This is a genomic window from Sphingobium sp. VMM, assembly GCF_056790315.1.
This window is the reverse complement of record NZ_JBXGSI010000012.1, coordinates 112,058-160,924: the sequence shown is the minus strand read 5'-3', so window position 1 is coordinate 160,924 and position 48,867 is coordinate 112,058. Positions and strand designations below refer to the sequence as shown.

Below are 48,867 nucleotides of genomic sequence, written 5' to 3'. Positions count from 1 at the left end.
TCCTCCACCGCCATGCCGCGTTCGCCGACATTGCTGTTGGAGCCGATACCGACATAGAGTTTCGATCCGTCCGGGCCAGCTGCCAGCGACTTGGTCCAGTGATGATTGATGCGCGAGGGCAATCTGGTCACCTCAACGCCCGGTATGGTGATGCGCGTTTCGCCCTCGCGATAGGGAAAGCGCAGCAGCGCGTCCTGTGTCGCGACATAGAGCTGGCCCTCGACCAGGGCGAGGCCATAGGGTGCATTCAATCCGGTGATGAGCGTACTGCGCAATTCGGCGCGGCCATCGCCATCGGCATCGCGCAGCAGGGTGATGCGATTGCCACCCTTTACCGATGTCTTCCCCATGGCCTTGATCTGGGTCGCGATGACATCCTTGGGCCGCAGGGCGGGGGCCGATCCCCCTGACCCTTCCGCCACCAGAATGTCGCCATTGGGCAGCACCAGCATCTGGCGCGGAATGGCGAGCCCCGTGGCAAAGGCCGTCACGCTAAAGCCGGCCGGTGCCGTCGGCTTTTCATTCCCCCAGCCAGCGGGCGTCGCGATTTTCATCGGCGGCAGCAATGTCTGGCGCTGATCGGGCAGATCCGGCCGGTCGCCGGTCTGGTCAAGGCCAGGCTGGCTGCGCCCGCAGGCGGCAAGCGCCAAGAGACTGGCGCCCAGGATGAAGGCACGCACGGTCATGGCCGAACCTCCCGATAGCTCGCAAAGGCCGTCCAGCCCGCGGCAAGGGCAGCCAGGCTGCTGAGGATGGAGAGGATAAGGCCAATGGTCCCGACCGAACTCCAGCCGTCGCGGCTATGCTGAAAGGCGTTGATGAGCCCGCAGACCCACATCAGCGCCAACAGCAGCAGATAAAGGCCATGCTGCCGACGTGCAGGCCCTTTGGCGCGCGCCAGCGCGATCAAGGCCCATAGCAATACCAGGCCTCCGCCGATCAGTGCGCCGGTGATCAGCCAGGCCGAAAAATTGCTCCACTGCATTTCCGCGCTGTTGAGATAGGTGATGTCCGACAGCAGGGCAGCGGGAAACAGGGCGACCGGCCAGGCGAGCAGCAGGCCGTGAAGCGGATGGAGCAGGGGCCGGGTGCGCGGCGGGGCGCTGGGCAAGACAGGTCTCCTTGTCGGGGGAAGAACGATCCCTCGCCAATGCGCCGGCTGGCTTTTGGTTTCGCCGACACCGGCAATTCATCCACTTGTTACGAAACAGAAATGTTTGAACCGGATGCCGCTTCGCGTGTTGGCACGAAAGACGCTGCACACCGGATGCGGCGCGAAAGGGGTGACGCGGGCGCAATGCGCAATCCATGGCTCTGGACCATTTTACTGCTCGGCCTTGGCGCCTGCAATGCGCAGCAGTCGGCCCTCCATGTCTTCGGCGCCGAAGCACGGCAGGTGCGCGAGATGGCGATCCTGTTGACCATCGGCGCGGCGATCATCGTGACGGTCATGGTCCTCATCTATGTTCGTGCGCTTCGCGCTCCGGAAGGGGCGCTCAGCCATCGTAGCGGCATGCGGATCATCCTGTGGCTGGGCGCCATCAGCCCGGCCCTGATCCTTGGCGCGCTGCTTCTCTATGCTTTGCCTGCCATGCGCCCGCGCGAGACAGCGCCTGGCGACCTCACCATTCGGGTCGAGGGCGAGCAATTCTGGTGGCGGGTCGCCTATGGGGCATCACGCGCGGGGCCTGGACTTGTTTCTGCCAATGAGATCCGCCTTCCCGTGGGGCGGACGGTGATCCTTGAACTCGGCGCGCAGGACGTGATCCACAGTTTCTGGATTCCCGGTCTTGCCGGGAAGATGGACATGATACCCGGACGGACCAACAGGCTGGTTGTGCGCGCCGAAAATGCTGGCCGCTTCCGGGGCGTTTGCGCGGAGTTTTGCGGCCTGTCGCACGCGCTAATGGCCTTCGACGTGATCGCGATGGACCCGGCTGATTTCGACGCATGGCTGGCGGGCGCGCGCGGGGCCGGCAAGGGCCTGGTCCCATCGAGGGGCCAGTCTCTCTTCGATGCGCATGGCTGCGGCGCCTGCCATGCCATCCGGGGAACCGCGCATGATGCGGCGATCGGGCCTGACCTTAGCCGTTTTGGACAGAGGCGGACGCTGGGGGCCGGGATATTGCCACCGACCACCGCCAATATCGCCGCCTTCATCCGTGCGCCCCAGATCGCAAAGCCAGGCGCGCGCATGCCAGCCTATCCCCAGCTGTCCGAGCAGGAGGCCATTGCCATTGCCCATTATCTCGAGGGGCTGAAATGAGCCTCCACGATCAGGATGACCCGGCGCTCCGCGCGGCGCAGGAAGAAAGGCTGCGCGCGGTGTGGGCGCCGCCCAAGGGGATCTTCCTGCGCTGGACCGACTGCAACAATAATCGCGTCGGCGTCTGGTATGTGCTGACCGCCTTTGGCTTCATGCTCTTTGCCGGAGTGCTCGCGCTCATCATGCGCACCCAGCTTGCCGTGCCCGACAATGATCTGGTTGGGCCTGGTACCTTCAACCAGCTCTTCACCCTGCACGGCTCGATGATGATGTTTCTCTTCGCCGTGCCGATGTTCGAGGCGGTGTCGATCATCCTGCTGCCGCAATTGCTGGGCGCGCGCGACCTGCCATTTCCCCGCCTGTCGGCCTTTGGCTACTGGTCCTTCCTGATCGGCGGGCTGTTCGTCGGGGGATCGATCTTCTTCAATGCCGCCCCTGACGGCGGCTGGTTCATGTATCCTCCGCTGACCACCCGCACAGACCTGTCGGGGCTCGGAGCCGATATCTGGATGCTCGGTCTTTCCTTCATCGAGGTGTCGTCGGTCGCCGCCGCAGTCGAACTGATCGTCGGCGTGCTCAAATGTCGACCGCCGGGCATGCGGCTCAATCTCATGCCGCTATATGCCTGGTACATACTGGTTGTGGCGGTGATGATCCTCTTTGCCTTTCCGCCGCTCATCGCCGGCGACATATTGTTCGAAATGGAGAGGCTGCTCGACTGGCCCTTCTTCGATGCGCGCCGGGGCGGGGATCCGCTCCTGTGGCAGCATCTGTTCTGGATCTTCGGTCATCCCGAAGTTTACATCATATTCCTGCCTTCGATCGCGCTGTTCGCGATGCTGGTGCCGACCTTCGCCAACCGCCATCTGCTGGGCTATCCGTGGATCGTGCTGGCCGCTGTGGGTACCGCATTCCTGTCCTTCGGCCTGTGGGTCCACCACATGTTCACCACCGGGCTGCCTAAGATCAGCCTCGCCTTCTTCTCGGCTGCCTCCGAAGCCGTGGCCATTCCGACCGGCGTCCAGATCTTCGTGTTCATAGCAACGCTGTGGGCAGGGCGGGTCACCTGGTCCACACCCCTTCTCTATGCGACCGGCAGCCTCGCCATTTTCGTGATCGGCGGTCTTACCGGCGTGATGGTGGCGGTGGCACCGTTCGACTGGCAGGCGCATGACAGCTATTTCGTCGTCGCCCATCTCCATTATGTGCTGATCGGTGGTACGCTGATGCCGCTTTTTGCCGGCCTATATTATTATTGGCCTTTGGTGACGGGCAAGAAACTGTCCGACCGGCTTGGCCGGATCGCTTTCTGGATGCTGTTTGTCGGTGCCAACCTGACCTTCTTTCCGATGCATCTTTCCGGGCTGATGGGCATGCCGCGCCGCGTCTTCACCTATCCGGCCGAACTGGGGCTGGGCGGGCTCAACATGGCGTCCACCCTGGGGGCCTGGCTGTTTGCCGCGGGGGTGGCGGTGATATGCATCGATCTTAGCCTCTCGCCACGCCGGGTTCGGGCTGTCCGCAATCCCTGGAATGCGGGCACGTTGGAGTGGCTCGCCCATCCCGAGGACGAGGATTGGGGCATAAGGTCGGTGCCATTGATCGAGAGCCGCTATCCGATCTGGGACCAGGCAGATTTCGTGCGCAAGGTTGATGAGGGCCGCTTCTTCCTGCCCGATGCACAGGAAGGGCGACGCGAGACGATCGTCACGAGCGTCCTTGATGCCCGGCCACTGGCAGTGATCCGCCTGGGAACCCCGAGCATCAAGCCCATGCTGACGGCGGTCGCGCTCGGCGGGGTCTTCATCCTCACCACCTATCATCTCTACTGGGCTGCGCTCGTCAGTGGCGTTGCCACACTCGCTATGGCGTTGTGGTGGCTCTGGACCGGGACGGCCGAAATTCCCGAAAAGCCCTGCAAGCCGATCGGCCACGGCCTTGAGCTGCCGCTCTATCTCTCCGGGCCCTCTGCGCCAGGCTGGTGGGCGATGTTCATCACGATGATGGCCGATGCGACGGCTTTTTCCGGGCTCATCTTTGGCTATTTCTTCTTCTGGACCCGCCATGCCGATTTCCCGCCGGTCGCTCTGGCGGACGGTCCCGGCATGGCCTGGCCCATGCTCGCATTGTTCTTGGGCATCGCAAGCTGGCTGCTGACGCTAGGCGCGCGCGAGGTGCATGCCCGCAAGCATGTCGGCATGGCACGGCTCTGCCTCATGGTCGCGCTACTACTCAGCCTTGCCGGAGTCGGGGCAGGGCTCGCCGGACCATGGACCCGTGGCATGGACCCGCAGGCGCACAGCTATCCTGCAATCGTGTGGACGCTCGCGATCTGGGCCGCGGCCCATGCGGGCGTTGCCGTCATCATGCAGGGCTATGCACTCGCGCGCAGTCTCGCCGGGCGCATGTCCCCGGTGCATGACGCGGACCTGCGCAACGTCACCGTCTACATGCATTTCTATGCGCTGACCGCGATCGTCACCTATGCGACGATCGGCCTGTTCCCGCAGTTCACATGAGCGAGCGAGGCAAATGGCATGAGCGGCTCAAGGTCACGCTCTGGACGCTGATCGTGCCGCCAGCCATCTGGGCCGGGCATTTCCTCGCGTCCTATCTCTGGGCGGCCATCTCCTGTGCCAAGGCCGGGCGCTTTGCCAGTTTTCCGCTGCTGTTCGTCATCGGCACGATGCTTGCGCTGCTGATGATCGGGCTTTCGGGATGGATCGCCTGGGCGCAGGCACGCCTGCCGGGCAATCCGCCGCCCCATGAGGACTCGACCCGGATCGACCGGCTCCGTTTCCTGGCCAAGTCGACCTTGCTCCTGGCAGGGCTGAGCTTCGTCGGGGTGCTGTTCACGGCGCTTCCGGTCATCTTCCTGCGGGACTGCCGATGAAACGTGCCGCACTTGCCGCCGGCCTCGCGCTGGTACCGATCGGCTGGATCCTGGCTGTGCTGCCGCTTGGCATGACTGGCCACATGGCAGGCCATATGATTGCCGTGGCGATTGCAGCGCCTTTTCTTGCCCTTGGCCTTTCGCAAGGGCGGCTTGATCCTGCGCGTCTCTGCCCCGGCCTCGCAAGCCCGATGGCGATGATGTTGGTGGAACTTGTCACGGTCTGGCTCTGGCACCTGCCGGCCCTTCGCGCGGCGACAATGACGTCCCTGCCTCTGCTCGGGCTCGAGCAGTTCTGTTTCCTTGGCGCAGGTCTGCTGCTCTGGTCATCGGTGCTCCGCGCCGATCATCGGGCCGCTGGCATCGGTGCCCTGTTGTTGACATCGATGCATATGACCCTGCTTGGTGTCCTGATCGGCCTGGCGCCAAGGCCTCTCTACGCGGCGGCGGATCATCATCATCTGGCCGGCATGGACCCGCTGATCGACCAGCAACTGAGCGGTGTCCTCATGCTGCTGGTTGGCGGGGCCAGCTATTTCATCGGTGGTCTTGTCCTGTTGGCGAGCCTCCTGCGCCAGAGGGGGGCGGCATGATCCTTCGCATCAGCTTGAAGCGCGCAATTGTCGCGTTGCTCGGACTTGGGGTTCTCGGCATGCTGTTCGCCTGGTCCGGGGCCATGCAGATTTCCGCGTCGTCGGGCCATTGGCGTATTACCGACTGGTTCCTTCACTGGACGATGCGCAATTCCGTGCGGACTTATGCCTGGCTGGACGCACCGCCCGATCCGCTCGACGATGAGGGCCTGGTCAGTGCAGCGGGGCATTTTCGTCAGGCCTGCCAGGTCTGTCATGGCGCGCCGGGTGTGCGTCCATCACCCGTGATGCAGCAGGCAACTCCGCCAGCGCCTGATCTTGCCCGAACGGCAGGGGAATGGCGGGATCGCGAATTATTCTGGATCATCCGGCATGGCGTCAAATTCACCGGCATGCCGGCCTGGGCGGCGGCTGATCGACCGGACGAAGTAAGGCGCATGACCGCTTTCGTCCGGCGCTTGCCGCATATGACGGCGGCGCAATATCAAGCGCTGACCCAGGCTGGCGAGGAGGGACGTCTGCCCGGCGTTGCTCCGGCAACCTTGTCGGCATGCACAAGCTGCCATGGCGTCGATGGTCGGGGGAGGGAGCAATCCGATATTCCGGTCCTGGCTGGGCAGAGCGCGGCCTATCTGGTCGCCAGCATGCGCCAATATGTGTCGGGGAAGCGCAGCAGTGCGGTCATGCAGACGGCGCTGGCAACGACCGGGCGCGAGGACATGGCGAGGCTGGCGACCTATTTCTCTGCGATGCCCGGGCTGGCGAATATTGCCACCACACGCAGTTCACCGGGGCTGGACCGTTTCGGTCAGCCCCTGCCCGCCTGCAGCAATTGTCATGCAGTCGGGAAGGCGGCGCCCATTCTTGCCGGGCAGAAGCCAGGCTATCTTGCTGCGCGCCTGCGGCTTTGGCAGCAAGACGATAATGTCATCGACGCGCGCCTGCCGCCGGACACCATGGCGATGATAGCAAGACGTATCCCGGTCGATCAGATCGATGAACTGGCACGGACCGTGGCGCAGTCCGGTTCGGACTAAGGGGCTATCGCCCGATTAGGCGTGCATGTTGACCCAGATGAAAGCCAGGATGGCTGCAACGATGAATGCGAAGACGAGGTAGAGCGCAAGGCGACTGGTGGCTTTGCGGGCAGGACGCTCCTTGTGATGGGGCATTATGATCCTTTCATGCTGATCTTCTCCCAACAACGCATGGCGGGGTTCATGGTGCCCGAAACGGATCATAGATCGGGCAGGGTCTGCGCAGCGAAGCCCCAGCCTTTGAGCTTCCCTGCGCGCTCCCTCAATATTTCGGCATCTCCAATGTCGTAAGGATGGGCGTCCTGCAAATCGTTCAATTCGTCCCAGTCGACCGGTATGGCTACGGGCGCGCCGGCGCGTGCGCGCGCCGAGTAGGGGAGGATGGCGGTGCTGCCGCGCTGATTGCGCAGCCAGTCGATGAATATGCGATCCTTGCGCTTGGCCTTGCTCATCGTGGCGACAAAGCGATCGGGTTCTGCCGCGCTCAAGGCCTGGGCGAAACGGGCGGCGAAATCCTTATGTGCGTCCCAGTCGTGGGTGGGGCTGAGGGGGACGACGACATGGACCCCCTTCCCTCCCGACAGCATGGCGAAGGAGATCAGACCGATGTCGCGCAGATGATCGCGAATATCCTTTGCCGCTTCACGCACCCGTGCAAAATCCATGCCCTCGTCGGGATCAAGATCGAAGATCATGCGATCGGGCTTCTCGACGGCATCGGCACGGCTCGCCCAGCCATGAAATTCAATCGTACCCATCTGGACGCAAGCGATCAGGCCTTCGGCATCGTCGACATAGAGATAATCTTCCGAGCCGCCGTCTTTCTCGCGGATCGCAACATGGCGGACATGGTCGCCAAAGGCGCCGCTGTCATGTTTCTGGAAAAAGCATTTCTTCGCGCGGCCCTGGGGGCATCGCACAAGACTGATCGGCCGATTGGCGGCGAAAGGTAGCATCAGCGGGGCGATCCGCGCGTAATAATCGGCCAACTCCCCTTTGGTCTGCCCGCTCTCCGGGAAAATCACGCGCGCGCGATTGCTGATCCTGATGGCTGTGGCTGAAGGAGGCGTTGGGGCCGCTTTTTCGGGCTTGACCGTCTTTGCCAACTTGTCGCTTCGTAGCCCCAGAAAACTGCCATGTCGCACGAGACCCTCCCTTGTGAACTCGGCAAAACCGACTTCCGCAACGAGCTTGGGTTTGACCCATTGGACGCCGCGCGCTTGGGCGGCGGAAATGATGATCTGCGACGTGCCGGTCGCAATCGGACTCATGGCCTCGGCCAGGTCGGTCATTGTGGCGGCATCGAAACCAGTGCCGACCTTGCCCTTATAGACCAGTGCACCGCCTTCATGCTGCGCCAGTAGCAGGGAGGAAAAGGCACGCCCTTTTACCTTGCTACGGGTCCAGCCGACGATCACGAATTCCTGCCGACGAGTGCATTTGACCTTCACCCAGGCGCGTGTCCGTCCGCTGCGATAGGGCGCATCGACGCGCTTTGCGATAATGCCTTCCTGCCCGGCCTGACAAAGCGATCGGTAGAGCTTCTCGCCCGAGCCGATCAGGTGATCGGCAACGTGGATCGGTTGTTCTGCATCCGCCAATAAGGCTTCGAGCCGCTCCTTTCGCTCGATTGCGGGGAGAGACTTCAAATCCATGCCGTCAAGTGAAAGAAGATCAAAAGCGAAGAAATGGAACGGCGTGTCGGCTCGCTCCTCGCCATGGCCCCGTTTCAACACCGCCTGCAGCGCCGAAAAACTGGGATTGCCGTCAGCGTCAAAGGCGATGATCTCGCCGTCGATCAATGCAGGCGGGAGGTCGAGCGCTTTTATGGCTCCGGCCAAAGGACCAAATTTGTCCGTCCAGTCCAGGCCGCTGCGGGTATATATTTTTATCGCTTCGCCACTGACTGCAACGAGCGCGCGATATCCGTCATATTTGATCTCGTGCAGCCATTCGTTGCCGACCGGTACATGGTCGACCAAAGTTGCAAGCTGCGGCTTGATGAAGCGCGGCATAGCCTCCGTTCTGGCGATCGCCTTCACCTTCGTCCTGCCGATCTTTGCGTTATGCGCGTTTGCCGCCTGCATCCTATCCGTGAATGTCTTGCCCCTGGCGCCTTTCAATGACTGCGTGCCGGCGATGTCCCCGGCGATTTGCGCCATCGAGCGGTCAGTCAGAACACTTGTCAGCGCGCGCTCGACCAGATCGCCATTCCGGCGGGCTTCGCCATCCTCAATCTTGCGGAGCAGCCAATTCTCGCGCTTTTCGCCCGCGCGCCCCTTCATCCGCACCAGCAGCCATTCCCCCTTCATCCGTTCGCCATGCAGGATGAAATGGAGATGGCCATCCTCTATATCCTTCGCGCTCTTTCCCGGGATCGGTTCCCACCAACCGCGGTCCCAGAGCATCACACTGCCGCCGCCATATTCGCCCTTGGGAATATTACCCTCGAAACTGCCATAGCTCAGAGGATGATCTTCGGTGCGGACAGCAAGCCGCTTGTCATCGGGATCCAGGCTCGGCCCCTTGGTGACGGCCCAGCTCTTGAGCACGCCATCGACTTCCAACCGGAAGTCCCAGTGCAGCCTTGTGGCGGCATGTTTCTGGACAACGAAACTGTTACCGCCTTTCTTTGCCATCTTGCCTTCAGGCTCGCTGGTGCGATTGAAGTCCCGTTTGGCATTATAGGAGGCAAGGGGATGGATCCGGCTCATTCGCCCGGTCGCTCCTCGGACGCGAGCCAGCGCCGTTCCACAAATCCCAGCAGGCTGAGCATGAGGATCGCGACGAGAGTGGCACTGGCGACCAAGGGCCAGAGGGCAGCGCCGGAAGCGATTCCGATCATCGACGCCAGCCAGATATGGGCTGCCGTGGTCAGATTCTTGATCTCACCCTTGCTGAATATGATGAGGCCAGTCGCTATGATGCCCGAAAATGCGGCAGAAGCTTCGAAGACTCGCAGGGGATCTATATTCCCCTCGCCTTGCAACTGATTGTGCAGCGCGATTGCACAGACAGTCATGAGGGCGCTGGTGAAGCAGATGAGGCCATGGGTGCGTAGCCCCGCTGCATGGCCGCGTAACTGTCGATCGAGCCCCAAAAGCAGGCCGAGCAGAGCAGCAATGCTCAGGCGCAGCATGACCGGCCCGTCGATAAGGTGGAGCGGGGTATCGGGATTCAGCGTCATCACGCGCTTTTGCGCTTGGCTGCAGTCGCACGTCTATTGCCAGTGTCTGTCGGCGAACCGCTTTTCGACCTCTTCTTCGTCGCGGTGGTACGAGCCGTTTCTCCTGCTGACTTCTTGAGCGCCGCCATCAGGTCGATGACATTGCCGCCCTTGCGCGCCGGCTCATCGTCCACCTCTTCTATTATCCGCTTCCCCTTGGCCTTTTTCTTCTTCTCGATCAGGCGATGGAGCGCATCGACATAGCGATCGCGAAACTCTTCCGGCTTGAAGGGCGCCGTTCGCTTGTCGATGATGCTGGTAGCAAGATCGAGCATGTCCTCATCCGCCGTATCGGCAGGCAAACCTCGGAAATATGTCTGCGCCTTGGTTACCTCGTCGGCATAGCGCAGAACTTCCATGACCAGCCCCCGTCCACAGGGTTTGATCGATACCAGCTGTTCCCGTCCACGGACCGACAATTGGCCAAGTCCGACCTTCTTTGCCTTTCGCAGCGCATCCCGCAGCACCGCATACGCCTCTTCTGCGAGGTCATCGGCGGGTACGACGAAATAGGGCTTCTCATAATAAAGAACGTCGATCGCATCGGCCTCGACGAACTGGACGAGGTCGAGGGTCTTGCGGCTCTCAATCTTGACCGCTTCGATTTCCTCCTGTTCGAGCAGCACATAATTGCCTTTTGAAAGCTCGAACCCCTTGAGGATCTCATCTCGGTCGATGGGCCCCACGCCGCTCACGACCTTTTCATAATGAATGGGTTTGCCGGTTGGCTCGTGAATCTGACGAAAGCTGACCGCCGCACCCGATTTGGTTGCGGGATAGACTTCGACCGGGATGGACACCAGTGCCAGCTTGATCTGGCCCTGCCAAAATGCGCGTGCAGCCATGTGCGACCTCCCCGATGAGAGCGTGCAATCGGCAAGTTGGTTCCGTGATAGCCTCCAACAGAAAGCCGACAGCACAGCTTCGCCATTCCCATGGGGTGGCAAGGCAAATCACTCATCTTCATGTTGCTACCATCTGGCACCGGCACCTGATCGGGGCGTGTCGCTGAACTTTCGTGCACGCGGAAGTTGCACAGCAGCGGCATCGCTCAGCAATTCTCCCTCGATCCGCAGAACCCATTACGCGCCCAGGTGTTCTTTCCGCGAAGAAGGGATGGGCGCGTTCTGCTGATCCTGGCCCCTCAAGGAGATGACACATGCCGCTCAAGGCGCTGGCGCTTAACTGCACGCTCAAGGCGGACTCCCGCCAGGAGAGTTCGACCGACGCGATGATCGCCGTGTTGACGAGGGCCTTCAGCAAGAATGATGTGACGGTCAGCGAAACGGTCCGGGTTGCAGCCCTTGACATCAGGCCAGGCGTTAGCTCCGACGAAGGGGATGGCGATGCGTGGCCTGGACTGCGCGAGAAGATACTCGCTCATGACATTGTGATCTTCGGAGGACCGATCTGGATGGGGCAGATCAGCAGCATCGCCAAACGCGTCCTGGAACGGATGGATGCCTTCCTCTCCGAGACCGACGATGAGGGTCGGATGCCGAGCTATGGGAAGGTCGCTGTCGCAGCAATCGTGGGTAATGAAGATGGCGCCCACTTCTGCTCCGCTCAGCTGTTCCAGGCTTTGAACGATGTGGGCTGGACGATCCCCGCTGTTGCGGCCTGCTATTGGGTCGGCGAAGCGATGGGGGCGGTCGATTTCAAGGATCTCGGCGAGACGCCGGAGGCGGTAATGAAGACGGCGAAAATGGTCGCCGGCAATGCCGCGCATCTCGCAAGCCTGCTTCAGTCCAGCCCTTATCCAGGCTGAACGCGATGGCCGGTCTGTCACGCCAAATCCGCGAGAATATCGTCCTCTATGGCGCGCTTTTCGCCAATGTCGGGATAGCGGTCGCCAAGTTCGTGGCGGCGGCGATCAGTGGCTCTTCTTCCATGCTGACCGAGGGTGTCCACTCGCTGGTCGACAGCGGAAATCAAGTTCTGCTGCTCTATGGTCAGGCAAAGGCCAGACGTCCCGCCGACGCCACCCATCCCTTCGGCTATGGCCGCGAACTCTATTTCTGGGCCTTCGTCGTCGCGATCCTGATCTTTGCCGTCGGCGCGGGCGTTTCGGTCTACGAGGGCTGGTTGCACATCGCCGAACCTGAGCCCTTGCGTGATCCGACGATCAATTATGTGGTGCTGGGTGTTGCTGTGCTGCTTGAAGGAACAAGCTGGTTCATCGCGGTGCGCGAATTCAACGGCAAGCGCGGTGCCAGCAGTTGGTGGCAATCGATCCGCCGATCCAAGGATCCCGCCGGGTTCATTGTCCTGTTCGAGGACAGCGCTGCGCTGATCGGCCTCGCCATTGCAGGCATCGGCGTCTGGGCCAGCCACTATTTCGCAAATCCACGGATTGACGGTTTTGCATCGATTGCCATTGGTCTCATTCTGGCTGGGGTCGCTATTCTGCTTGCGCGCGAAGCCAAGGGCCTGTTGATCGGCGAAAGCGCCGACCCGGCAATCATTTCGGTTCTATGGACCATTCTCGCCAAGCGGTCGCAGATCAGCGCGGTCAATCATGTCCGTACGATCCATACCGCGCCTGATGCCGTTTTCGTAGCGATCAGTGCTGATTTCGTCGACGATCTGCCGATGGGAGATGCAGAGCGTCTGATCGAGGATATTGAACGCGAAATGAAGGCTTGCGTCCCCGATCTGACGTCCATTTACATCCGGCCGGAAAAGCAGTCGGATGCTGTGCGACAAACACCGCCGGCCTAATTTCCTTCCTCGCGTCCAACAGGCGGGATGAAGCTCACCTGTGCCAACCGCCACGACCTGTCCTCACCCTCCGGCCAGTAATGGCGCGGGTGACGACATTCGCCCGGTGGATGCGTGTCATGCACTTCGGCCCGAATAAGGCGGCCGGTTTCCCGCAGCCGTATTGTGGCACCGGGAAATTCAGCGCTGAGGCGATCACACAGACTTTGCGCATCATCCGAAAGATCAGTGCTGGAGAGCGCCCTTGGCGCACCATCGACCAGTTCTGCCGTGGAAGAGCGCAACGCCTTGATACCGTCATTGAGGACATCGAGCGAAATGATAGCTGCTGCCAACGAGTCAGCCCACCACCAGCCAAGCCCCAGCCCAATGATACCGGCGAGCCCCGCCGCCCCGGTCAGCCAATTGGCCTTGTTCATGAGTGCGTCGGTATGCAGCAGCTTGTCGTTGAGAGCCTGCGCCAGCGGAAGTTCCTTCCGGCCGATGAAGAGCGGCGGGATGAGGGAGTAGATCTGGGCGGCGATCATCAGCCATCCCAACCAGATATCATGCCCCAGGATGACGATCGATCCGACGGTCGCGTGCTCCTGCGAGCCCAGCGCCATCATCGCATTGTAGAGGAGCAGCGCGCCGACGGCAGTCAGTGCAACAGCCGCCACAAAGAAACCAAGGCCGTTGACCCGCTCAAAACCGAAAGGAAAGCGGCGCGATCGATGGGCGCGACGCTCCATGTGCGCGGCGATCAGGAACATGACAGGCGGAACCAGCCCCAGCGTGTCCTCTATCCACGCGGTCTTCATCGTCTGGCTCTGACCAAGCACTAGGCCCATCGTCACGATGATGGTTAGAGTCCAGAAGATGTTCCAATATTCCAGGCGCACCGCCCGCGCCATCGTCTCGCGCAGTTCATCGGGAAGACTTGTATCGCTCATTCGTCGCGCGCCTCCTGCGAAACCGCGCGGCTCGCACGCTCGACTGTCATGATCCACCGGTTCTCGCCGTTGCGCATGGCCGCCTTTAGTTGCAGCGGCGCGTCTTTCGTTCCTGTCGTCGAGAGAGGCGGACCAAATGCCACATCCATTGCCCAGGGGCTCTCGGCCGAAAAACGTCCGATCACCAGGTCAAGCGTACCGTCGTCAAGCTGCTGGAAAAGTGCCTCGCCTGCGCCTGGCCGCCATTGTGCCTTCGCGCCGGTTCGCCGCTCAATTTCATGTACCAGCGTCCGGACTTGTGCGGCTTCGTGCACAGTTGGATCGGCGAGTGCGACCGTGAAGGTTCGTTGCTCAGCAATCCGCTTCGATGTGCCGGCCGGATCGCGAGGCAATATATCGCATGCGGCGAGGAGAGAAACGGCAAGGATTATCGCGCGCTTCATTGTTCGCGCGTCCTGTGATCGACGCGAATGTGGAGGCGGCAAGAATGAAATTCATTTCGAGCCCGGTCGACTTTGCCAGCCTGCCAGGCCTGGATCATCTGTGCTGTTAGAGTGGCATCGGGGATATTGTCGCCGCCACAGTCCTGCGCTTTCCTGGGCCGTGCCCTGAGCGAGCTCGCGTCGAGGGCCGCTGCTCCGCGCGTCGAAGCACAAACGAAGGCAATCGAAGAGCGATTGATGATTGGGGATGCTAACTGGGCGGTTTCCCTCCTCCCGCTGAATAGGGCTGCACTTTGCGGGACCAGAGCATCGCGCATCTGGGCATCTGCCTCTTCCATATGTCTCACCGCCTGGGATGATCCGGCTCGCCTCCTCGGCACGAAGAGGCCACCATCACATTCTTCGGATTAGTTGCAGGCTGATAACGTCTGGTAGCGAAAAAGAGCCATCGCTCTGACGGAGAGGCTTCGCTGAAAAACGGCCGACCTCGTATAAGGGGCTCATCTCCATGTCATGATGGTGGAGGGCGATCATCTGCACCCTCGCAAAAGTTCATCGATATACTCGGCTACCGCCGTTGCGGCAGCGCGCAGCGGCTCATCGATATGGATGTAGCGCTGCGTGACGCCGCGGGACGCGTGTCCCAGCAGTGCTGCGATCGTGAGTTCGGAGTAGCCAAGCCCGCCTGCGACACTTGCGAAAGTGTGGCGCAAGACATGCGGTGTCACGCCTTCGAGTCCTGCTCGATGGCAAATTCTATCCAAGACCCGCACTATGCCGATGAAGTGGCCATCTCCCCAATCGGCTGGGAAGAAATATCGCGAACCCGAATCGGCCTGCGCCGAAAGAAGCTGGAGAGCAGGCTGACCTATCACGCGTCGTTGCGCCCCCGTTTTTGTCGTCCTGAAGTGAATCGCGCTCTCCTCATCAAGGAGCCAGTCGCGCTCAAGACTGAGTGCTTCGAGCCGACGAAAGCCAGTCAACAACAGCAATCGGATCACGGCTATCCCGGTAGGATGCTCGTCATCTGCCTCAGCTTCTCTGAGCGCTATGCCGAGCTTCCTGATCTCAGCCTGAGAGAGCCACCTCATTTTGGGCGTGCTCGCAATTCTGCGAATGCCTCTCGCGGGATTTCTCTCGATTTCGCCAAGTCGTACGGCATGTTCGAAAATCGAGTGAAGCGTAGACATGCAGCGCGAGGCTACGCCTTCGCCGCCTTTGGTGGCTCCCCCACGACTGCCCACCCTGGGCTTGGAGGTCGCACCAGCAGCGATGTCGGCTTGGGCGCCTTCGATATCACCGAGCTTCAATGTGGCAATTATTCTGTGGCCTAGCAACGGACGGATATGGGCATCGACACGACTTCGATCCATCGTCAGAGTGGATGCCTTGATCGGCTTGCGGCTTCTGCCGATGATTTTGCCGGCTGAGGCTCGCTCAAGGTACCAGTCACAAATCTGGTCTACAGTATAGCCCTGCCCGCTTGACCGGGCATCCTCGACAGGGTCTCGCCCATTGGCGACATCGCCAAGAATGATGCGAGCCTGCCGCCTAGCTTCCTCCACAGTCATCAACCCGAACCGACCGATCACCTTTCTACGGCTCTGTCCGTTCGGCAAACGGTACTGAACGACGAAACTTCGCCGGCTCTGGCCGATAGAAACAGCGAAGCCACGCAGCTCGCTGTCCCACAGAAGATGATTCGAACCTTTGACCCCATCTTTCGAAGGTTTCTGAGCTTCGATGAGCGTTTTTGTGATTTTCGCCATGATTTCAGTCGCCTGCCAAATGACCCAAAAATCTGCTTACTTTTTCCGGATTTCGACCTGATTTTGCTTATTTTATAAGTCCTGGAGGTCAAATCCGGGCGTAGGGCAGGATAACACTAACGAATCTCGATCGCAAACAAACGGCAGAAATGCGTGCTTTTTGCTGTTTTAGGGTAGAATCGAAAAACACAGAAAATATGCTTCGGGCGAATTGCCAAGGTTGGGGTCGAGGGTTCGAATCCCTTCGCCCGCTCCAGTATTCCCAGAAATCGATACGATAATCACCCTTCGGGGGCAGCAAGGCCGCGTTGTCACATGCGCTTTCCTGCTGCGGCCACGCGGCCCTGATCCGCCTGTGGCCCGCCCTGTCGCGTGGTCCAGGGCTGCCAATGGCGATAAGCCACCAGTCCCATTCCCAACGCCTTTGTCGCACAAATGAAAGAATGCGCTTCTAGGCGCGACGCATTCCGCAATTCCCCGTGCGGTCACGACCATCAGGGGCGATCGAGGTGATCTGGACACGGGACGATGGCCGCATGCTGGCCTATGCATCCGGCAATTTCGGCAAGGCACTGGTTTTCAGCGGCGCGGATCTGACGATATTGTTCCTGCTGAGCGACGTGCTGAACCTTGGCGCGACGACGGCGGGATGGCTGATGCTCGCCGCGCTGTGCGGCGACCTGATCTTCGATCTGCTGGCGGCGCGGCTGACGATCCGCCTGCGACATGTCGGCAAGGGCTATCGCTGGATGGTGGCGGTGGCAGCAACGCCCTGCGCGATCGCCTTCGCCCTGCTCTATGCCATGCCCTTGCTTGGCGCCCGGCAGCTATGGATGCTGGCCATGGCCTTGCTGATATTTCGGGGCGCCTATGCCATCATCGACGTGCCGCACAATGCGCTGATGGCGCAGGTGACCAGCGACAGCAGCGCGCGGGGCCGTGTTTCGGGCTATCGACTGCTGTTCAGTACGGCGAGCGCGCTGATTGTCGCGACCTTGTTGACGCCGCTGGTGCAAGATGCGGGCAATACCCGGTCCTTCGATCGGCTGGCGCTCACCGGCGCGGCGACGGGCGCCGTCTTTGCCCTGACGATGATCCTGTGCGCATGGACCTGCGGCGGCGATACCGGCGGTGGTGCCGCCCACACCGCCCGGCAAAGCGCAAGGCAGGACGGCATCGACATCCCGTTTCGCGACCCGATGGTCGTGGCACTGGCTCTTCTGGCCCTGCTCACCGGATTTGCCGCACCGGCATTCGGACGCTCCCTGCTCTATATCGGCAGCTATGTCGTCTGCCGCCCCGATCTTGTCGCAACCTTGCTGCTGGCCGTGACGATCGGCCAATTCGCCGGCGTGATCCTGTGGACCGCGATGACCAGACGATTCAGCAAGAGCGCCCTGCTCGCCATGGGACATGGGGTCAGCATCATCGGGCTGGCGGGTTTCGCCGCCTGCCTGTCCTGGCCACCTGCCCTGGCCATATGTGGGGCGGTGATCGGCGTCGGCCTCGCCAGCATGTTCATGCTGCCATGGGGGCTGCTGGCCGATGCCGTCGATGTGGTGGAATGGCGCCATGGCAGGCGCTTCGAGACGGGCCTGTTCGCCTTCTACCTCGTCGTGGTCAAGGCAAGCGGTGCCGCCTTCTCAAGTCTGAGCGGCTGGACACTTGGCCTGCTGGGCTATGTGCCGGGGCAAGCACAGACTGCGGCAGTCCAGGCCGGCATGCTCGGCCTGGGGCTGGGCGTTCCTGTCCTTGGCAGCCTTTGCGCGATCCTGCTGATGCGGCGCTTCGACCTTGGCCATGCCCGCCATGCCCGGCTGCTCGCAGCCCTGGCACGGCGGGAGGCACGCGCTCAGTCGGGCGCCGATCCGGTTTCCGGATTGAAGCGCGGGTTGGAGAAATCGAGCGGCGCGGGCACGACCCTGGCCGGCGGGCTGGCGCTTTCCGCCCAGGCGCGGCAGAGCATGTCGCGCAGCATGGCAGCGCCGGCAGCGGTCCGTTCATAGACGAGGGCGCGCACATCCTTGTCGGCGAAGTCGGCAAAGCCGTCCCGCTTTTCGAGCTGATAGACATATTCCATCCGATCGCCCGCCTGATCCAGGAAGGCGAGGATCGCGTCGAACATATCGCCGTCGCGATGACCGGGCGCACCGATGCGCGGCGCGATGTCGGCCACGGTCAGCTTCATGCCATCGACGAACTGGCTTTCGAAGCGGCCATGGATACTGCGATCGCGGGTGTAACCGCCGGGATTGTCGCCGCGCCAGCCGTCCGAATGGATCGAGTCATGCAGCGGCTGGGCGCCGTCACCGATATAATGGCCAAGGCGGATCGTCTGGAAGGCGCAATGCTGGGCCGGGACGGATATGTCGCCCCCTTCGGCCTGCGCCTTGCGGACATGGCGCATGCAGACGACGAGCCGGTCGTAAGCCTCGATCGCCGCATAGGGCAAAGTGCCGGTCCAGCGGACATTGGTGCGTGCGGCGGTTGCCGGATCGCTGTCCTTGATCGTCTCATAGCGCTTGTAGAGCGCCAGGATGAATTCGTAGCGCGAGCGCGGGATCGGCTTCACGAAGCGGAACTGCTCGCGGAACCAGCCATGATTGGGGTCTTCCTCCATCTTGGAGAAATTCTCCGAATCCCCGCGCCAGCTGTCGGGCAGCGAGGCGGAGGCGGCGATATAGTCGGTATAGGCCTTGAGAAAGACAGGGCCGTCCTGCGGGATGGCGTCGAGCGCGGCGCGATCGATCACCGCATGGGCGGTGCCGCCCCAGGCCATGGCGGCGCCGGGGCTGAACGCCAGCGCGCCGAGCGCCAAGGCCAAGGTCAGTTTACGTGTCATCATGCCTCCCCTCAGGGGTCGAGCGGATCGCGCGGATCGACCCGCGCGGACAGGCGCGACGGGCGAAACAGCAATTCGGTGGGGGTCAGGCGCGCGCCGATGGCACCGGGCTGATAGCCCAGTTCCTTGTCATTGCGCTGCACGAACAGGGGATTTTCGATCATCGCGCTCTGCCCCGGATTGCAGACGATCAGCGTATCCTTGTCCAGCGGCGCCGCCATCGCCATCAGCAGGCGGGTGGCGTTGCGCAAATTGGTGGTGGTGTGCCGGGCATAGGGCTCGATGATGATGGCATCGGCCGGCACGCCATAGCGCTCGATCAGCGCCTGGCGCATCTCCTGCGCCTCGGCAAAGCGGGTCGCGCGCGGATGAGCGCGGCCGCCGGTCAGGATGAGGAAGGGTGCGTCGCCATCGGCAAAGCGGTTGGCGGCAAGACGCAGATGATATTTCCCAAACGGGCTCAGCGGCATGCCGTCGACTTCCGGGCCGACGCCGGTGACGATCAGCGCGCTGTAGCGATAGCGTTTCCAGTCGATATTTTTGGCCCGCGCCATGGCCGGGGCGTTGAGGCCGCCGGTCAGCGGTTCGAAGCCGATCGCGTCGGTGCGGTCGCTGACGTCGAGCAGCGCAAGGGCATAGTCGATGCTGGAATCCAGCGCCTGGGCCGATCCCTTGCGCGGCGTCTGCGCGATCCAGGCGGCGGCGCGCAGCCTGGCCTGGCGCTCGCGCGGGTCGATCGTGCCGGCGCCGTCGATATCGGGATAGGCGGGCACCTGCCCCAGCGCATAGCTGCGCAGGATGGCGTTGATCCCCTCCACCTCGCGGCGGATCTGCGCACCGGCGCCATCGTCCGCGACCGGCACGTCACGCAGCGATAGCGCAGCCTGCACCATCAGGGCGATTTCGGTCGGGGTCCAGATATGGGCCTGTGCCACGCAATCGACATCGCCGGCACACGCCGTGCGGCGATCTTCGCGGGCATGGAGCAGCGCATCCATGTCCGGCCGGGCGCGGAAGGCGGCAAGGGCGGCCGGATCGTGTCCAAGGGCATCCAGCACGGGAAAGAGGCGCCGCGACAGCGCCTCCGTCACGGCGTCGCGCGCCGCCCCGGCCAGAGCCGGGACGGGCGTGATCGCCACCGCCGCCATCGTCATCAACGACGCCGCAACGCGGCCGAGGCGACGGGCCATCACCAGGACTTGCTGATGACGAGGCGGAAGTTGCGGCCGAAGATCGGGCGACCATAGATCGCCTCGGCACTGCCCTGACCGCTCAGCGAGTCGGTGCGGGTATTGCCTTCGGTCAGGCCGTGGGCGTTGAACAGATTGTCGCCAACAATCTGTGCCTGCCAGCTGCCATGGCGCGCCGTGATGCCGGCGCCGATCGTGCCATAGGCCGGCAGCGCAGTGTTGTTGTAAAGGTCGACATAGCGCTTGCCCATATAGGTGTAGCGCCCATAGACCGACACGTCGGTGTCGCCCGTCTGGAAGTCGAAGCTGGGGCGGATATTGCCGTAGACCTTGGGCTGACGGACGATCTGGTTGCCTTCGGCCTGTTCCGGATCGGCGCCGGTCGAGCTTTCGAAATTCTTGTATTTGGGATCGCTGATGGTGAGCGCGCCATTGAGCGAGAACCAGTTGGTCAGCGCCAGCTTGCCGTCGAATTCGACGCCCTTCACCTGGGCTTCGCCGATGAAGGGCACGTTGACATCGTTGCGGCCCGTGGTCGGATCATAGGCCAGGAAGCTGGCGTTCAAGGGATCGAAATTGGTGTAGAAGCCGGTGACGTAGAGATAGGAGCGGCCGAAGGCGAGCTTCAGCCCGGCCTCGAACTGGTCGGCCTTGGTGGTGATGATGGTCGGGTTGATGCTCATCACCGTCTGGACGTTGGGCGGCGTTTCGAGGTGCGATGCGCGGCCATAGATGCCGACATGGCTGGAGAAGTCGTAATTGGCGCCGACCGTCCAGTTGGTGACGTTGGGCTTGAGTTTCTGGTTCAGGATCACGCCGGTGAAGGCACGGGTGCTGTCGTCCGCCAGGGTGCTGGAGTCGCCCAGTTTGGCCGCCTCGGTCAGCGCGGCCCAGCCCTTGTAGCTGTAGCGTTCGTGACGGATGCCGGCGTCGATGCGCAGGCCCGGCACGATTTCCCAGGTGTCGTTGGCGAAGACGGCGAACATCTTGGCGTCGCTGTCGCCCTGATTGAGGGTGGCGGCATAGTTGAGCACGCCATTGTCGGTGACACGGCCGATTTCCGCGCCGGCGGCATTATAGGCGACCAGGTCCAGCGTGCGCGGCTTGCCCGCCACCTCGATCAGGTAATTCTGATAGAGGGTGCGGCTGTCCTCGCCATAGAAGCTGCCATAGAGGCCGAGCTTGAGGTCATGGGTGCCAAAGCCGGTCTCGAACTTCTTGGCGACCGACAGATTGGCCTGGGCCGAATAGAATTTCGAGTGGATGTCGCGATACTGGCCCTGCATCACCAGGCCCGACGCCGCATAGGGATCATAGACGGTGTTGGTGCCGGCCAGCGTATAGCCGAAATGGTCGACCGCGCCGAAAGCCGTCGTGGCGCGGGCGAGATAGCCGGCGGCAAAGGCGTTGCCGTCAGCCGGGTTGGTGGTCGAGTAGAAGGCGCTGAAATCGAGCTTGCCCTGGGTATAGCCGGCCTTGGCCGAGACCAGCCAGCCGTCGAAATCGCCATCATATTGGGCGCCGAAATTGACCATCTGCATATGGCGGCCATCCGACAGGTCGCCGGTGCGGCTCTGGATCTGGCCGGTGCCGTCGCGATATTTGAGGTTCACATGGCGCAGCGCCGGCGAATTCATCGTGCCATCGAAATAGTCGATATATTTGTCGAGCGAGACGCTGGGATCGCGCGGATCGGAAATCGGGATCGGCAGATAGAAGACGTTGTGATCGTTCACATAGTTTAGGTTCAGCTTGATCGAGCCATTGTCGAAGTCATGCTTGATATTGGCGCGCAGCTGGCCGCCCTTGTCATTGGCGAAGCCATTGTCGCGATAGCCGTCATGATAGCGGATAAAGCCGCCGATCGCATAATAGGTGTCGTTGCCGAGCGGGCCGGCCTGATAGGCATCGAGGCGATAGAGGCCGGTGTCGCCCAGCGTGACCTGCGCCTTGCCGCGCGCTTCGTCGCTGCCGGTGACGGTGATGGCGTTGATGATCGCGCCCGAATAGCTGGCATAGACCGGGGCCGGGCCACCGCGCACGACCTCCACATGGTCGGTCATCAGATCCTGCTTCAGGATCGCATCGCCGCGGAAGAAGACGCCGTCATTCTCATGGAAGAGCGGCAGGCCGTCCTGCTGAAAGCTGACGAAGCCGCCATCATTGGGCAGGCCGCGGATGCGGTAGATATTCTGCACCTCGCCGCCGGTGATTTCGGTCTGGAAACCGGGCAGCTGGCCGATCAGGTCGGCGAAATTGACAGGCGCGATCTTCTCGACATCCTCGGCCGAGATGGTGTTGATCGCATAGGATACGTCGAAGCGGCGCTGGGCGCGAGTGGAGCCGGTGACGATGATGTCGTTGGGGCCGTTGCCGGCATCGGCAGCCGCTTCGGCGGCGGGCGCGGCGTCGGCGGCGGCCTGCGCCAGGGCAGGCGTGGTGATGGTGCAAAGCGCGGCAAGCGCCGTGCCGGAGGCAAGGAAAGTCTTGAGCATGATGCGTCCCCTCTGAATTGGTCGGGGCGCCTCTGGCCGTACGATATGACATTTTTAATTATTGTTGTGAAAATAAATAAATCCCCATAACCGGTCGTCGCTTTTCACCGATAGCGGGATCGATCATGCTATTTCCCACCCTGGACAAGGACCAGCGTCGTATCCTACAGATGCTGCGCAAGTCGGGGCCACTGTCCCGTTCCGCGCTGGCATCCGCGCTGGAAATCAGCGGAACCGCCCTCACCCGCCTGTCGCGCGACCTGATCGGGCTCAATCTGGTGGAGGAAGTGCCTAGCGCGGAAGCACAGGGCCGCGGGCGCCCGGCCATTCCCCTGCGGCTGGCCGGCCATGGCGGCTATGCGGTCGGCGCGACGGCGCACAAGGGCTTCATCGACATCGCCCTGGTCGATTTCACCGGCGCCACCATCGCCACCCATCATGAGGCCGTCGCACCGATCGATCCCCAGGGTTTTGCCCGCAAGGTGCGGCGCATGACGCATGAACTGGTGGACCGGCACGGCCTGCTGGGACGCCGCATGCTGGGCCTGGGCGTGGCGGTGCCAGGACCATCCCTGTCGCCGGCCGGCGATCGGTGGAGCGTCGTCGACGTCCTGCCCAATTGGCGCGATGCGCCGCTGCGCGACATATTGTCCGCCGAAATGGGCTGGCCGCTGTGGATCGAGAATGACGCCAATGCCGCAGCGATCGCCGAATATTATCTGGGTGGCCTGCTGCGCGATTTCGGCACGATCGTCGTGTTGCTGCTGGGCTTCGGCATTGGCGCCGGCGTCATTGTCGACGGGCGCCTGATGCGCGGTCAATATGGCGTCGCGGGCGAGATTGGCTGCCTGTTTCCAGGGCATCTGCCGCGTCCCAGCCCGCTGGATCTGCTGGCGATGCTCCGCAGCAATGGTTGCGACCTATCCTCGGTCGCGGACATTGATTTCCATGCTGCCGACCAGGCACCGACGATCGACATCTGGCTGGACCGGGCGGCCGAGCAATTGCAGATGGTCAGCAACACGGCCTTCGCCTGGCTCGATCCAGGGGCGATCGTGCTGGCCGGCACCTTGCCATCGACCATCCTGCAGGGGCTGGCCGATCGCCTGCATCAGGCGGACCTCGTCACCACGGTCCATCATCGCCGCCCGCCGGTCAGAATATCGAACCTGCATGGATCGCCGATCACCTTCGGCGCGGCCCTGCTGCCGATCCATGCCCTGTCTGCCGAGACATAGGATCGGCGTCGCGCCGGTGATGAACGGCAATGCCGAAAACGGGCCACGACGCGGCTCCATGGCCATGAACCACAGCGTGCGCTGCCGCCGCTATGTCACCTCATTGCGCAGGCAGGGTGCCGGGCCGCAAATAGGGGAACATGTGGGCCACATAATCAACCTTGCCCAGGTCCACGCCCTGTGCCCGCAGGATCGCGTAGGCGGTCATGATGTGGAAGTAGAATTGCGGCAACGCCCAGTCGCGGACAAATTGGCCGGCGGTGAGGTCGAAGATCATGCCCTGCGGCAGTGCATGGGCGATCGGCGCAGCCGGATCGATGGACGGCGCATCCGCCGCAAGGCTTTCCACGATCGCAATCGTCTCGGCTATTCTTGCCTGCGCATCGGCGATCGATCCGGGATTCTCGCCCGCGTTGCGGCCTTCATCGAGCAACTGCCCGACCAGCGGCGGGAAGGCTTCGCCGCGCAACCGGTACATGCCCTCCTGCGCCTGGACGCAGGCGAAGCGGATCTGGGTCGACAGCGGGAACATATCCGGCGCCAGCCGCGCGCCCGGCAATGTTTCGGCCATGCCATCCTGCGTCCCGGCCTCGGCCTTGGCCAGCCAGGCCGACAAAGCGCCCAGCATCTGGACATAGGTGGGAGCAAGAATATCCGGCAGAATCATGATCTTCTCTCGTTCAGACTGATGAGCGACCCTAGCGCGGGTCGGGCCGCCTTGCGATGCCTGGCTCAGCGATCCGGCACGACCTGCATGTCGTAGACCACGACCTTCTGCCACAGATGCTCGCAGGATTTGACGAAGGCCTGATGGATTTCGTGGTCCTGATAGACTTTCTGGTCGACCGCATTGTCGAAGACCATCAGTTCCGACACGTCGAAGGAGGAATCGACCACATCGCGCTTTTCGGTGCTGGCGGGCACGCCGATCTGCAGGTCGCGGATCACGGGGATCGCGCGCAACGTGCACAGGCCGGCGATCAACTGGTCGCGATCGGCCTGGTTGCCCGGCCGCTTCAGCCAGAAGAAGACATGATGAACCAGTTTCGCCTGAACCGGGGTCGCGGCCTGTGCGGAGGCCTGTGTCGAGGTCAGGGCCATGCCTGCGCCGCCCAATGCCATCATTGCCGCCAATTCCCTTCTGCTCGTTTCCATGATGCTCTGTCCCCTGTCGCTGAAAGGGCGGCGATCCGCGCCACCCGGTGAAGCCCTATACGCTGGCCGGCGCGATCGATGCGCGCTGCACCAGTTGATGGTCGAATATCTCGTCGCTGACGCGCATCCCGCCCTTGCCGAGCGCGCCGATCAGGCATTGGGTGGCGCGAAAGGCCATGTCCTCGACCGGCTGGCGGATCACGGTCAGCGGCGGCCACACGCGCGAGGCGAGGATGGTGTCGTCGAACCCGGTGACGCTCAGATCATGGGGCAGGGTCAGCCCCATCTGTCCAGCCTGGGCGATGACGCCCGCCGCCAGATCGTCGCTGCTGCACAGGATCGCGGTCGGACGGTCGGGCCGGGCGAGCAGCGCCTGCGCCGCCGCCATGCCGGATGCATGGTCGAACGCGCTATGTTCGACGATCAGGCTATCGTCCACGCGCAGGCCGGCATCCTGGAGGGCGGCGTGAAAGCCGTCGAGCCGGGCGGCGACCACGCTATAATGATCGGGGCCGGCAACATAGGCGATGCGGCGATGACCATCGGCGATGACGCGCCGGGTCAGCGCCTCCATTGCCGCCTGATTGTCGATCCGCACCGTCGATATGCCCGACAGCGGCGTGCCGGTGGCGATCGCGGCGAAGGGCACGCCGAGCGCCGGCAATATCGCCGATCCGCTCAACTGTTCGGCAAAGGGCGGGATCAGCAGCAGTGCGTCGGCGCCGCTGCGCACCAGTTCCTGGGCGATGCGTTCGGCCTCGTCCAGCGTCACGCCATCGCCGTCGCGCAGGATCAGTTGCAGCCCATTGGCATTGGTCGCCCGCAGCGATCCGACCAGAACGGCATCGAGAAAGGGCGTGCGCCGGTTGCTGTAGATGAGGCCCACCGTCGTCGCCCGCGCCTTGGCTAGGCGACGGGCGGCCAGATTGGGCACATAGCCCAGTTCCGCGATCGCCGCCTGCACCGTCGCGACCGTGGTCGCGCTGGCGCGGCCGGCGCCGTTGATGACGTTGGATACCGTCATCGCCGACACGCCGGCCCGTTCCGCCACGGCGCGGATCGTCACGCCATTTTCCCGCCGCCGGGCCATCAGAAGCTAATCCTCATGGTCCCTGATAGCCGGTTTTGCGGCGCAGCACAGCGTCGGGAGTGGGCCGCCCCTGTCAGACCCGGCCTGCCTTCATTTCCTTGACCGCATGGTCGACCGCGCGGGCAGTCAGCGCCATGAAGGTCAGCGACGGATTGACGCAGGAGATGGACGCCATCTGCGCGCCGTCGGTCACGAACAGATTGCTGGCATCATGCGCCTGGCTCCACTGGTTGAGCACCGATGCGCGCGGATCGGCACCCATGCGTGCGCCGCCCATTTCGTGGATGGCGTCGCCCGGCACATGTTCGCGGACCGAACTGGTGACGTTGGTCAGGCCCGCCGCACGCAGCATCTTTTCGCCCTGTTCGCGCGCGTCCGCCATCATCCGCATCTCATTGTCGCGGAAGGTGACGTTGAACTGCATCAGCGGCATGCCGAACCGGTCGGTCTTGTCGGGGCTCAGCGCGACATAATTATCCTCATAGGGCAGGCATTCGCCAAAGGCGCCCATCTGGAATTTCCAGCCGCCATATTTGCGCATGCCCTGCTTCATCGAAGCGCCGAAGCCGACCGGCTTGGACGGCTCGCGATAGGCGCCGCCCTGATAGCCATAGCCGCGCTTGAAGCCGACATCTTCGCTGTCGCCATTGTTGCGGAAGCGCGGGACATAGATGGCGCCGGGGCGGCGGCCATATTCGATGAACTCCTCCATGCCGGGGATGTCGCCCTTCACGCCGACGCGGAAGATATGGTCCATGACATAGCGGCCCAGCGTCCCGCTGCTGTCGAAATGGCTCTTGCCGCTGCCCGCCGGGCGCGAGTTCATCAGGATCTGGGTCGAGGCCAGCGCTGACGCGCACAGGAACACCAGCCGCGCGGACACGGTTTCGGCCTGCCCGGTCTTGGCATCGACGAAGCGCACGCCGCTGACCTTCTTGGTCGCCGGATCATAATCGAGATTGGTGACGACCGCGTCGGACCGCAAGGTCAGCCGCCCGGTCGCCCGCGCAGCCGGCAGCGTGACCGCCTGGGTCGAGAAATAGGCGCCGAAGGAACAGCCATTGCCGCACTGGTTGCGCAGCTGGCATTTGGTGCGGTTCTGCTCGGGCTTGTCCTCGGTCATGTTGGACAGGCGCGCATTGATCATCTTGCGGCCGGGGAATTGCGTTTCCAGCCGCTGCTTCATCCATTTTTCCGCGATGTTCATCGGCATCGGCGGCTGGAACTCGCTGTCGGGCAGATAGGCCAGATTCTCGCGCGATCCCGATACGCCGATATATTTTTCGACATAGCTGTACCAGGGGACCAGATCCTCATAGCGGATCGGCCAGTCACCGCCGATGCCCTCGCGCTTGTTCGCCTCGAAATCGGCCGGGCTCCAGCGGAAGCTCCAGCGGCCCCAGATCAGCGACTTGCCGCCGACCGCCGCGGGGCGGATCCAGTAGAATTTGCTGCCAGCGCCATAATCATAGGGGTTCAGGCGGTCATTATTGTAGAAGGCCTGATTGCTGGGCGCGACATAGCCATGCTGGGCGATGAAATAATCGCTCTGCTTGAGCGGGTCGGGCATGATGTTGCGGGCGGGCACCTCATAGGCGGGCTTGCCGTCATAGGTATAATCCTCGCCATGTTCGACCATATGGCCGCGGTCGAGCATCAGCACCCGCAGCCCCTTTTCCGTCAGTTCCTTGGCGGCCCAACCGCCGCTGATGCCCGAACCGATGACGATCGCATCGTACCTGTCTGTCGAAGCCATGATGTCCTCTCCTGGAGTTTTCTGTCTTGAGGCAGGCTAGTGGTCAGAAGCGCAGCGCGCGCAGCGTCTGGAAGCTCTTGGTGATGTCGGGAATATAGGGCGCGGGCGCCTGGTCATTCTCGACATAGAAATGCTGGACGCCGGCGATGGCGTTGAGCTTGAAGATCGCGGCGAAATCGACCGTGCCGCTGCCGACCGAGGTCATGCTGCGGTCCGCGCGCATATCCTTCACATGATAGGAATAGATGCGGCCGGCCAGGCTGCGGATCAGCGCCTGCGGATCCTGCCCGGCATAGATCGCCCAGTAGAGATCCAGTTCGATCTTCACCAATTCGGGGTCGCACGCCTTCACCAGCTGGTCGAACAGGCTGACGCCATCCGGCTTGGTGGTGAATTCGAAATCATGATTATGATAGGCAAAGCCCAGGCCCGCGGCCTTGAGCTGCGCACCGAAGCGGTTGATGTTGACCAGCGCGGCCTTCCACGCCTCCGCATTGCGATATTTGTCGACCATATAGGGCAGGACGACGGTGCCCGCGCCCAGCGTCTTCGCCATCGCCACGCTGGCGTCGAACTTGTCGAGCAGCGCGTCATAGCCGATGTGCAGCGACGGGCAGGTGAGGCCCAGCCGGTCCATCGTGCTGCGCAGCAGCTTGTGATCCATGGCGTCATAGCCGCCACCGCCAAATTCGACCTCGCGATAGCCGACCTTGGCAACCTTCTCCAAGGTGGCGACCGGATCGGCGGCGAACAGCTCGCGCACGGTGTAGAGTTGCAGGCCGATGCTTGCGATCTTGCCGGAGGCCCTGACGGCCTGCGCGGCGAAGGGGGAGGCGGCGAGGGCGGCCAGGCCGCCGGCGCCCAGCATCATGGAACGACGGTTGAGTTTCATGCGGAATAGACCTTGTTGACCTGGGAATAGGGGAAGGCGCCGTTATATTCGCCCGGCACCGGCAGATACTCGCGTTCCTGGGTGATCCCGATCTCGGACGTGTAATAGCCCACGATCACCATCTGCCGGAACGCCTCGAAAAACTCCTCGCCCTTGGGAATCTGGTCGTTCATCGCCAGGGTCAGCAGCGCGTCATGCTGCGCCGCCGATGCCTTGGTCGCGGGGATCTTGTAATCCTGCCAGCTGCGCGCATCGATTTCGGCAAGACCGGCGATGATCGGATCGCGATCCTCCGCCACCGACCAGTCGGCCAGCAATTTCTCGATATAGGCGGGGACGCCGGCCTCGATCGCGCCGGGCGTGTCGGTCGCCGGCAATATGCGTTCGCACAGCGCGGTCATCAGCGCCCGCTGATCGGGCGTGAACAGTTGCAGGCTGGGTGCGCCCTGATCGATCACGCCAGCGGCGGGCATCACCCCGGCGGCGCGCGCCAGCGGTGCGAACAGCCCGGCGCCGAACATGGCGACCATGCCCGCCAGCGCATGTCTGCGGTCCATCATTGTCCTGCTCCCTTCAGATCCTGTGCGATGGCTTCGTCCGGCAGCGGCCGGACCCAGATGTTGCGGAAGGACACGGGGCTGTCATGATCCTGCAACTGGATCGGCGCCTTGTCCCCATGGGCCTGATATTGGGCGATCGACCGCCATTTGGTGGTGCCCAGCATCGCCTGATGATTCTGCACCAGCACGCCGTTCAGCAGCGCGGTGACATAGGCCGGGCGGACCAGGCTGCCGTCGGCGGCGAAGCGCGGCCGTTCGAAGATGATGTCATAGCTTTGCCATTCGCCCGGCTGGCGCGACGGGTTCACCAGTGGCGGCTTCCAGGCATAGACCGCGCCGACCGTGCCGTCGGCATAGGTCGGGTTCTGATAGCCATCCAGGATCTGCACTTCGTAGCGCTGCATGAACCAGATGCCGCTATTGCCGCGATCCTGCGAGCTTTTGGTCGGCGGATTGGGCGACCGAAATTCCAGATGCAGCTGGACGTCGCCAAATTCCTGCTTCGATGTCAGGTTGTTCTCGCCGCCGCTCTGGCTGCGGGGCGGGATGGTCATGATCCCCTTTTCCAGCGTCCAGGGGCCGCGCTCGCCGCGCCATGCGTCGAGCGACTTGCCGTCGAACAGGATGGTTGCGTCGGACGGTGCGCCGCCAGGCTGTGCACCGCCGGCCTGTGCCGCCGGGGTGACGACGGTGGGGGCAGGGCGATCGGGATCATGGACGTGCCAGTTGCCGCCGGGCAGGATCGGCGTGTCCTTGAAACCCAGCTTGCCAGGCTTGTCTTGCGCCTGCGCCGCTGTGCCCATCAGCAGAGCCGTGGCCAGCGCGATACCCGTCCCTGCAAAGCCAGTCGGGATGATTTTCATCCTCGTCCTCCTCTCTTCCTATATTTGGTCGATGGCGCGATAGGCGGCCACCAGCCGGTCCTCGCCCTCGCGTCCGGCCAGCGAATTGCCATGTTCCATGCCGATCACGCCGCCATAATTGCGGCCCCGCAACCAGCGGACGATATTCGCGTAGTTGATCTCGCCGGTGCCCGGTTCCTTGCGACCGGGATTGTCGCCGAACTGGATATAGCCGACCTCCGCCCAGCAGGCCTCCAGCGTCGGGATCAGATTCCCGGACTGGATCTGCTCATGATAGAGGTCAGCCAATATCTTGACGCCCGGACTGTTGGCGCCGCGCGCCACCGCATAGCCCTGGGCGATCGACTGCATATAGACACCGGGATGGTTGGTCCGCGTATTGAGCGGCTCCATCACCAGCGTCAGGCCGTGCGGCGCGACAATGTCGCCGGCGCGGCGCATGCAATCGATGATCCGGCCGGTCTGGATATCCTGTGGCACCTTGCGGTCCATGAAGCCGGTAACGACGGTCGCATGTTTCGCGTTGAGGCGCTTGGCGACCTCCACCGATGTGCGGATGTCGGCCAGGAAGGCTTCGCGTTCGGCATCGTCATTGCTGCCGAGCAGCGGGCGGAACTCCGCCCATTTGGGCATGCTGGCGACGAACACGCCCATGGTCATGCCGCGCTGCGCCAGCGCCCTGGCCATGGCCTCCTGCTGCTCGACCGGACGTTTGCGTGCCTCATTATCCTCCCAGGCCCGAAAACCCTGGTCGGCGGCATAGGCGATCTGCTCCAGCAATCCGCCCCGGCTGGCAAAGCTGCCTTCATGCGGGGCGTAGCCGAGCGAGAAGCGGGCGGCATTGGAGGATCCCTTGCCGGCCGCAGCGGCGATGGCGGGGGTGGCAGCCGCGGCGACGCCGGCGGCGATCAGGTTTCTGCGCGACAGCTTCATGCCACAGCCTCCGCCCGGCGACCGGCGCGCCGGTCGGACAGCCAGATCAGCCCGAACACGACCAGCAGGATCAGCGGCACGAAGGCGAGGCGGGCGAAGGATTGCGACGCCGCCGCATCCTCCACCGCGCGCAGCGCCGGTCCGGTCAGGCGGGTGAAGGCTTCCGGCCCACCGGCCAGTTCCACCTTGGCCTGGTCGAACATCTCGCCCAGCCGCGGCAGCACGAAGAAGCTGGCAAGCGCGCCGGCCGAGCCGACAAGCCCCAGCGCCCAGGCGTCACCGCGCGGATAACGTTCGGCCACCGACGCCAGCATCGTCGGCCACATCGCGCATACGCCCAGGCCCCAGACGGTGGAGGCGAGGATGGCGGAGGCGGGCGACTGCGCCTGCGACAGCATGAACAGGCCGATCGCGGCGAGCAGGCTGGACACCCAGAGCAGGCCGGGGTTGGACAGGCGGCCGGCGATCCGGCCGGCAAAATGGCGGAACACGAACATCAGCGCGCTGACATAGACCAGCAGCAAAATGCCGCGCATGCCGACCCGGTTGCTGAGCGCGACGTCGAGCCACTGGCCCGGCGCCAGTTCGGACGAGGCGGTCAGGAACATCGCACCGAACCAGATGAAGAAGCTGGGGCGGCGGACCACCTCCAGCATCATGTCCTTCATCGCCCGGCTGCCGGCGGTGGCGGGCGGCGCGGGGAAGCGGGTGGTGGAGGCGATCAATACGACGCCGATGGCCGGGATATAAGCCAGCGCCATGATCGCCTGCCAGGGCAGCGCCGAGGCGAGGAACACGCCGGCAAGGCCGCCGACGATCAGCCCGCCGGGATACCAGGCGTGCAGCACGTTGAGGCGATGGGTCGTATCCTCGGGATAGAGGCGGGCGGTCAGCGGATTGATCGACGCTTCGGCAAAGCCCCAGCCGATGCCCGACAGCAGCATGCCCAGCCATACGAGGTGATAGACGGTCATGCCGGTCGCCATGCTGCCCGCACCCACGATCAGCGTCGTGCCGATCAGGAAGGCGATACCGCAGCCGATCAGCACGCGGCGGATGCCGATCGTGTCGAGAAAGGCGCTGACGACGAAGACGGTGATGGAAAAGCCCAGGAAGGCCGATCCCAGCGCCGCGCCGATCATCTCGCCGGCCGCGATCGGGGCGATCGGGTCGATCCATTCCGCCTTCAGGCTGCTCGCCACCGCCGCGCGGAGCGATGCGCTCATCGAGGCGGTGAACAGCGCCAGGACGCTCAGCCAGAAAAGTCTGTGCCGGTTAATCGCCGTCATATCGGCTCCTCTCCCTTTGGTCCCGCCGGCCTTCCGGTCGGGACATGTGTCGATCGTCGGTTGCGGCGTCAGCTGAGCCCCAGCCAGCGCCGGTTGTTGGCGGGATCACCGCCCCCTGCGAAATCGTCGAAGGCCCGTTCGGGCCGGCGGATCATGTGCGCCTCGATGAAGGGGGCGCCTTCGCGTGCGCCATCCTCGGGATGCTTCAGGCAGCATTCCCATTCCAGCACCGCCCAGCCGTCATAGCCATATTGGGTCAGGCGCGAGAATATGCCGGTGAAGTCGACCTGGCCGTCGCCCAGCGAGCGGAACCGGCCGGGCCGGTCGATCCAGTCGGCATAACCGCCATAGACGCCCGCACGACCGGTCGGGTTGAACTCCGCATCCTTGACGTGGAACATCCTGATGCGGTCATGATAGATGTCGATGAACTGCAGATAGTCCATCGCCTGCAGCACGAAATGGCTGGGATCATAGAGGATGTTGGCACGCTTGTGGCCGCCCACCGCATCCAGGAAGCGCTCGAAGGTCAGGCCATCGTGCAGATCCTCGCCCGGATGCAGTTCGTAGCAGAGGTCGATCCCCTGTTCGTCGAACGCGTCCAGGATCGGGCGCCAGCGCTTCCCCAGTTCGGCAAAGGCCTCTTCCACCAGACCCGCCGGCCGCTGCGGCCAGGGATAGACGAAGGGCCAGGCCAGCGCGCCGGAGAAGGTCGCATGCGCCTTCAGCCCCAGCCGCCGGCTGGCCACGGCCGCCAGCTTCAGCTGCTCGACCGCCCAGGCTTGCCGCTCGGCCGGCTTGCCGCGCAGTTCGGCCGGCGCGAATGCGTCGAAGGCGGCATCATAGGCCGGGTGGACCGCGACCAACTGGCCCTGCAAATGGGTCGACAGTTCCGAAATCTCGACCCCGGCCTCGCTGCAGCGACCGATCAGCTCATCGCAATAATCCTGGCTTTCCGCCGCTAGCTTGAGGTCCATGCAGCGCGGATCGTTGCTGGGCACCTGAATGCCCTTATAGCCGGCCTGCGCCATCCAGCGCGCGGCATTGTCCAGATTGTCGAACGGGGCGGCATCGCCCATGAACTGCGCCAGGAAGATGGCCGGGCCGCGCATCGCGCCCTTCGCCGCCGTCATTTCACGCTCTTGAGATAGGTGATGATCGCGGCGCGCTTGGCCGGATCGGGCGTGGAGATGGGCATGCGGCTGCCGGGCACCTTCTTGGTCGGCGCGGCGAGATATTCGTCCAGCGCCTTCTCGTCCCATTTCAGCTTCGACGCCTTGAGCGCGGGGGAATAGTTGAAGCCGGCCAGGGTGCCGGCGGTGCGGCCGACGACGCCGACCAGATTGGGGCCAAGGCCGCTCTTGCCGCCGGGCTGCACGCTGTGGCAGGCGCGGCAGGCGTTGAAGGCCGGCGGCGCCGCTGGTGCGGTCTGCGCCTGGCTCGATATGGCGGGGATCATCACTGCGCCCGTTGCGAGCGCTACCAGGCCGAAGCCCATTACCCTTTGCACCCTCGACTCTCCGTCTTGTCTGTGGCTTTTATTTACCGGTAAACTGTTCCAATATGATCGGAAGATCAAGAGGCAGAATGAACGGTCTGTCGACTAATTACGAAGGAGAAGAGGATGGCAGGAAAAGCATTGCGCCTGGGCATGGTCGGCGGTGGCGAAGGCGCCTTTATCGGGGCGATCCACCGCGCTGCCGCAGCACTGGATGGTGATTGGCGACTGGCGGCCGGCGCCTTCAGCGGCGACACGGATCGCAACCAGCGCTCGGGCGAGGCACTGGGAATCGATCCGGCACGCACCTATGATTCGCTCGACGCGCTGCTGGCGGGCGAGCAGGCGCTGCCGGCGGACGAGCGGATCGATGCCCTGTCGATCGTGACGCCCAATCATCTCCACGCGCCGATGGCGATCGCCGCGCTTGACGCGGGTTTCCATGTCTTCTGCGAAAAGCCGATGGCGCTCGATCTGGCCGAGGCGCACCAGATCGCCGCTGCCGCCGAACGCTCCGGCCGGCATTTCGGCCTCGCCTTCACCTATAGCGGCTATCCGCTGGTGGAAGAGGCGCGGGCGCGTGTCGCGCGCGGCGATCTCGGCAGGATCAGGCTGGTCCAGGTCGAATATTCGCAAGGCTGGCTCAGCCAGGCGATCGACCGCGACGGCAACAAGCAGGCCGAATGGCGCACCGATCCCGCCCGCGCGGGCCTGGGCGGTTGCCTGGGCGACATCGGCACCCATGCCTTTCACCTGGCCGAACATGTGTCGGGCCTGCGCGTCAGCGAAATCTGCGCCGACATCAGCATCCATGTCGAGGGACGGCGACTCGACGACGACGTCAATGTGCTGCTGCGCCTCGACAATGGCGCGCGCGGCATCCTCAAGGCGACTCAGGTCGCGGCCGGCGACGAGAATGGGCTGAAGCTGCGCATCCATGGCGAACATGGCGGGCTGGAATGGGCGCAGATGGAACCCAACACGCTGACCCTGCGCTGGCTGGATCGGCCCACCGAAGTGCTGCGCGCGGCAGGCCCCGGCCTGCTGCCCTCCACCCTGCCGCTGCTGCGCACGCCCAGCGGCCATCCCGAAGGCTATATCGAGGCGTTCGCCAATCTCTATCGCGCCTTCGCCACGCGCATCCGGGGCGGCGAAGCCTGGTTCCCGTCGGTCAGCGACGGTTTGCAAACCATGGGCTTCGTCGAAACCGTCATCGCCAATGCGGCAGGCGACGCCAAATGGACCGCGCTGCCCGGCGCATGACATGAAAGGGGAAGCGCGACATGATCGCCGCGCTTCCCCTTGCCTTCAGTGCGCGGCGCCCTTCTTGGGCAGCAGCGGATTGATCGTCTGGATGCTGCCATCGGCATTGTAGCGCAATTCCGTCACCTTGACGTTGCGCAGGCGAGTCTGCCCCGACAACTGGCTGTCGGCGTAGAAGAGCCAGGACTTTCCGCCCCATTCGACGATCGAATGATGGGTGGTCCAGCCTTCGACCGGCTCCAGGATGCGGCCCTTGTAGGTGAAGGGGCCATAGGGGGAATCGCCGACGGCATAGACCAGATAATGGGTGTCGCCGGTCGAGTAGCTGAAATAATATTTGCCATCATGCTTGTGCATCCACGACGCCTCGAAGAAGCGGCGGTCATGGTCGCCGCCCAGCAGCGGCTTGCCCTTGTCGTCCAGGATCTGGATTTCGCGCGGGGCCTCGGCAAATTCCAGCATGTCGCCGTTCAGCCTGGCGACGCGCGGCGCGATCGCCGGCTTGTCATCCTGCTTCAGGTCGGTCTTCGACCCGTCCGGATCATATTTCCCGCCGATATTGCGCTGCAACTGGCCGCCCCAGATGCCGCCGAAATAGATATAGCTCTGCCCGTCGGCATCGGTGAAGACGGCCGGATCGATCGAATAGCTGCCCTTGATCGGCTGCGGCTGCGCCTTGAACGGCCCCATCGGATCCTTGGACGTTGCCACGCCGATGCGGAAGGCGCCTTCCTTGTCCTTGGCCGGGAAGTAGAGATAATAGGTGCCATTCTTGTAGGCCGCGTCGGGCGCCCACATCTGCTTGTTGGCCCAGGGCACATCCTTCACGTCCAGCGCCACCGGCCCGACCGTCACCGGTCCGCCGATCTTGTCCATCGACAGGACATGATAGTCGCGCATCTCGAAATGGCTGCCCAGATCATCCTCGGGCGTCGGTCCGTCAATGTCATGGCTGGGATAGACATAGATCTTGCCGTTCCACACATGGGCGGACGGATCGGCGGTGTAGATGTCGCTGACCAGCGGCTGGGACAGATATTCGGACGCATCGCGCTTGCCGCTCGCGGCATTGTCGGCCGCCTGTTCTGTCTTCTGTTCGCCCTTCTGTTCCGGTGCCTGCTGGCAGGCGGCGAGCGCCAGTCCCAGGGCCAGCGGCCATGCGTGCAGGCACATTCCGCGCTTGATCGTCATATCATCCTCTCCTTGCGATTTGCGCAATTGATAGCGTTATCATAAATCACGCGCAACGCTCGATTGGCGCCGCCCTTTCAGCGGTTGAGGCGTTGCATCACCATCGCCCGCAGGCGTCGCGCCTCCAGCGGCGTCAGCGGCGCCAACGGCCCCTGGGCATGATCGGGCAGATGGTCGCGCGCATCCTGTGCCGGTCCGAACAGATAATGGTCGAACAGCGCGCGCCAGGCCATGCGCTCGGGCTCCGGCCGCTCGCGGATGCTGAGCAGCCCGTGCAGCAGCGTCGCCATCGGCGTGTCGATGAAGTCGGGGACGGCGTCCCACCAATAGTTCATCATGATATTGAAGCCGTCGCGCGCCTCGACCTGATGCCACCACAGCGCCGGGTAGAAGAGCGCGTCGCCCGGCTCCAGTTCTGCCACCTCACCGGCCGCCAGCGCCTGCGCAAAGCGCGGATAACGGGCCAGATCGGGCGCGGCCGGATCGACCATGCTGACCACCTGGCCGCCGGGCGTCGGCGATAGCGGGCCGGGATAGAGATTGCTCACCTGATCGGGCGGAAAAAGGGTGAAGCGGCGCCGCCCGACCAGGCAACAGGCCAGGTTGTGCGAGCTGTCATAATGGGTCGCGGCGACCGTGCGGTTGCCGATCCACAGGCTCACGGTCGGCACCGCCGCACCGAACAGGCCGGGCAAGTCATGGTCGGCGCGCAGGCCGGGGAAATAGCGGTCGACATCGGTCGACCCGATATAGATGGCCGGTCCGTCGCCACTGGCATCCGCCCGGATCCTGTCGAGATAATCGGGCAGCGGCGCCCGTCCGCGATCGAAATTGAAGCCGGTCAGTTCATCATTGTAGAAGAAGCGGCCCCCGGCACCCCGCGCCCCGACATAGCCGGTGACCGGCGCGCCGCCATAATTGGCCAGCAATCGGTCCATCGCCGCCTGCGCCGATAGCCGCCCGGCAGCGACCAGTGGCCAGCCATCGACCAGTCCGCCGATCACGACCGGCCTCTGCGCCGCCATCAGATCGTCGAGCCAGCCAGGCGTCAGGTCGCTGCCGGCAATCCGCCGGGTCTGGTGCAGCGTCACGCCGCCTGCCGCGTCCGCTTGCGCACGATCAGATCCTCGATATTGGCGAGCGAGGAGCGGATCGCATAGGCCAGTTGCAACAGGCCCGCCTGATGCAGTGCCTGCAGCGTCGGACCATCCAGCGCCTCCAGCCGATCGGCATCGATGGTGAAGCGCCCGGCAATGTCATAGCGCTGCGCGTCGTCGATCGCGATGTCCAGCGCGATCGGCGCCAGCAGCCCGGCCTGTTCGAACGCGGTGAACATCGGCGCGCTCAGGCCATGCCCCTCATGAATGGTGCGCAGCGCATCGGCGACATGGTCCAGATAGGGCGCGTTGCCGCCATGGGGCAGGAACAACGCTTCGCCCGCCGCGCCGACGCGCGGATCGTCCAGGTCGACATGGATCACCGGATGATCTTCGCCGTCGCGCTGCTGCATGCCGATCAGGAAAGGGCCACGCCGATGGACGGCGGGCACATAGCGTGCGGTCCAGCCCCCGGCGTCGAGAAACAGATTTTCGTCGCGATCGAAACCCAGCAGCGCGGTGAGCTGCCAGGCACCCTGGCCATCGCGCTGGATCAGGATCGGATATTCCCGCTGGATCGCGTCGATCTCGGTCGGGAAGATCAGGGTCTGGTTGACGGCATCCCCAAAGGCAGCGCCATTGCCCGGTGCGACCCGAAGCGCGGCATGGGTGATGGGATCGAGTATCATCGTGCTGGTCATGGAATATCCGGCGTGCCGCATGAACGGGCGGCCATAGTAGGGCGTCGGCGGCGAAGGAAAAGCCCTTTGCGTGGCCCGCCTCGATGCCGTCCGCCCGACGCAATTGTGAAAGTCGGGGCCGCCCGGCAGGACGGCCCCGGCTCACCCCCTTAGAAGCGGAAGCGACCACCCAGCAGGAAGCGACGGTCCAGTTCCTGCGCATACCACAGGTTGCTCTTGTCGCGGCCATAGGTGCGGATGTCGCTCTCGGTCAGGTTGATCGCCTCGAACGAGACGGCAAACTGTTCCGACACATCCCAGCTGATGTTGAGATCAAGCTGGCCGAACGGGCGCACGAACACCGGGTTGCGATCGCCGCCGCCACGGTTGGCCGACTGCAGGAACTTGTCGCGCCAGTTATAGGCGAGACGGGCCGACAGGCCGTTCTTGTCATAGATCAGCGTGGCGTTGGCGGTATCCGACAGGCCGACCAGCGCGAACTGGTCCTCGCTCGGATCGGCGCCGACATCGATGCCCACGTCACCCCGGACCAGCGTATAGGCCGCCGACACACCGAAACCGGTATTGCCGAAGAAATGCTGGGCGGCGAGTTCGAAGCCCCAGATCTTGCCCTGCCGGTTGTTGATCGGCTGCGTGACCTCGAAGTCGTAGAGCGGGTCATTGGCGTCCGGCGTCAGGTCGACTTCGGTCAGCACCTGGTCGATGAAGGCCTGGCTGAGCGCGCCGTTCGAATAGTTCGCCTGGAACTGCTGCGACGCGGCATCGATATTGCCCTGCTGCTGCAGCAATGCCGTCATCGTGAACAGGTTGACGTCGCTCGGGTCAGCCCCCAGCCGCTTGAGTTCAGCCAGTGCCGTGCCCGAGCGCGATCCCGCCGCGCCCGAACTGACGTCGCGCAGCCCAAACAGGTTGCGCGTCGTCTGGCCGGTGCCGACGAAATTCTGCACCCGCTTTTCGAACACGCCCGCCGAGATGTAGCTCGACGGCTTGTAATACCATTCGAACGACAGATCGAGGTTGTCGGAAATCAGCGGCGACAGGCGGGCGTTGCCGGTCGATCCGGTGGCAAAGCCGCCGAGCGCGATCGGACGCGGCGGCGTGCCGACCGAGCTTGCCACGAACAGATTGCCATAATCGGGCCGGGCAATGGTCTTGCTGAACGAGAAGCGACCGATGAAATTCTTCGCCAGCTCGATCTGGAAATCCATCGCGGGCAGGAAGTTGTTGTAATTGCCGCTGTCCGAAACAGGCTGGACCTCATCCGACACCACCAGGGTGAAGTCGTTATCCGATACCCAGTTGATCGCCTGCGGCACCGCCACCAGCGATGTCGAACGCACCTTGGTCCGTTCATAGCGTGCGCCGACCACCAGGGTCGCCGGACGGCCCGCCAGTTCGCCCTTCCAGGTCAACTGGCCATAGGCGGACCAGATATCCTCCTTGACCCGGTTATCTTCCTGCTGGGTGATGCCGATCGCATTGCCGCGCTGGGCATAATAAGGCGACAGCGCATTATAAAGGTCGACGGCGCTGCCTTGGAAGGCGGTCAGCGTCGCGCCCTGACCCTTGGCATCGAAATTGTCGAACTTGCAGACCAGGCAATATTCCTGCAGCACGCCCGGCGCGACCGATCCGATATCGCCGACATTGCTGATGCCCCAGTCGCCCAGCGTCTGCTGCGTCTGGGTGCGGGTCTGGCGCATCTTGGACGTGCGGTAATTGGCACCGACATCAAAGCGGCTGCCGCCATCATCCAGTTCCCAGCCCAGGTCGGCGCGAATTTCGTTGAGCCGCTGGCGCTGCGACGAGGACACGGTGCGACCCATCTGCGACCCCAGATCACCCAGATCCAGCACGCCATTATTATTGCCGCGCAGGGCATCATTGATGGTGATCGACTGGACCGGGATGGTGCCGCTGAAATCGGCCGACTGCGACGCCACGATCGGCGCGCCCAGGCCCACCAGCGTCGAACTGACGCCATTGGGATTGTCCGGGGAGCTTTGCGCCAGGCCGGTATGGCCGTCGATCGACAGGGTGACGCGGTCGTTGATTTCCCATTTGGCGTTCAGGCCATAATCCTGCAGCCGGTTGCGCACGCCGCGTTCGGCCTGTTCGAAGGCCGCGTCCTTAACGCCGGCGATATTCTCCTGCAGATAGCTGGTCGTGGCGACCACCGGATTGCCGTCGAATTCGACCTGGGCGAAGGGCCGGTTGAACCAGTTGCCCTGGCTGGCGCGCTGTTCATGCTGCTTGTTCTGGGCGAACAGTGCGTCGGCGGTGAAGGTCAGCGTCTCGGTCGGGCGGAATTGCATGACCGCCGATCCGTTGATGCGCTCGCGCGAGCCCTGCGAATAATAATAGCTGCTGTCATTGGGCACCGACACCAGGGTGTTCGGGTCGGTCGGCGCGTTGCTGATCTGGGTATTGGCGTTGACGAAGCCGTTGGCCGGATCGGCGAACTGGCTGTAGCGGCGGATGTTCCAGTTGTTGACGGTCGCGCCGCGGGTCGAGAAATTACGCTTTTGATAGCTGCCGAAGATCGACACGCCGAACACTTCATTCTCGTCGCGCCAGCTCAGCAGGCCCGATGCTTCGGGCGTGATCTTGGCCGGGTCGCTCAGGCTCTTCTCGACGCTGGTGTCATAGAGCGCCTTAACGCCGATCGTGCCGCTGAAGCCCGCCTCGCGCGCGTCGAGCGGCTTGCGGGTGATGACGTTGATCGACGCGCCGATGCCGCCCGACGGGATCGCCGCGCGACCGGTCTTGTAGACTTCCAGCGTGCTGACGCCTTCCGACGCGAGATTGCCGAAGTCGAAGGAGCGGCTGGTGCCCGACGAATAGTCGGCATTCTGGTCGCCGCCGACGGAGGTGACATTGGCCGATGGCAGCGCGCGCCCGTTCAGCGTCACCAGGTTGAAGCCGCCGCCAAAGCCGCGGACCGTGACCTGCGAGCCTTCGCCATTGACGCGATCGATCGACACGCCGGTGATACGCTGCAGCGATTCCGCCAGGTTGGTGTCGGGGAACTTGCCGATATCTTCGGCCGAAATGGCATCGACCACGCCGCTCGAATTGCGCTTGATGTCGATCGCGCGATCAAGGCTGGCACGCACGCCGGTGACGATGATGTCGGCTTCGGCATTCTGGACGGCGGCGTCCTGCGCCTGCGCCATCGTTGGTGTAACGCTATACGTTAGCGCTATCAGAGACGCGCAACGCATGAATCTGGAATATGGTAAACCCATTTCAGAATCCTCCCTTTTATAACAGCTCGCCCACATCGAGCCTTATTGGACGTTCATGCTAGCCTAATGGCCAGCGTTGTCAATTATGATGCTGTGATCGGTTAAAGTCCCTAAGGGTTTGATTTACAGATTTATATTTGACTGAAAATAATGGTTTTTTATGTTTTATTGTGCATTGCAAAAAATATTCTACCGATGCGCATTTTTTGACTAGACCAATTCTGCAGGACAATAGCGGCGCAGGAATTCGCGATGGCTGGGCATCTCCGCGACGACCCCGGCAATGTCTTTGCGCATCCGCGCCAGCTCCTCGCGCAACTGCGGTTCGGGCATCATCGCCGCGACATGATGATAGCCGCGCGGGTGCATGCCCTGACCCAGCAGCACCGATGACCAGCTGTCGACGCGGAACAGCTCATGCCCCAGTTGATAGGCGCGGCCATTTTCCTGCCACAGCGCCAGCCTTTCCTTCAGGCTGTCGGGTATCTCCATCGTCCGGCAATGATCCCAGAAAGGGGAATCGTCGCGCTGGGTCACATGATAGTGAAGGATGATGAAATCGCGGATATTCTCGAACTCCAGCCGTGACTTGCGGTTGAAATGGTCGAGCAGCGCGTCGTCGAACCCGTGGAAGGGGAAATCCTCGATCAATCGCGTCACCGCCGCCATCATCAGGTGGATGCTGGTCGATTCGAGCGGCTCGATGAAGCCGCCGGCCAGCCCCAGGCCAACGCAGTTCTTGTGCCAGGCCCTGGTCCGGGTGCCGGTCTTGAACCGCACCAGCCACGGGTCGACGATCGGTTCCCCCTCAATCTCCGCCAGCAGCCGGGCATGGGCTTCGTCGTCGGACATGAAATCGCTGGCGAAGACGAAGCCGTTGCCGTCGCGATGCTGCAACGGAATGCGCCAGCGCCAGCCCGCCTCATGCGCGATCGCCGAAGTATAGGGCTGGGCCGGACCGTCGGAGGTGGACTGGACCGCGACCGCGCGGTCGGTGCGGATCCACTGGCCCCAATCCTCGAAGCCGACCCCCAGCGCCTCGCCCAGCAACAGCGATCGAAAACCGGTGCAGTCGATGAACAGGTCACCCTCGATCCGCGTGCCCGATTCCAGCACCAACGCCGCGATATGGCCGCTCTCGGGCGCCAGTTCGACATTGCGGATCTTGCCTTCGACCCGCTTCACCCCCGCCGGCTCGGCCAGGCTGCGCAGGAAGCGGGCATAGCGCGCCGCGTCGATATGATAGGCATAGCTGGGCGCGACCGAGCTGCTGAGCGACATGCGATTGGCCTCGCCCGCCATCCACTCCAGGCAATATTCGCCCAGTTCGCCGCCAAAACCCTGCGCCCTGGCATGCAGCCAGAAATGGTGGAAATCGGCCATCCAGCTCCATTGCAGCCCGATCGTGCCAAACGGGTGGATATAGCGGTCGCCGACCTGCCCCCAATTCTTGAACTCGATGCCCAGCTTCACCGTCGCCTGCGCCTCGGCCATGAAGCGGTCTTCGCGGATCTTCATCAACTGGTGGAAGCCGCGGAAGGTCGGCACGGTGGATTCGCCCACGCCGATGGTGCCGATCGCGTCGGATTCAATCAGCGTGATGTCGATCAGCGGTCCCAGATGGCGGACCAGCGCGGTCGCCGTCACCCAGCCGGCCGTGCCGCCGCCGGCGACGACAACCCGCTTCACCACCCGGTCGGACGTCGGAAAATCTGCATGCATGTCGGTCATTCCAGCGGAAGGGAAAACAGGATGGGGCGGTGCATCGGTCAGGCAGCACCGGGCGTCGCGACGGCGCGCGCGGCGGGGTCATCGTCCGGCCCGTCGGCAATCGGGCCGCCCAACCCCTTCCGGCGCGCCAGCCGGTCGATCGCCGGAACCGTCATCATCGTCGTCACGATCGTCATCAGCGCCAGCATCGCGAACAGTTCCGGCCCGATGATGCCGCGCTGCAGGCCGATATTGATGACCAGCAATTCCATCAGGCCGCGCGCATTCATCAGCGCGCCGACGGCGAGCGCGGTGACATTGTCCTGCCCGGTCAGCCGCGCCGCCGCCCAGCAGGCGCCCCCCTTGGCCAGGATCGATGCCGCCAGGATCGCCAGCGCGACCAGCGCCAGCGACAGGCTGCTCACCATCGTCACCTGCGTATTAAGGCCGGAAACGGTGAAGAAGATCGGCACCAGCAGACCGATGGTCGTCGGCTCCAGCCTGCGGGCCAGCCCCTGCGACAGGATGCCGCGCGGCATCGCCACCCCCAGCAGGAAGCCGCCGAACACGGCATGAAGCCCGGCCATGTCCATCGCCCAGGCGCACCCGCCAAACAGCAGCAGCACGACCAGCAACATGGCCGGCGTGACCCGCCCTTCCCGCTCCGCCCAGCGAGCGAGTGGCGCCAGCAGCCGACTGCCCAGGAACAGCATGACGATCGCGAACAGCCCGCCGCCGCCCAGCGCCCGGACCGCGATCATCCCGTCCGCGCCGATGCAGGCGAGCAGGATCGCCAGGATCGACCAGGCGATCGCATCGTCGATCGCCCCGGCCGACAGCGCCAGCGCGGCCAGCGGCGTGCCACCCAGCCCCCGTTCGCGGATGATCCGCGCCAGCACGGGAAAGGCGGTGATGGAAATGGCGACGCCGATGAACAGGGTCGCCTCGAACGGCGTGACCGTCGGCCCGAACAGCCTCATGGCCGACAGCCAGGGGGTCAGCGCCACCGCGCCCAGGAAGGGCACGATGATGCCGCACAGCGAAACCGCAACGGCGCTGCCCGCCTGAAGATGGAAATGCGCGCGGCGAAAGCCGAGGCCGACCAGGAACATGTAGAGGCCGATGCCGGCCTGCGCGACAAATTGCAGCAGCGGCCGGGTCTCGATCGGGAAGAGCAGCGCCTGGGCCTGCGGCGCCAGCCAGCCAAGCAGAGAAGGACCAAGCAGGATGCCCGCGATCATGTCGCCGATCACCCGTGGCTGGTGCAGGAACCGGCCGACCAGCCAGCCGGACAGGCGACAGGCGCCAAGAATGACGACCATCTGCACCGCCAACGCCGCGCCGACATGGACCAGATCCATGCACCCCTCCTTGCCCCTGTCCGGTGCATGGGAATCCCCGTTCCCCGCATCCGACGCGCTGGACAATGGCAGGATGGCGCGGGGGGACAAGTGTTTTTCGCACCCCGCCGCAAAAAATGGGAGCGCTACCCCCGATCGCGCCGGATCGCGGCCAGATCATCCGGCCGATTGATATTGGGCAGCACCAGCCCCGGCAGCGTCACGGTGCGCGCACCAATCCGCGCCAGCCAGCCCCGGATCGATCGGTTATTGTCCTCCGCCAGATGCGCGTCCAGCTCGGGCGCCAGCGCGGCCGGCCACCAGCCGAGCAGCTGCTGCCCGTCGAGGATTGCCGCCCGCTCGCCGATCAGCAGCGCGGGCAGGTCGGCCGGATAGAAGGGCATGTCGCAGCCGCTGGTCAGCACGCCGTCAAAGCCGTGGGCCTGGGCATGATGCAGCGCGGCGTTGAGGCCGCCCAGCGGCCCCATGTCCGGCCCCGGCCGGTCGGGCAGGCTCAGATGTCCTTCCTCGGCCCGGCCACAGATTGCGATCGCGGCGACATGGGGGGACAGCGCATCGATCGCATGGTCGATCAGCCGCCGCCCGTCGAGCAGCGCCGCTGCCTTGTCGCTGCCGAAGCGGGTCGCGCGTCCGCCCGCTATTATCGCCCCCAACAGCCTGGCCATGCCCGCCCCTCCTGCCGATCCGGTCCCGTCTGCTTTGACATTGGCAGGGCACAGGAGCAAGGGTTCGCGCCGATGGCAGGCGCGCGCCGCGCGCCGCCCCTTCCCGGCGAGACCCCGATGCATCTGCATGATTTCGATATCGACCTGTTCCTGCGCGACTATTGGCAGCAAAGGCCGCTGCTGATCCGCAATCCCTGGGCGCAATGGACCAACCCGCTGGCGCCCGAGGAACTGGCGGGCCTGGCCTGCGAGGAAGGCGTCGAGTCGCGGCTGGTGGTGCAGGCGGACGGCGACTGGAAAATGGAACAGGGGCCGCTGGCCGAGGATCGCTTCGCCGCGCTCGGCGCCAGCCCCTGGACCCTGCTGGTGCAGGCGGTCGATCATCAGGTGCCCGATGTCGCGGCGCTGATCGCCCCGTTCCGCTTCATCCCCGACTGGCGGATCGACGATGTCATGGTCAGCTATGCCAGCGACGGCGGCGGCGTCGGCCCGCATTTCGACCAGTATGACGTCTTCCTGATCCAGGGCGCGGGCCGCCGCCGCTGGCGCATCGGCCAGGCGTGCGACGATGGCAGCCCGCTGCGCCCCCATGCCGACCTGCGCCTGCTCGCCACGTTCGACGCCACCGACGAATGGGTGCTGGAGCCTGGCGACATCCTCTATGTCCCGCCCGGCATCGCCCATGATGGCGTCGCGGTGGGCGACGACTGCATGACCTATTCGGTCGGCTTTCGCGCGCCGGCGCGCAGCGAACTGATCGAGGGCTGGACCGACCGGCTGCTCGAAGGGCTGGGCGAGGATGACCGCTATGCCGACCCCGCTTTGGCGCGCCAGGCCAATCCCGGCGAGATCGCGCCGGCCGCATTGGCCCGGTTGCAGGCGATGGTGCTGGCACAATTGGGCGATCCCGCCGGCTTTGCCCGCTGGTTCGGCGAATATAGCAGCACCCGCAAATATCCCGAGATCGATTGGGCACCCGAGGAAGCGATCGACCCCGCATCCATGCAGGCGCTGGTGGCGGAAGGCGCACCCCTGCGCCGCAACCCGGCCAGCCGCTTCGCCTTCGTCCGGGCGGAAGACGCCATCATGCTGTTCGTCGATGGCGCGTCGCATGATTGCACCGGCGCCAGCGCGGCGCTGGCGCAGCAATTGTGCGCGGACGACGCGCTGGCGCTTGATCCGGCGCTGGCCGACGACGATGCGGCGATCGCGCTGCTGGTGCTGCTCCACAATCAGGGCAGCATCGCGTTTGAGGAGGATGAGAAGGACGACGCGTGGGACGACTGATCCTCCTCAACAAGCCCTATGGCGTGCTCTGCCAGTTCAGCGACGAGCGCACCGGCCCGCCGCGCCCGACCCTGGCCGATTATGTCGACCAGCCCGGCGTCTATCCCGCCGGCCGGCTCGACCTCGACAGCGAGGGGCTGCTGCTGCTGACCGATGATGGCCGGTTGCAGGCGCGCATCGCCGACCCGCGCTTCAAGATGCCCAAAACCTATCTGGTCCAGGTGGAGGGCGACCCCGACGATGCGCCGCTGGCGGCGCTGCGGCACGGCGTGCAACTGAAGGACGGCATGACCCTGCCGGCGGAGGTCGAGCGGATCGACGATCCCGCGCTGTGGCCGCGCGACCCGCCGGTGCGCTTCCGCAAGAGCGTGCCCGATTGCTGGCTGCGCCTCACCATCCGCGAAGGCCGCAATCGCCAGGTCCGCCGCATGACCGCGGCGGTCGGCCTGCCGACCCTGCGCCTGGTCCGCTGGCGCATCGGCGACTGGACGATCGACGACATCGCGCCGGGCACCTGGCGGGAGGCGCCGGCGATCCTGCGCCAGGGCCGATAGAAGACGCCTCTCCCGAAGTTCACAGTGTAAACGGGCTTTTAGGGCCTTTTGCGCCGGCTTTGCCCCTGCGACGCGCCGGTCGCGCATCCATGACGCGTCACCTCCAACAGGGGGCGGGTCCGCGCACCGCGCCCGGATCGCCCCCGCCGCGCGCCGCCGAAGCGACACCCACGCACCGGTTGCGCGCCGGGCAGGCGCCGGATGGAGAAGGTGGGTTGGTGAGGAACAGCGCTGTCGCATCGCCAAGGGAGACCAGAGACAGGGCGAATAGGAAAGCGGTGGGCGATGACGGCCACGCGCGCGACCGGATCGCGTCCGGCGCGACATTGCTGGGGATGAGCGGTAGCGACTATCTCCCGTCATTGATGGCTGACGGCCCAATGCTGCCCTCTCCTCGTCGTCATCCCGGACTTGATCCGGAATCCATTCAGCAATCCCTATCTGGCGCAGTGCAGAATGGATCCTGACTGTCGTCAGGATGACGCCTGTGGGGATTGGCAGGCTTCGACCAGATGCGGCTGTTCCCTACTCCCCTCCCTTCCAGGTAGGGGCCGGGGGTGGGTGCGCCGCGCAGCGGCGGTCTACGATCGATAGGGCAGAAGCTCGCTACGCTCGCAACCCACCCCAACCCCTCCCTGGAAGGGAGGGGCTATGCCTTGTTCCAACCCCATATCACCCGTCCCGTTCGCGCGCCTTGACCTTGCGGACCTCGGCCAGTTGGCCCATCAAAATCGTCAGCGCGTCGCGTTCCGCCTGTGGCAGATCCCTGGTCTCGAAATGGCGGATCAGCACTTCCAGCGCGTCGCCGATCCGGCCGATCTGCCGGCCATAGCTGCCGACCTCGTTCAGTACCGTGCGCTCTATGTCCGGGCGTGCCGTCTGGCCGAGCGCGATATTGATGAGGCCGACCTGGCCGCCGCTCTGCGTCCAGGTCAGGGGATTGATCGCCTGCCACAGTCGTTCGGGGGCCAAAGCCATGCTGAAGGGGGCTGCGCTGAAGGGTTCCATGCCGTGCTCCTTGTCGGGGAAGGATGACGGAGGCGAAGCCTGCCATGGGCGCCGCATCGGGGCAAGATGCTGTCCTACAGCAGCCCGCTTTGCTATTCTCGCCACCCGGTTCCCGACTTTTCGATAGGATCGGCGGGGCGCAAGAAAATGTCAGAATGTGCGGGAAATATGCGAAGTTAAGCGGATCATCTCCAACAAGGGACGCTTTTGCGTGGCCGGCCGGATGGTCGCGCCACTGGATTGCCGCCCGTCATGCCCTAAATAGCGACAAATGCCCCCAGCCACGCCCGATTCCACGCCCCTTCCGCCCGCCTGGTCCACGCTGCGGCGCTTCATCCCCTATCTCTGGCCGGCCGATGCGCCGGCGCTGCGCCGCCGTGTCGCGGTGGCGCTGGCGCTGGTCGCGCTGGCCAAGGTCGTCACCCTCGCCATGCCCTTCGCCTATAAGGGCGCGATCGACCGGATGGCGCCGGGGCTGGAGCCGGCCGCCGGCCTCGCCATGGCGCTGGTCGTCGCCTATGCCGGTGCGCGCTTTGGCGGCGTATTGTTCGACAATCTGCGCAACGCCATTTTCGAGAAGGTCGGGCAGGAAGCGGGCCGGCGGCTGGCCGACGATGTCTTCGTCCATCTCCACCGCCTGTCGTTGCGCTTCCATCTCGACCGGCGCACCGGCGCCGTCACCAAGATCGTCGAGCGCGGCACCAAAAGCATCGACACGATGCTCTATTTCCTGCTGTTCAACATCGCGCCGACGGTGCTGGAACTGCTCGCCGTCTGCGCCATCTTCCTGGTGAAGTTCGGCCCCGGCCTGGTCGCCGCGACGCTGGCCATGGTCGCCCTCTATATCTGGTTCACCCGGCTCGTCACCGAATGGCGCAACCAGCTGCGCCGCGACATGGTCGACATGGACACCAGCGCCGTTGCCCATGCCGTCGACAGCCTGCTGAATTTCGAGACGGTCAAATATTTCGGCGCCGAGGAGCGCGAGGCGCGGCGCTACGGCTCCGCCATGCGCCGTTATGCCAAGGCGGCGGTAAAGTCCGAAAACAGCCTCGCCTGGCTCAATATCGGCCAGTCGCTCATCACCAACCTGATGATGGG

Annotated in this window: 42 protein-coding genes and 1 pseudogene (1 of these 43 running past the window's edge); 13 read left to right on the top strand and 30 right to left on the bottom strand. The window is 63.8% G+C overall.

The window, feature by feature from the left end; translation table 11 throughout:
* Positions 1 to 686: PQQ-dependent sugar dehydrogenase (locus tag ACUCV3_RS16800; RefSeq protein ID WP_482240912.1), on the bottom strand; the 686-nt coding region annotated here is incomplete at its 3' end.
* Positions 683 to 1,111, bottom strand: coding sequence for a DUF2231 domain-containing protein (locus ACUCV3_RS16795; protein WP_010336642.1), 429 nt, complete (start codon positions 1,109 to 1,111; stop codon positions 683 to 685). The genes ACUCV3_RS16800 and ACUCV3_RS16795, both read right to left, overlap by 4 nt.
* A 186-nt stretch (positions 1,112 to 1,297) precedes the next feature.
* Here ACUCV3_RS16795 and coxB point away from each other — a divergent pair, with 186 nt between their 5' ends.
* From coxB to ACUCV3_RS16770, 5 genes are read left to right on the top strand one after another with little or no spacing between them, the layout of a single operon-like run.
* Positions 1,298 to 2,266 (top strand): cytochrome c oxidase subunit II, encoded by a 969-nt coding sequence (gene coxB, locus ACUCV3_RS16790; protein ID WP_010336643.1) that lies wholly within the window; start codon positions 1,298 to 1,300, stop codon positions 2,264 to 2,266.
* Positions 2,263 to 4,785 carry a cbb3-type cytochrome c oxidase subunit I gene (locus ACUCV3_RS16785; RefSeq protein ID WP_010336644.1) on the top strand — a complete coding sequence of 841 codons (2,523 nt, stop codon included), beginning with the start codon at positions 2,263 to 2,265 and terminating at the stop codon, positions 4,783 to 4,785. Before coxB ends, ACUCV3_RS16785 begins: the two co-directional genes overlap by 4 nt.
* Positions 4,782 to 5,159: a hypothetical protein gene (locus ACUCV3_RS16780; protein WP_004209549.1), complete on the top strand. Its 378-nt coding sequence runs from the start codon at positions 4,782 to 4,784 to the stop codon at positions 5,157 to 5,159. Before ACUCV3_RS16785 ends, ACUCV3_RS16780 begins: the two co-directional genes overlap by 4 nt.
* Positions 5,156 to 5,752 carry a cytochrome c oxidase assembly protein gene (locus ACUCV3_RS16775; RefSeq protein WP_010336645.1) on the top strand — a complete coding sequence of 199 codons (597 nt, stop codon included), beginning with the start codon at positions 5,156 to 5,158 and terminating at the stop codon, positions 5,750 to 5,752. The genes ACUCV3_RS16780 and ACUCV3_RS16775 overlap by 4 nt, the downstream gene beginning before the upstream one ends.
* The gene (locus ACUCV3_RS16770) at positions 5,749 to 6,789 is read left to right on the top strand and encodes a c-type cytochrome (RefSeq protein ID WP_037509456.1); all 1,041 of its coding nucleotides are present in this window, start codon (positions 5,749 to 5,751) and stop codon (positions 6,787 to 6,789) included. The genes ACUCV3_RS16775 and ACUCV3_RS16770 overlap by 4 nt, the downstream gene beginning before the upstream one ends.
* 200 nt (positions 6,790 to 6,989) lie before the next feature.
* On the opposite strand, the gene ligD is transcribed toward ACUCV3_RS16770, so the two are convergent.
* The 3 genes from ligD to ku are packed head-to-tail and all read right to left on the bottom strand — an operon-like array spanning position 6,990 to position 10,860.
* A complete protein-coding gene (gene ligD / locus ACUCV3_RS16765) occupies positions 6,990 to 9,503 on the bottom strand; it encodes a DNA ligase D (protein ID WP_185706429.1) in 2,514 nt (837 codons plus the stop codon).
* Entirely contained in the window at positions 9,500 to 9,976 is a 477-nt protein-coding gene (locus tag ACUCV3_RS16760; RefSeq protein WP_037509452.1) for an MgtC/SapB family protein, read from the bottom strand. The genes ligD and ACUCV3_RS16760 overlap by 4 nt, the downstream gene beginning before the upstream one ends.
* Entirely contained in the window at positions 9,976 to 10,860 is an 885-nt protein-coding gene (gene ku, locus ACUCV3_RS16755) for a non-homologous end joining protein Ku (RefSeq protein ID WP_185707529.1), read from the bottom strand. The genes ACUCV3_RS16760 and ku overlap by 1 nt, the downstream gene beginning before the upstream one ends.
* Positions 10,861 to 11,174: 314 nt before the next feature.
* Between ku and ACUCV3_RS16750 the strand changes: the two genes are divergently transcribed.
* Positions 11,175 to 11,783 carry a flavodoxin family protein gene (locus ACUCV3_RS16750; protein ID WP_136186117.1) on the top strand — a complete coding sequence of 203 codons (609 nt, stop codon included), beginning with the start codon at positions 11,175 to 11,177 and terminating at the stop codon, positions 11,781 to 11,783.
* Positions 11,784 to 11,788: 5 nt separating this feature from the next.
* Positions 11,789 to 12,736 (top strand): cation diffusion facilitator family transporter, encoded by a 948-nt coding sequence (locus ACUCV3_RS16745; protein ID WP_159367483.1) that lies wholly within the window; start codon positions 11,789 to 11,791, stop codon positions 12,734 to 12,736.
* Here the strand turns inward: ACUCV3_RS16745 and ACUCV3_RS16740 are convergent.
* From ACUCV3_RS16740 to ACUCV3_RS16730, 3 genes are all read right to left on the bottom strand, one after another.
* The gene (locus ACUCV3_RS16740) at positions 12,733 to 13,629 is read right to left on the bottom strand and encodes a cation efflux transmembrane domain-containing protein (RefSeq protein ID WP_279606697.1); all 897 of its coding nucleotides are present in this window, start codon (positions 13,627 to 13,629) and stop codon (positions 12,733 to 12,735) included. The two genes, ACUCV3_RS16745 and ACUCV3_RS16740, sit on opposite strands and share 4 nt — an antisense overlap.
* 35 nt (positions 13,630 to 13,664) lie before the next feature.
* On the bottom strand, positions 13,665 to 14,111 hold the full coding sequence (locus tag ACUCV3_RS16735) for a type 2 periplasmic-binding domain-containing protein (protein WP_063141437.1): 447 nt from the start codon (positions 14,109 to 14,111) through the stop codon (positions 13,665 to 13,667).
* Between the two features lie 530 nt (positions 14,112 to 14,641).
* Positions 14,642 to 15,880, bottom strand: a complete 1,239-nt coding sequence (locus ACUCV3_RS16730) for a tyrosine-type recombinase/integrase (protein ID WP_482240911.1) — start codon at positions 15,878 to 15,880, stop codon at positions 14,642 to 14,644.
* 536 nt (positions 15,881 to 16,416) lie between these two features.
* Here ACUCV3_RS16730 and ACUCV3_RS16725 point away from each other — a divergent pair.
* Positions 16,417 to 17,664 (top strand): annotated as a pseudogene (locus ACUCV3_RS16725) (MFS transporter); the annotation flags it as partial.
* Positions 17,665 to 17,732: 68 nt separating this feature from the next.
* Here ACUCV3_RS16725 and ACUCV3_RS16720 read toward each other — a convergent pair.
* From ACUCV3_RS16720 to ACUCV3_RS16710, 3 genes are read right to left on the bottom strand one after another with little or no spacing between them, the layout of a single operon-like run.
* The gene (locus tag ACUCV3_RS16720) at positions 17,733 to 18,725 is read right to left on the bottom strand and encodes a phospholipase C/P1 nuclease family protein (protein ID WP_327755833.1); all 993 of its coding nucleotides are present in this window, start codon (positions 18,723 to 18,725) and stop codon (positions 17,733 to 17,735) included.
* 8 nt (positions 18,726 to 18,733) lie between these two features.
* A complete protein-coding gene (locus ACUCV3_RS16715) occupies positions 18,734 to 19,912 on the bottom strand; it encodes a YdcF family protein (RefSeq protein ID WP_125997982.1) in 1,179 nt (392 codons plus the stop codon).
* On the bottom strand, positions 19,912 to 22,407 hold the full coding sequence (locus tag ACUCV3_RS16710) for a TonB-dependent receptor (protein WP_482240910.1): 2,496 nt from the start codon (positions 22,405 to 22,407) through the stop codon (positions 19,912 to 19,914). The genes ACUCV3_RS16715 and ACUCV3_RS16710 overlap by 1 nt, the downstream gene beginning before the upstream one ends.
* Positions 22,408 to 22,532: 125 nt before the next feature.
* Between ACUCV3_RS16710 and ACUCV3_RS16705 the strand changes: the two genes are divergently transcribed.
* Positions 22,533 to 23,645 (top strand): ROK family transcriptional regulator, encoded by a 1,113-nt coding sequence (locus ACUCV3_RS16705; protein WP_048936705.1) that lies wholly within the window; start codon positions 22,533 to 22,535, stop codon positions 23,643 to 23,645.
* A gap of 100 nt (positions 23,646 to 23,745) precedes the next feature.
* Here ACUCV3_RS16705 and ACUCV3_RS16700 read toward each other — a convergent pair whose 3' ends face one another.
* The 11 genes from ACUCV3_RS16700 to ACUCV3_RS16650 form a co-directional block, all read right to left on the bottom strand.
* Positions 23,746 to 24,312, bottom strand: a complete 567-nt coding sequence (locus ACUCV3_RS16700) for a DUF1993 domain-containing protein (protein WP_048936706.1) — start codon at positions 24,310 to 24,312, stop codon at positions 23,746 to 23,748.
* Positions 24,313 to 24,377: 65 nt separating this feature from the next.
* Positions 24,378 to 24,770: a Dabb family protein gene (locus ACUCV3_RS16695; protein ID WP_482240909.1), complete on the bottom strand. Its 393-nt coding sequence runs from the start codon at positions 24,768 to 24,770 to the stop codon at positions 24,378 to 24,380.
* 85 nt (positions 24,771 to 24,855) lie between these two features.
* On the bottom strand, positions 24,856 to 25,890 hold the full coding sequence (locus tag ACUCV3_RS16690) for a LacI family DNA-binding transcriptional regulator (protein ID WP_279727391.1): 1,035 nt from the start codon (positions 25,888 to 25,890) through the stop codon (positions 24,856 to 24,858).
* 73 nt (positions 25,891 to 25,963) lie between these two features.
* On the bottom strand, positions 25,964 to 27,646 hold the full coding sequence (locus tag ACUCV3_RS16685) for a GMC oxidoreductase (protein WP_063141431.1): 1,683 nt from the start codon (positions 27,644 to 27,646) through the stop codon (positions 25,964 to 25,966).
* Between the two features lie 43 nt (positions 27,647 to 27,689).
* A complete protein-coding gene (locus ACUCV3_RS16680; protein WP_279727388.1) occupies positions 27,690 to 28,538 on the bottom strand; it encodes a sugar phosphate isomerase/epimerase family protein in 849 nt (282 codons plus the stop codon).
* On the bottom strand, positions 28,535 to 29,098 hold the full coding sequence (locus ACUCV3_RS16675; protein ID WP_004209525.1) for a gluconate 2-dehydrogenase subunit 3 family protein: 564 nt from the start codon (positions 29,096 to 29,098) through the stop codon (positions 28,535 to 28,537). Before ACUCV3_RS16675 ends, ACUCV3_RS16680 begins: the two co-directional genes overlap by 4 nt.
* Positions 29,095 to 29,961: a 3-keto-disaccharide hydrolase gene (locus ACUCV3_RS16670; RefSeq protein WP_482240908.1), complete on the bottom strand. Its 867-nt coding sequence runs from the start codon at positions 29,959 to 29,961 to the stop codon at positions 29,095 to 29,097. The genes ACUCV3_RS16675 and ACUCV3_RS16670 overlap by 4 nt, the downstream gene beginning before the upstream one ends.
* An 18-nt stretch (positions 29,962 to 29,979) precedes the next feature.
* Entirely contained in the window at positions 29,980 to 30,894 is a 915-nt protein-coding gene (locus ACUCV3_RS16665; protein ID WP_279727386.1) for a hydroxypyruvate isomerase family protein, read from the bottom strand.
* Positions 30,891 to 32,183, bottom strand: coding sequence for an MFS transporter (locus tag ACUCV3_RS16660; RefSeq protein ID WP_004209522.1), 1,293 nt, complete (start codon positions 32,181 to 32,183; stop codon positions 30,891 to 30,893). The genes ACUCV3_RS16665 and ACUCV3_RS16660 overlap by 4 nt, the downstream gene beginning before the upstream one ends.
* Before the next feature lie 68 nt (positions 32,184 to 32,251).
* Entirely contained in the window at positions 32,252 to 33,316 is a 1,065-nt protein-coding gene (locus ACUCV3_RS16655; protein WP_279727383.1) for a sugar phosphate isomerase/epimerase family protein, read from the bottom strand.
* Entirely contained in the window at positions 33,313 to 33,681 is a 369-nt protein-coding gene (locus ACUCV3_RS16650) for a c-type cytochrome (protein ID WP_097385111.1), read from the bottom strand. Before ACUCV3_RS16650 ends, ACUCV3_RS16655 begins: the two co-directional genes overlap by 4 nt.
* Positions 33,682 to 33,807: 126 nt before the next feature.
* On the opposite strand from ACUCV3_RS16650, the gene ACUCV3_RS16645 reads away from it, so the two are divergent.
* A complete protein-coding gene (locus ACUCV3_RS16645; RefSeq protein ID WP_279727381.1) occupies positions 33,808 to 34,944 on the top strand; it encodes a Gfo/Idh/MocA family protein in 1,137 nt (378 codons plus the stop codon).
* Positions 34,945 to 34,989: 45 nt separating this feature from the next.
* Here ACUCV3_RS16645 and ACUCV3_RS16640 read toward each other — a convergent pair whose 3' ends face one another.
* From ACUCV3_RS16640 to mobA, 7 genes are all read right to left on the bottom strand, one after another.
* On the bottom strand, positions 34,990 to 36,135 hold the full coding sequence (locus ACUCV3_RS16640) for a glycoside hydrolase family 43 protein (protein ID WP_279727379.1): 1,146 nt from the start codon (positions 36,133 to 36,135) through the stop codon (positions 34,990 to 34,992).
* A 77-nt stretch (positions 36,136 to 36,212) separates the two neighbouring features.
* A complete protein-coding gene (locus ACUCV3_RS16635) occupies positions 36,213 to 37,226 on the bottom strand; it encodes a cupin-like domain-containing protein (protein WP_279727378.1) in 1,014 nt (337 codons plus the stop codon).
* Entirely contained in the window at positions 37,223 to 37,933 is a 711-nt protein-coding gene (locus tag ACUCV3_RS16630) for a SapC family protein (RefSeq protein WP_004209516.1), read from the bottom strand. The genes ACUCV3_RS16635 and ACUCV3_RS16630 overlap by 4 nt, the downstream gene beginning before the upstream one ends.
* A 149-nt stretch (positions 37,934 to 38,082) precedes the next feature.
* A complete protein-coding gene (locus tag ACUCV3_RS16625) occupies positions 38,083 to 41,109 on the bottom strand; it encodes a TonB-dependent receptor (protein ID WP_279727377.1) in 3,027 nt (1,008 codons plus the stop codon).
* Between the two features lie 282 nt (positions 41,110 to 41,391).
* Positions 41,392 to 42,903: a tryptophan halogenase family protein gene (locus tag ACUCV3_RS16620; RefSeq protein WP_279727420.1), complete on the bottom strand. Its 1,512-nt coding sequence runs from the start codon at positions 42,901 to 42,903 to the stop codon at positions 41,392 to 41,394.
* A 47-nt stretch (positions 42,904 to 42,950) separates the two neighbouring features.
* Complete coding sequence (locus ACUCV3_RS16615; RefSeq protein ID WP_279727376.1) at positions 42,951 to 44,252, bottom strand: cation:proton antiporter; 1,302 nt, start codon at positions 44,250 to 44,252, stop codon at positions 42,951 to 42,953.
* 125 nt (positions 44,253 to 44,377) lie between these two features.
* Complete coding sequence (mobA, locus tag ACUCV3_RS16610) at positions 44,378 to 44,917, bottom strand: molybdenum cofactor guanylyltransferase (RefSeq protein WP_279727374.1); 540 nt, start codon at positions 44,915 to 44,917, stop codon at positions 44,378 to 44,380.
* 72 nt (positions 44,918 to 44,989) lie between these two features.
* Between mobA and ACUCV3_RS16605 the strand changes: the two genes are divergently transcribed.
* The gene (locus ACUCV3_RS16605) at positions 44,990 to 46,204 is read left to right on the top strand and encodes a JmjC domain-containing protein (protein WP_279727373.1); all 1,215 of its coding nucleotides are present in this window, start codon (positions 44,990 to 44,992) and stop codon (positions 46,202 to 46,204) included.
* Positions 46,192 to 46,758 carry a pseudouridine synthase gene (locus tag ACUCV3_RS16600; RefSeq protein WP_279727372.1) on the top strand — a complete coding sequence of 189 codons (567 nt, stop codon included), beginning with the start codon at positions 46,192 to 46,194 and terminating at the stop codon, positions 46,756 to 46,758. Before ACUCV3_RS16605 ends, ACUCV3_RS16600 begins: the two co-directional genes overlap by 13 nt.
* 672 nt (positions 46,759 to 47,430) lie before the next feature.
* On the opposite strand, the gene ACUCV3_RS16595 is transcribed toward ACUCV3_RS16600, so the two are convergent.
* Positions 47,431 to 47,766, bottom strand: coding sequence for a hypothetical protein (locus tag ACUCV3_RS16595; protein WP_125997999.1), 336 nt, complete (start codon positions 47,764 to 47,766; stop codon positions 47,431 to 47,433).
* A gap of 271 nt (positions 47,767 to 48,037) precedes the next feature.
* On the opposite strand from ACUCV3_RS16595, the gene ACUCV3_RS16590 reads away from it, so the two are divergent.
* Positions 48,038 to 48,867, top strand: the start of a protein-coding gene (locus ACUCV3_RS16590) for an ABCB family ABC transporter ATP-binding protein/permease (protein WP_279727369.1). Its footprint extends 1,015 nt past the window's final position; only the first 830 of its 1,845 coding nucleotides appear in the window; it begins with the start codon at positions 48,038 to 48,040; its stop codon lies beyond the right edge, outside the window.

Excerpts from the sequence above, each read along its gene's own strand:
- coxB (WP_010336643.1), top strand. The coding sequence starts at position 1,298 with ATGCGCAATCCATGGCTCTGGACCATTTTACTGCTCGGCCTTGGCGCC.
- ACUCV3_RS16785 (WP_010336644.1), top strand. The coding sequence starts at position 2,263 with ATGAGCCTCCACGATCAGGATGACCCGGCGCTCCGCGCGGCGCAGGAA.
- ACUCV3_RS16780 (WP_004209549.1), top strand. The coding sequence starts at position 4,782 with ATGAGCGAGCGAGGCAAATGGCATGAGCGGCTCAAGGTCACGCTCTGG.
- ACUCV3_RS16775 (WP_010336645.1), top strand. The coding sequence starts at position 5,156 with ATGAAACGTGCCGCACTTGCCGCCGGCCTCGCGCTGGTACCGATCGGC.
- ACUCV3_RS16770 (WP_037509456.1), top strand. The coding sequence starts at position 5,749 with ATGATCCTTCGCATCAGCTTGAAGCGCGCAATTGTCGCGTTGCTCGGA.
- ligD (WP_185706429.1), bottom strand. The coding sequence starts at position 9,503 with ATGAGCCGGATCCATCCCCTTGCCTCCTATAATGCCAAACGGGACTTC.
- ACUCV3_RS16760 (WP_037509452.1), bottom strand. The coding sequence starts at position 9,976 with ATGACGCTGAATCCCGATACCCCGCTCCACCTTATCGACGGGCCGGTC.
- ku (WP_185707529.1), bottom strand. The coding sequence starts at position 10,860 with ATGGCTGCACGCGCATTTTGGCAGGGCCAGATCAAGCTGGCACTGGTG.
- ACUCV3_RS16750 (WP_136186117.1), top strand. The coding sequence starts at position 11,175 with ATGCCGCTCAAGGCGCTGGCGCTTAACTGCACGCTCAAGGCGGACTCC.
- ACUCV3_RS16745 (WP_159367483.1), top strand. The coding sequence starts at position 11,789 with ATGGCCGGTCTGTCACGCCAAATCCGCGAGAATATCGTCCTCTATGGC.
- ACUCV3_RS16740 (WP_279606697.1), bottom strand. The coding sequence starts at position 13,629 with ATGGCGCGGGCGGTGCGCCTGGAATATTGGAACATCTTCTGGACTCTA.
- ACUCV3_RS16735 (WP_063141437.1), bottom strand. The coding sequence starts at position 14,111 with ATGAAGCGCGCGATAATCCTTGCCGTTTCTCTCCTCGCCGCATGCGAT.
- ACUCV3_RS16730 (WP_482240911.1), bottom strand. The coding sequence starts at position 15,880 with ATGGCGAAAATCACAAAAACGCTCATCGAAGCTCAGAAACCTTCGAAA.
- ACUCV3_RS16720 (WP_327755833.1), bottom strand. The coding sequence starts at position 18,725 with ATGATGACACGTAAACTGACCTTGGCCTTGGCGCTCGGCGCGCTGGCG.
- ACUCV3_RS16715 (WP_125997982.1), bottom strand. The coding sequence starts at position 19,912 with ATGGCCCGTCGCCTCGGCCGCGTTGCGGCGTCGTTGATGACGATGGCG.
- ACUCV3_RS16710 (WP_482240910.1), bottom strand. The coding sequence starts at position 22,407 with ATGCTCAAGACTTTCCTTGCCTCCGGCACGGCGCTTGCCGCGCTTTGC.
- ACUCV3_RS16705 (WP_048936705.1), top strand. The coding sequence starts at position 22,533 with ATGCTATTTCCCACCCTGGACAAGGACCAGCGTCGTATCCTACAGATG.
- ACUCV3_RS16700 (WP_048936706.1), bottom strand. The coding sequence starts at position 24,312 with ATGATTCTGCCGGATATTCTTGCTCCCACCTATGTCCAGATGCTGGGC.
- ACUCV3_RS16695 (WP_482240909.1), bottom strand. The coding sequence starts at position 24,770 with ATGATGGCATTGGGCGGCGCAGGCATGGCCCTGACCTCGACACAGGCC.
- ACUCV3_RS16690 (WP_279727391.1), bottom strand. The coding sequence starts at position 25,890 with ATGGCCCGGCGGCGGGAAAATGGCGTGACGATCCGCGCCGTGGCGGAA.
- ACUCV3_RS16685 (WP_063141431.1), bottom strand. The coding sequence starts at position 27,646 with ATGGCTTCGACAGACAGGTACGATGCGATCGTCATCGGTTCGGGCATC.
- ACUCV3_RS16680 (WP_279727388.1), bottom strand. The coding sequence starts at position 28,538 with ATGAAACTCAACCGTCGTTCCATGATGCTGGGCGCCGGCGGCCTGGCC.
- ACUCV3_RS16675 (WP_004209525.1), bottom strand. The coding sequence starts at position 29,098 with ATGATGGACCGCAGACATGCGCTGGCGGGCATGGTCGCCATGTTCGGC.
- ACUCV3_RS16670 (WP_482240908.1), bottom strand. The coding sequence starts at position 29,961 with ATGAAAATCATCCCGACTGGCTTTGCAGGGACGGGTATCGCGCTGGCC.
- ACUCV3_RS16665 (WP_279727386.1), bottom strand. The coding sequence starts at position 30,894 with ATGAAGCTGTCGCGCAGAAACCTGATCGCCGCCGGCGTCGCCGCGGCT.
- ACUCV3_RS16660 (WP_004209522.1), bottom strand. The coding sequence starts at position 32,183 with ATGACGGCGATTAACCGGCACAGACTTTTCTGGCTGAGCGTCCTGGCG.
- ACUCV3_RS16655 (WP_279727383.1), bottom strand. The coding sequence starts at position 33,316 with ATGACGGCGGCGAAGGGCGCGATGCGCGGCCCGGCCATCTTCCTGGCG.
- ACUCV3_RS16650 (WP_097385111.1), bottom strand. The coding sequence starts at position 33,681 with ATGGGCTTCGGCCTGGTAGCGCTCGCAACGGGCGCAGTGATGATCCCC.
- ACUCV3_RS16645 (WP_279727381.1), top strand. The coding sequence starts at position 33,808 with ATGGCAGGAAAAGCATTGCGCCTGGGCATGGTCGGCGGTGGCGAAGGC.
- ACUCV3_RS16640 (WP_279727379.1), bottom strand. The coding sequence starts at position 36,135 with ATGACGATCAAGCGCGGAATGTGCCTGCACGCATGGCCGCTGGCCCTG.
- ACUCV3_RS16630 (WP_004209516.1), bottom strand. The coding sequence starts at position 37,933 with ATGACCAGCACGATGATACTCGATCCCATCACCCATGCCGCGCTTCGG.
- ACUCV3_RS16625 (WP_279727377.1), bottom strand. The coding sequence starts at position 41,109 with ATGGCGCAGGCGCAGGACGCCGCCGTCCAGAATGCCGAAGCCGACATC.
- ACUCV3_RS16620 (WP_279727420.1), bottom strand. The coding sequence starts at position 42,903 with ATGCATGCAGATTTTCCGACGTCCGACCGGGTGGTGAAGCGGGTTGTC.
- ACUCV3_RS16615 (WP_279727376.1), bottom strand. The coding sequence starts at position 44,252 with ATGGATCTGGTCCATGTCGGCGCGGCGTTGGCGGTGCAGATGGTCGTC.
- mobA (WP_279727374.1), bottom strand. The coding sequence starts at position 44,917 with ATGGCCAGGCTGTTGGGGGCGATAATAGCGGGCGGACGCGCGACCCGC.
- ACUCV3_RS16605 (WP_279727373.1), top strand. The coding sequence starts at position 44,990 with ATGGCAGGCGCGCGCCGCGCGCCGCCCCTTCCCGGCGAGACCCCGATG.
- ACUCV3_RS16595 (WP_125997999.1), bottom strand. The coding sequence starts at position 47,766 with ATGGAACCCTTCAGCGCAGCCCCCTTCAGCATGGCTTTGGCCCCCGAA.